49 protein-coding genes and 1 riboswitch (1 of these 50 cut by a window edge) are annotated in these 51,779 nt (G+C 40.4%); of the genes, 32 read left to right on the top strand and 17 right to left on the bottom strand.

The window, feature by feature from the left end:
• Positions 1-213: 213 nt before the first annotated feature.
• The 3 genes from VOI17_RS16795 to VOI17_RS16785 are packed head-to-tail and all read right to left on the bottom strand — an operon-like array spanning position 214 to position 1,769.
• The gene (locus VOI17_RS16795; RefSeq protein ID WP_323758387.1) at positions 214-444 is read right to left on the bottom strand and encodes a cytochrome b5 domain-containing protein; all 231 of its coding nucleotides are present in this window, start codon (positions 442-444) and stop codon (positions 214-216) included.
• Complete coding sequence (locus tag VOI17_RS16790; RefSeq protein ID WP_323758384.1) at positions 440-1,057, bottom strand: hypothetical protein; 618 nt, start codon at positions 1,055-1,057, stop codon at positions 440-442. Before VOI17_RS16790 ends, VOI17_RS16795 begins: the two co-directional genes overlap by 5 nt.
• 1 nt (position 1,058) lies before the next feature.
• Positions 1,059-1,769 (bottom strand): RDD family protein, encoded by a 711-nt coding sequence (locus VOI17_RS16785; protein ID WP_323758383.1) that lies wholly within the window; start codon positions 1,767-1,769, stop codon positions 1,059-1,061.
• A gap of 44 nt (positions 1,770-1,813) precedes the next feature.
• Here VOI17_RS16785 and VOI17_RS16780 point away from each other — a divergent pair, with 44 nt between their 5' ends.
• From VOI17_RS16780 to VOI17_RS16750, 7 genes are read left to right on the top strand one after another with little or no spacing between them, the layout of a single operon-like run.
• On the top strand, positions 1,814-2,791 hold the full coding sequence (locus tag VOI17_RS16780; protein ID WP_323758382.1) for a stage II sporulation protein M: 978 nt from the start codon (positions 1,814-1,816) through the stop codon (positions 2,789-2,791).
• Positions 2,760-3,662: a hypothetical protein gene (locus tag VOI17_RS16775; protein WP_323758381.1), complete on the top strand. Its 903-nt coding sequence runs from the start codon at positions 2,760-2,762 to the stop codon at positions 3,660-3,662. The genes VOI17_RS16780 and VOI17_RS16775 overlap by 32 nt, the downstream gene beginning before the upstream one ends.
• Positions 3,646-4,362, top strand: coding sequence for a DUF4129 domain-containing protein (locus VOI17_RS16770; RefSeq protein WP_323758380.1), 717 nt, complete (start codon positions 3,646-3,648; stop codon positions 4,360-4,362). The genes VOI17_RS16775 and VOI17_RS16770 overlap by 17 nt, the downstream gene beginning before the upstream one ends.
• Positions 4,359-5,564: a DUF4350 domain-containing protein gene (locus VOI17_RS16765; RefSeq protein WP_323758379.1), complete on the top strand. Its 1,206-nt coding sequence runs from the start codon at positions 4,359-4,361 to the stop codon at positions 5,562-5,564. Before VOI17_RS16770 ends, VOI17_RS16765 begins: the two co-directional genes overlap by 4 nt.
• Positions 5,565-5,567: 3 nt before the next feature.
• Positions 5,568-6,545, top strand: a complete 978-nt coding sequence (locus tag VOI17_RS16760) for a MoxR family ATPase (RefSeq protein WP_323758378.1) — start codon at positions 5,568-5,570, stop codon at positions 6,543-6,545.
• A complete protein-coding gene (locus tag VOI17_RS16755; protein ID WP_323758377.1) occupies positions 6,545-7,876 on the top strand; it encodes a DUF58 domain-containing protein in 1,332 nt (443 codons plus the stop codon). The genes VOI17_RS16760 and VOI17_RS16755 overlap by 1 nt, the downstream gene beginning before the upstream one ends.
• Before the next feature lie 7 nt (positions 7,877-7,883).
• Positions 7,884-8,276, top strand: a complete 393-nt coding sequence (locus VOI17_RS16750) for a hypothetical protein (RefSeq protein ID WP_323758376.1) — start codon at positions 7,884-7,886, stop codon at positions 8,274-8,276.
• 8 nt (positions 8,277-8,284) lie between these two features.
• Here the strand turns inward: VOI17_RS16750 and VOI17_RS16745 are convergent, their stop codons facing one another.
• From VOI17_RS16745 to VOI17_RS16725, 5 genes are all read right to left on the bottom strand, one after another.
• Entirely contained in the window at positions 8,285-9,466 is a 1,182-nt protein-coding gene (locus VOI17_RS16745; RefSeq protein WP_323758375.1) for a histidinol-phosphatase, read from the bottom strand.
• Between the two features lie 371 nt (positions 9,467-9,837).
• Positions 9,838-10,974 carry a formimidoylglutamase gene (locus VOI17_RS16740; protein WP_323758374.1) on the bottom strand — a complete coding sequence of 379 codons (1,137 nt, stop codon included), beginning with the start codon at positions 10,972-10,974 and terminating at the stop codon, positions 9,838-9,840.
• A gap of 130 nt (positions 10,975-11,104) precedes the next feature.
• Positions 11,105-12,409: an NADH:ubiquinone reductase (Na(+)-transporting) subunit F gene (nqrF, locus tag VOI17_RS16735; RefSeq protein WP_323758373.1), complete on the bottom strand. Its 1,305-nt coding sequence runs from the start codon at positions 12,407-12,409 to the stop codon at positions 11,105-11,107.
• Positions 12,410-12,540: 131 nt separating this feature from the next.
• Positions 12,541-13,815, bottom strand: a complete 1,275-nt coding sequence (locus tag VOI17_RS16730; RefSeq protein WP_323758372.1) for a homoserine dehydrogenase — start codon at positions 13,813-13,815, stop codon at positions 12,541-12,543.
• The gene (locus tag VOI17_RS16725) at positions 13,802-14,866 is read right to left on the bottom strand and encodes an alpha/beta fold hydrolase (protein WP_323758371.1); all 1,065 of its coding nucleotides are present in this window, start codon (positions 14,864-14,866) and stop codon (positions 13,802-13,804) included. The genes VOI17_RS16730 and VOI17_RS16725 overlap by 14 nt, the downstream gene beginning before the upstream one ends.
• A 164-nt stretch (positions 14,867-15,030) precedes the next feature.
• Positions 15,031-15,149: riboswitch (SAM riboswitch) on the bottom strand.
• Positions 15,150-15,374: 225 nt separating this feature from the next.
• Between VOI17_RS16725 and VOI17_RS16720 the strand changes: the two genes are divergently transcribed.
• From VOI17_RS16720 to VOI17_RS16710, 3 genes are read left to right on the top strand one after another with little or no spacing between them, the layout of a single operon-like run.
• Positions 15,375-16,274, top strand: a complete 900-nt coding sequence (locus VOI17_RS16720; RefSeq protein ID WP_323758370.1) for a LysR substrate-binding domain-containing protein — start codon at positions 15,375-15,377, stop codon at positions 16,272-16,274.
• A 44-nt stretch (positions 16,275-16,318) separates the two neighbouring features.
• Entirely contained in the window at positions 16,319-17,512 is a 1,194-nt protein-coding gene (locus VOI17_RS16715) for a threonine synthase (protein ID WP_323758369.1), read from the top strand.
• A gap of 22 nt (positions 17,513-17,534) precedes the next feature.
• Complete coding sequence (locus VOI17_RS16710; protein WP_323758368.1) at positions 17,535-18,455, top strand: YeiH family protein; 921 nt, start codon at positions 17,535-17,537, stop codon at positions 18,453-18,455.
• Between the two features lie 152 nt (positions 18,456-18,607).
• On the opposite strand, the gene VOI17_RS16705 is transcribed toward VOI17_RS16710, so the two are convergent.
• Complete coding sequence (locus VOI17_RS16705) at positions 18,608-19,594, bottom strand: radical SAM protein (protein ID WP_323758367.1); 987 nt, start codon at positions 19,592-19,594, stop codon at positions 18,608-18,610.
• 230 nt (positions 19,595-19,824) lie between these two features.
• Here VOI17_RS16705 and VOI17_RS16700 point away from each other — a divergent pair, with 230 nt between their 5' ends.
• The gene (locus VOI17_RS16700) at positions 19,825-20,043 is read left to right on the top strand and encodes a PLDc N-terminal domain-containing protein (RefSeq protein ID WP_323758366.1); all 219 of its coding nucleotides are present in this window, start codon (positions 19,825-19,827) and stop codon (positions 20,041-20,043) included.
• Positions 20,044-20,177: 134 nt separating this feature from the next.
• On the opposite strand, the gene accD is transcribed toward VOI17_RS16700, so the two are convergent.
• Positions 20,178-21,020 (bottom strand): acetyl-CoA carboxylase, carboxyltransferase subunit beta, encoded by an 843-nt coding sequence (accD, locus tag VOI17_RS16695; RefSeq protein WP_323758365.1) that lies wholly within the window; start codon positions 21,018-21,020, stop codon positions 20,178-20,180.
• A gap of 197 nt (positions 21,021-21,217) precedes the next feature.
• Between accD and VOI17_RS16690 the strand changes: the two genes are divergently transcribed.
• From VOI17_RS16690 to VOI17_RS16665, 6 genes are all read left to right on the top strand, one after another.
• The gene (locus VOI17_RS16690) at positions 21,218-21,793 is read left to right on the top strand and encodes a TetR/AcrR family transcriptional regulator (protein WP_323758364.1); all 576 of its coding nucleotides are present in this window, start codon (positions 21,218-21,220) and stop codon (positions 21,791-21,793) included.
• 12 nt (positions 21,794-21,805) lie between these two features.
• Positions 21,806-22,885 carry a ketoacyl-ACP synthase III gene (locus VOI17_RS16685; protein WP_323758363.1) on the top strand — a complete coding sequence of 360 codons (1,080 nt, stop codon included), beginning with the start codon at positions 21,806-21,808 and terminating at the stop codon, positions 22,883-22,885.
• A gap of 317 nt (positions 22,886-23,202) precedes the next feature.
• Entirely contained in the window at positions 23,203-23,880 is a 678-nt protein-coding gene (locus VOI17_RS16680) for a type II CAAX endopeptidase family protein (protein ID WP_323758362.1), read from the top strand.
• Positions 23,881-23,923: 43 nt separating this feature from the next.
• The gene (locus tag VOI17_RS16675; protein ID WP_323758361.1) at positions 23,924-25,126 is read left to right on the top strand and encodes a 6-bladed beta-propeller; all 1,203 of its coding nucleotides are present in this window, start codon (positions 23,924-23,926) and stop codon (positions 25,124-25,126) included.
• A gap of 293 nt (positions 25,127-25,419) precedes the next feature.
• The gene (locus tag VOI17_RS16670) at positions 25,420-26,220 is read left to right on the top strand and encodes a hypothetical protein (protein WP_323758360.1); all 801 of its coding nucleotides are present in this window, start codon (positions 25,420-25,422) and stop codon (positions 26,218-26,220) included.
• 159 nt (positions 26,221-26,379) lie between these two features.
• Positions 26,380-26,988, top strand: coding sequence for a hypothetical protein (locus tag VOI17_RS16665; protein ID WP_323758359.1), 609 nt, complete (start codon positions 26,380-26,382; stop codon positions 26,986-26,988).
• 256 nt (positions 26,989-27,244) lie between these two features.
• On the opposite strand, the gene VOI17_RS16660 is transcribed toward VOI17_RS16665, so the two are convergent.
• The 3 genes from VOI17_RS16660 to carB all read right to left on the bottom strand — a co-directional run bounded on the left by VOI17_RS16660 (position 27,245) and on the right by carB (position 30,823).
• A complete protein-coding gene (locus tag VOI17_RS16660; RefSeq protein ID WP_323758358.1) occupies positions 27,245-27,601 on the bottom strand; it encodes a hypothetical protein in 357 nt (118 codons plus the stop codon).
• A gap of 165 nt (positions 27,602-27,766) precedes the next feature.
• Positions 27,767-28,003 carry a hypothetical protein gene (locus tag VOI17_RS16655; protein WP_068418614.1) on the bottom strand — a complete coding sequence of 79 codons (237 nt, stop codon included), beginning with the start codon at positions 28,001-28,003 and terminating at the stop codon, positions 27,767-27,769.
• A gap of 6 nt (positions 28,004-28,009) precedes the next feature.
• A complete protein-coding gene (gene carB, locus VOI17_RS16650; protein WP_323758357.1) occupies positions 28,010-30,823 on the bottom strand; it encodes a carbamoyl-phosphate synthase large subunit in 2,814 nt (937 codons plus the stop codon).
• A gap of 193 nt (positions 30,824-31,016) precedes the next feature.
• Between carB and VOI17_RS16645 the strand changes: the two genes are divergently transcribed.
• Positions 31,017-31,442 carry a hypothetical protein gene (locus tag VOI17_RS16645; RefSeq protein WP_323758356.1) on the top strand — a complete coding sequence of 142 codons (426 nt, stop codon included), beginning with the start codon at positions 31,017-31,019 and terminating at the stop codon, positions 31,440-31,442.
• A gap of 85 nt (positions 31,443-31,527) precedes the next feature.
• Here the strand turns inward: VOI17_RS16645 and lpdA are convergent, their stop codons facing one another.
• From lpdA to VOI17_RS16630, 3 genes are read right to left on the bottom strand one after another with little or no spacing between them, the layout of a single operon-like run.
• Positions 31,528-32,928 carry a dihydrolipoyl dehydrogenase gene (gene lpdA / locus VOI17_RS16640; RefSeq protein WP_323758355.1) on the bottom strand — a complete coding sequence of 467 codons (1,401 nt, stop codon included), beginning with the start codon at positions 32,926-32,928 and terminating at the stop codon, positions 31,528-31,530.
• A 37-nt stretch (positions 32,929-32,965) separates the two neighbouring features.
• Entirely contained in the window at positions 32,966-34,513 is a 1,548-nt protein-coding gene (odhB, locus tag VOI17_RS16635; protein WP_323758354.1) for a 2-oxoglutarate dehydrogenase complex dihydrolipoyllysine-residue succinyltransferase, read from the bottom strand.
• Between the two features lie 6 nt (positions 34,514-34,519).
• Entirely contained in the window at positions 34,520-37,270 is a 2,751-nt protein-coding gene (locus tag VOI17_RS16630; protein ID WP_323758353.1) for a 2-oxoglutarate dehydrogenase E1 component, read from the bottom strand.
• A 392-nt stretch (positions 37,271-37,662) separates the two neighbouring features.
• On the opposite strand from VOI17_RS16630, the gene VOI17_RS16625 reads away from it, so the two are divergent.
• From VOI17_RS16625 to VOI17_RS16565, 13 genes are all read left to right on the top strand, one after another.
• Positions 37,663-37,959 carry a hypothetical protein gene (locus tag VOI17_RS16625; RefSeq protein ID WP_068418631.1) on the top strand — a complete coding sequence of 99 codons (297 nt, stop codon included), beginning with the start codon at positions 37,663-37,665 and terminating at the stop codon, positions 37,957-37,959.
• A gap of 2 nt (positions 37,960-37,961) precedes the next feature.
• Complete coding sequence (locus tag VOI17_RS16620; RefSeq protein WP_068418634.1) at positions 37,962-39,113, top strand: DUF4221 family protein; 1,152 nt, start codon at positions 37,962-37,964, stop codon at positions 39,111-39,113.
• Between the two features lie 10 nt (positions 39,114-39,123).
• Positions 39,124-39,396, top strand: a complete 273-nt coding sequence (locus VOI17_RS16615) for a hypothetical protein (protein WP_323758352.1) — start codon at positions 39,124-39,126, stop codon at positions 39,394-39,396.
• 10 nt (positions 39,397-39,406) lie between these two features.
• Positions 39,407-40,564 carry a DUF4221 family protein gene (locus VOI17_RS16610; RefSeq protein ID WP_323758351.1) on the top strand — a complete coding sequence of 386 codons (1,158 nt, stop codon included), beginning with the start codon at positions 39,407-39,409 and terminating at the stop codon, positions 40,562-40,564.
• Positions 40,561-41,010, top strand: coding sequence for a hypothetical protein (locus VOI17_RS16605; RefSeq protein ID WP_323758350.1), 450 nt, complete (start codon positions 40,561-40,563; stop codon positions 41,008-41,010). The genes VOI17_RS16610 and VOI17_RS16605 overlap by 4 nt, the downstream gene beginning before the upstream one ends.
• A 137-nt stretch (positions 41,011-41,147) precedes the next feature.
• Entirely contained in the window at positions 41,148-41,783 is a 636-nt protein-coding gene (locus tag VOI17_RS16600; protein ID WP_323758349.1) for a 30S ribosomal protein S16, read from the top strand.
• Positions 41,784-41,794: 11 nt separating this feature from the next.
• Positions 41,795-42,328 (top strand): ribosome maturation factor RimM, encoded by a 534-nt coding sequence (gene rimM / locus VOI17_RS16595; RefSeq protein ID WP_323758348.1) that lies wholly within the window; start codon positions 41,795-41,797, stop codon positions 42,326-42,328.
• A 2-nt stretch (positions 42,329-42,330) separates the two neighbouring features.
• Complete coding sequence (gene trmD / locus VOI17_RS16590) at positions 42,331-43,008, top strand: tRNA (guanosine(37)-N1)-methyltransferase TrmD (RefSeq protein ID WP_323758347.1); 678 nt, start codon at positions 42,331-42,333, stop codon at positions 43,006-43,008.
• Positions 43,009-43,094: 86 nt separating this feature from the next.
• Entirely contained in the window at positions 43,095-43,454 is a 360-nt protein-coding gene (rplS, locus tag VOI17_RS16585; protein ID WP_323758346.1) for a 50S ribosomal protein L19, read from the top strand.
• A gap of 134 nt (positions 43,455-43,588) precedes the next feature.
• A complete protein-coding gene (gene dapF / locus VOI17_RS16580) occupies positions 43,589-44,356 on the top strand; it encodes a diaminopimelate epimerase (RefSeq protein WP_323758345.1) in 768 nt (255 codons plus the stop codon).
• Between the two features lie 69 nt (positions 44,357-44,425).
• Complete coding sequence (secA, locus tag VOI17_RS16575; protein WP_323758344.1) at positions 44,426-47,779, top strand: preprotein translocase subunit SecA; 3,354 nt, start codon at positions 44,426-44,428, stop codon at positions 47,777-47,779.
• Positions 47,772-48,296 carry a hypothetical protein gene (locus VOI17_RS16570; RefSeq protein WP_323758343.1) on the top strand — a complete coding sequence of 175 codons (525 nt, stop codon included), beginning with the start codon at positions 47,772-47,774 and terminating at the stop codon, positions 48,294-48,296. Before secA ends, VOI17_RS16570 begins: the two co-directional genes overlap by 8 nt.
• Positions 48,293-49,489 carry a M20 family metallopeptidase gene (locus VOI17_RS16565; RefSeq protein WP_323758342.1) on the top strand — a complete coding sequence of 399 codons (1,197 nt, stop codon included), beginning with the start codon at positions 48,293-48,295 and terminating at the stop codon, positions 49,487-49,489. Before VOI17_RS16570 ends, VOI17_RS16565 begins: the two co-directional genes overlap by 4 nt.
• 57 nt (positions 49,490-49,546) lie before the next feature.
• Here VOI17_RS16565 and sucD read toward each other — a convergent pair whose 3' ends face one another.
• On the bottom strand, positions 49,547-50,422 hold the full coding sequence (sucD, locus tag VOI17_RS16560) for a succinate--CoA ligase subunit alpha (RefSeq protein WP_323758341.1): 876 nt from the start codon (positions 50,420-50,422) through the stop codon (positions 49,547-49,549).
• Between the two features lie 420 nt (positions 50,423-50,842).
• Between sucD and VOI17_RS16555 the strand changes: the two genes are divergently transcribed.
• A protein-coding gene (locus VOI17_RS16555) for a DASS family sodium-coupled anion symporter (protein WP_323758340.1) crosses the window boundary here: on the top strand, positions 50,843-51,779 show its 5' portion. Its footprint extends 515 nt past the window's final position; only the first 937 of its 1,452 coding nucleotides appear in the window; the start codon lies at positions 50,843-50,845; the stop codon falls past the right edge of the window.

Here is a 51,779-nt window from a genome sequence, read left to right as displayed (position 1 = left end):
CTTTGAGCTATTCATGACCGTGTTATTTAAATTGTTGTTTTGTTTTTTTCTATTCGACATACTACTCTTTATCCAATGCACGTGCCATTAAAATTAACTAATTGAAAATTAGATAGTTGTATAGAAAATGTGTTCGTATTCGTAAATAATGTGTACTGAAAACGTACATCTTTCGGTCACTTTCAGCACAGTATTTGGATGAATCGAACAGAATTAGGAAACGAGGATTCCTATGACAGCGAATTTTTCAAATACCTTTTCGGTATGTGGGGCATCTGGAAGCTCATGGGTTAAATCTTGACCAGCCCAATGTTCGTAGTGCATGCCTTTACTCCAAAGCTTTGAAGTGGTTACATCATAGATTCGCCCTTGATAGGCCACCCATATTTCGGGTCGATCTTGGCCATTTCTTAGTGCAAGCTGCGAACGGGTATAGTTTTTAATTTCCATAGCCCATTTGGTTCATAAAGTTTTGAATATCTTCCTTGGAGGTGTAGAAAGCAAACTCTAGCATTTGCGGGCCAAGCCCATGGTCCATGGCAATTTTGTCAGCCGTTTTCTCAAACTTGATTCGGTATTTGTCCGAAGAAACATAGTGCAACAGCCCGAACAGAGTGCCAAAATACCCTCTTTCTTCATATTGAATAAAATGCGCCATTTCGTGCCCTAGTGCGGCCACTTGTTTGTTAAGCGATAGTCTTTCCATAAAGGAGTTTTCCTTAATAATGATTTTATACACCTTAGCTCTGGCGGGTGTAACTACATTGAGAGGAGAAAAGCTCGCCTCGACAGGAGCGCCCTTTACTTTTCTTATAATCACTTTAACCTTACGGTTTTGCAGAAAAGGATAATGACTTATGGCCAATAGTGTAGCTAATTCCATCTGTCCACTGTTCTTGTAGCTTATTTTTTCACCGTAAGCCAGTCTAAGTGAATCGAGCAAAGGAGTATACTCTGCCTCTAAATAGTTTTTTGGGTATCTCGATTCGGTTTGGGATAACGAAACCGTATTGAATAAGAAGGAGATCGCCAGTATATAAAAAGCAGTTTTTAGCATTCTACCTTGTCATATAATAAGTGTGATCCCTAAGCAGCGTATACATGAATTTCACAGTGGGCATATCGCTTTGTATGTTGTATTTCTCTTTGAGTTTTGCTTCAATAAGCAGAAGAGGTCTTTCTTTAGCACCTTCTCTAAAGGCAGATAAGGCATCTTTAATCAAATGGATTTCATTGTCAGCTAGCTGTGCCGCTTCGGGGATTTTGGGTACATAGTTTTCATCTACAGTTTCCATGATTACTTTATTCCTGACATTGGTAGCCGTAATTTTCTTCATTTTCACGACAGTAGTTCCTGCTAAAAGGTCACCAACACGCTGCCCGTTTTTGGTTAAAATGATGAACACTACCCCGAGTCCCATAATAAAGAAATCAATGGGTTCCATAAGCCATCTTAGGAAATAGGCACCAAATGAAGGAACGCTTCCGTCTAATTTGACCACTTTGATATGCAATGCCCTTTTACCTACGGTTTGGCCGTTGAAAAACACTTCTGATACAAGCCTATACAAATAAGCAACAATGCTGAGCATTACATTCATCGCCACAGTCATCGATATACCAGAGGCGCCTAATATTATATTGGTGATAAAGATAAAGCTGAGGATGATTACCGCATCTATAACAAAAGCTAATATTCTATCGCCAATACCGGCTAGCGGGTACTCTAATTGAATGTTTTGTGAGGTTTGAATGCTTACCGCTTGCATAAGAACTATTATTGAATAATTTTTGACTTAAATACGAATCAAAGATGAGGGAATCCGCTTTCGTGAAGGCAAATATAAGTAAATGGGAAGAGTTCGAAAGGCAAATTTCCTCCAAAGCCAGAAAAGACCCTGACGGGCTTGCGAGTTTGTTTATTCAGCTGACGGACGATCTGGCCTACGCTAAAACGCATTACCCGAAAAGTGACATCACTGTTTACTTGAATAATCTTTCTACGAAAGTTCACCAATACATCTATAAAAATAAGAAACAGAGTTCGGGTCGTTTTGTGAGGTTTTGGCAAGTAGAATTACCTGAAATATTCTGGGTTCACCGCAAAGCCTTTGGTTATTCATTGATCATCTTCTTGCTTTCAAGTATTATTGGAGCGTTTTCCGCAGCACAGGACGATACTTTTGTAAGGCTTATATTGGGTGATAACTATGTGAATAGAACCTTGGTGAACATTGAAAGCGGCCAACCCCTTGGTATTTATGCTTCTATGGCCCAAACAGATATGTTTTTTGCCATTACCTTCAATAACATAAGAGTGTCATTTATGGCCTTTGCCGCAGGTATCGTAGCATCACTCGGCACAGGCTTTATGCTTTTTAAGAACGGAGTGATGTTGGGGTCTTTCCAATACTTCTTTTACCAAAAAGGGCTTTTACTGACTTCGGTACTTACCATTTGGATTCATGGAACCATAGAAATCATCTCCATAGTAATGGCAGGAGGAGCAGGGCTCATTATGGGCAACTCCATGTTGTTTCCAGGTACTTATTCCCGACTTGAATCTTTGAAAAAAGGAGCCTTAACAGGAGCGAAAGTAGTTTTGGGTTTGATTCCAATGTTTATTATAGCGGGTTTTCTGGAGTCGTTTGTGACTCGTTTATTCGGAATGCCAAACACATTAAAAGCAGCGATCATTTTAGGATCCTTGGCTTTTATGGTTTATTACATAATTATTTACCCTCGAAAATTGTTTAAAAATGGCGTATATACCGCAAATAGAGTTTTATAAAAAACGCCAGTTTGGAGACAAACTGAACATGACGTTCGTTTTCCTTCGGGAAAACGCATGGCCTTACCTCAGAGCTCAATTGCTTATTTCTGGCCCAATCCTTTTGATCTCGAATATTCTGATGAGCCAGCTTTCTCTAGGAATGTTCAGCTTTGGAGAAGGAGGGTTTACTCCTGATATGATCATAAATATGTTCAGCCTTTATGGTTTGGTGTTGATTTCGGCAGTGGTCACATCGGCAGTTTTGCCTGCAGTCGCTTATGGCTATATGAAGGCATATCAGCATAAAGCTCCTTCTGACATACGTATTCCAGATGTAACCAAAAATTTACTCTCTAGAATATTCAATTTATTGGTATTTAATGTGCTAACTGCGATTGTGGTGGTTATTGGCATGTTCTTATTTTTCATTCCTGGAGTTTATTTAATGATTGTTTTGTCACTGGGCTCTGCTATCATAGTGTTTGAAGACAATAACCCCATCGATGCTTTCGGAAGGGCCTTTAAACTAATTAAAGATAAATGGTGGAGTACTTTAGGTTTATTGTTTGTAACTGCGATTATTGGCTATGTAATCAATGCGCTGTTTAGTCTGCCGAGGACCCTTTTGGTTTTTGGTGATGTATTTACTTCCGTACAAGAGTCTGGTGATTTTAGTGGAGTGGATGACTCTAATTTTGGAAGCAACCCAATGAGTATTCTCTTTTCAGTTCTCGAAACTTTTGGTGCCGTTCTTACTTATTCCATCAGCTTTTTGGCCTTGGCTTTTCAGTATTTTAATTTGGTGGAAAGAAGAGAGTCTAGAGGCTTGATGTCTAGAATTGAGCAAATGGATGATACTGGAACAACAGAGGATGAAGAGACATATTAATCTGCTTTTAGTATTTATAACACTGCAATTTACTTTGGCGGGTTCCACTGCTTTAGCTGCTTTCCCAATGCAATCTCCGCAAACGGAGATAAGGAGTTTTGATGCCCGGAAGCTAGAGGAATATAGAAGTGACAAGCGTTTTCAATATGAGGTATATAAGGCCAAGCCGAAAGGCTTTCTAGAACGGCTTTGGGCCAGAATTGTAGGCTGGTTTAATAGCTTGTTTGGTTCGGCTATTACCAGTGGCGTGTTAGAAATCCTCTTTTATGTGCTGCTCATTGCCGCTTTCGTGTTCTTTATCATCAAACTCACGGGCATTCAGCCCACAACCCTTTTTAAGAAAGCTAAATCTGAAGCAAAGCCTTATCAGGTGGATGAAGAAGCCCTGAATGACATTGATTTTGAAAGTGAAATTCAGCAAGCCATTAATCAGTCACAATGGAGAATCGCAGTGCGATTAACTTACCTCTATGCCTTAAAAAGAATTTCAGACGCCAACCTGATTGCCATTCGAAAGGGTAAAACCAACCACGAATACCTATATGAGTTATCAGGCCACAGCATAGAGCAAGATTTCGCTAGTCTCAGCTTCCTTTTTGATTATACCTGGTATGGTCATTTTGAAGCCAACGAAACAATGGTGACTAAGGCCAAAACGCATTTAGAGCGTATAGGAACTTTAAAGTCTTCAAAGAAATGAAAGACAAAAAATACCTGATATTCTTTATTGCCATTATTACCATTTATGTGGTGTATGAAATGCAGAAGCCTAATCCAGAGGATTGGACACCCACATACCATTACCGCGATAGGATTCCTTTTGGCACCTTCGCAACCCACGGTTTACTCAAAGATCTTTTCGATCAACAAGAGGCACCTTCTAGCTTTAAAACCATTTATGAATTGGTGGAGCAAGAGGAAATCGAGGATAACCTTTTAATTTTATCCAGCGGATTGATGTTGGATGAAAATGACTTCTCTTCACTTTTAACCCATGTTGAAAAGGGGCATACGGTTTTCTTAGCAGCACAAGACTTTTCGAGTCGTCTTGAAGACAGTTTGCATTTCGAAACGTATTTGGAGCAACGATTGAATCCTGCCGACTTTACTCAAGTAATAAATGAGCTGGCAGCAGAGACTAAAACAAACGTGCGATTTTCCCTGCCAAATGGAAATGAAGAGACTTTTGTTTTCCCTAGTTTAGCCACGGTAGCTTATTTTTCTAAAGTAGAAAGCGACAGTATTACCGAAATGGCTTGGCGCGAAGATGGTAAGCCAGTTCTGCTTAAATACAACGGTGGTCAAGGTGATCTATACTTGAGTACTATGCCACTGGCTTTCACAAATTACTTTGTGCTGCAAGAAGAAACCTCGGTTTTTACGTCTTCCTTATTAAGCCTTTTCCCAAAAGATGAGCCGCTATTGCATGTGGAGTACTATCAATTGGGCAAACTGGAATCTCAGTCTGAAATTCGAGCGCTATTAAGTTACCCAGCTCTAAGGTGGGCCATTTACATTCTTTTAGCCTCGATGCTTATCTTCATTTTGTTTGAATCGAAAAGAAGACAGCGAATCATTGCGGTGATTCCTCCAGTGAAAAATGCAACGCTTGAATTTGTAAATACACTGGGGCAACTTTATCACCAACAGAAGAACCATAAGAACTTGGCGCGAAAAAGAATTCTGTTCTGGAAGGACTTTGTACGAAGTCATTACACGCTAAGAACGGATAAATTGGATGAGCCTTTTAAGCTAGAACTCACAAGAAAATCTGGCACTGAAAAGACTACCGTATTCGCTTTGGTAGAACTGGTTGAGCGAGTGGAGGCAAATAATATGATCGAAGAAGGTGAACTTCTGCTGATGGAAAAATTAATGAACGAATTTTACGGAATAGCATAGCATATGGAAAATCAAGATACATTCGAAAACAGGGTCGACCTGACAAAACTAAAAGCAGGTGTAGCACAAATCCGAGAGGAGATTGGTAAAGTAATAGTAGGCCAGAAGAAAATGGTCGATTTAATCCTGACCGCCATACTTGCAGATGGTCATATTCTATTAGAAGGTGTACCAGGAGTAGCAAAAACATTGGCTTCTAAACTGGTAGCGAAAAGTATTGATGTAGATTTTTCTCGGGTTCAGTTTACGCCCGACCTTATGCCATCGGATGTGCTCGGCACTTCAATTTTCAATGTGAAAACTTCGGAGTTCGAATTTAGGAAAGGGCCTATCTTCTCAAATATTGTGCTCATTGATGAAATCAACCGAGCGCCTGCAAAAACCCAAGCAGCGCTTTTCGAGGTGATGGAAGAACGTCAGGTTACCATAGACGGAACTACGCATAAAATGGAAGCACCATACATTGTTTTGGCTACCCAAAACCCAATTGAGCAAGAAGGAACTTACCGATTGCCAGAAGCGCAGCTCGATCGTTTTTTATTCAAAATTGAAATCGGTTATCCGTCAGTAGAGGATGAAACCGAAATTCTAACCCGTCATGCAGCCAGAAAAGGCGGCCAAATGGATGAGATTTCTAAAGTGCTTAACGCCCAAGATATTGCTGCCTATCGTGCTACTTTGACAGAGATAGTCGTAGACGAGAAACTCCTCAGGTACATTGCTGAAATTGTAACCCAAACGCGTCACGACCACGCTATTTACTTAGGCGCTTCTCCTCGTGCTTCTTTGGCTTTGCTGAACGGAGCGAGGGCTTTTGCGGCCATTCAAGGACGTGATTTCGTCACCCCAGAGGATATTAAATTCTTGGCCTCACCTGTGCTCACCCATAGAATTATTCTTACCCCTGAAAAGGAAATGGAAGGCGTTACAGCCGAGGAAGTAATCAATCAGCTGGTTGCCAAAACTGAAGTGCCGCGTTAATGAATTACATCAAGTCTTTCTATCTCACCAATCGTTTTTTTGCCGTTGCAGGGGCTTTGGTGTTTTTGTTTATGGTCGGTTTTGCGGTTCCCGCAGTAGCCGCTATTGCAGAAACGTTGTTCTATCTGGCCTTGATCCTGCTATTGCTCGATACCCTGCTTTTGTATAAGCAAAAAAGCCCTTTGGTGGCGGAAAGAATCTTGGCCGATAAGTTTTCTAATGGAGATGAAAACGCTGTTCAAATCATTCTAGAGCACCGATTTCAACAACAAGTTTTTATTCAGGTTTTTGATGAATTGCCTGTGCAATTTCAAATCAGAAACCAGCAATTTGACCTGACTTTAAAGCCCGGAGAGGTCAAGAATATCAACTATTCGCTTCGCCCCGTAAAGCGTGGAGAATATGAGTTTGGCATCATTAACGCTTTTGTATTTACTAAGCTCGGCATTGTAAAGAGGAGGTTTCAACTGGGGCAGCCCAAAGCAGTCTCCGTATATCCTTCTTTCATTCAAATGCGGAAGTACGAGCTACTTGCCATTTCGAACCAACTGCAGCAGAGCGGAATTAAGAAAATCAGGCGCATTGGGAATAACATGGAATTTGAGCAAATCAAAAACTATGTGGCTGGTGATGATTACCGAAAAATCAATTGGAAAGCGTCTGCCAGAAGGTCGGAATTGATGATTAATCAATTTCAAGAGGAGCGCTCGCAGCAAGTGTATTCGGTAATTGATAAAGGCCGAATGATGCAGATGCCATTTGAAGGCATGAGCTTACTAGATTATGCGATTAATGCCAGTTTGGTAATTTCCAACATCGCCCTGAAAAAAGGAGATAAGGCTGGTTTAGTTACCTTTCAGCATAAAGTGAATTCAGTTTTGCCTGCTTCTTCGAGAAATATGCAGCTGAATTTAATTTTGGAGCATCTCTATAAGCAGAAAACAGCCTATAAAGAAAGTGACTTTTCGCAGCTTTATATTTCCTTAAAACGAAAGGTGACGCAGAGAAGCTTGATTCTGCTGTACACTAATTTTGTTTCGCTTTCTTCCTTGCAAAGGCAATTGCTTTACCTCAGAAAAATCAATCAGCAGCATTTATTGGTGTGCATTTTCTTTGAGAACACGGAAGTGAAGGAGCTTATTGAAACCAAGGCGGATTCTTTGGAAGGGGTGTATACTAAGGGAATTGCTGAGCAACTGGCCTATGAAAAGAAGCTGATTATGAAAGAGCTTCAGGCCCACGGAATTCATACCATATTAACGCCTCCAAAAGAATTGAGTGTTAACACCATAAACAAGTACCTTGAACTGAAATCGAGAGGATTGATCTGATATGGAAATGAGAAAGTACAGAACTGCAATGATTTTGGTGATTGGCATTTTAGTGGCCATTATGTTATATCAGTCCTTTAGTCAGCCTTCTGTTTCTGATCTAAAAGGTGGTTTTACGGAAGTGGATTTTTACCGTAACGAAAACAATACGGGGCCGGTGGTTCGAGTGTATGTCGTCACTGTTGCTGATGTTGAAAATGCTGAAATGGAAGCTTATGGTAATTTTATGCTTCACACCAAATTCGGTAATACTAAAGTCTACTTCTTCCCCGAAGGCAGTCCAACGCCAACAAATGTAAGTGTAGGCGATGTCAACTTCTCAGCAGAGTTTAATGGCTCCTACATCGCCAAATACGAGAAGAACGCATCGGGATTAGTGGTTTTCGAAAAGAAAAACTAGTCTTATAATTAATGTGAAATCGGCTGTGTCCAAGCCATTTCATAATCCCCTTCTTGGAAAGGATTTTCTTTTATTTTTGAAGAACGGATTCTCGCCCTTACAAAAAGCATGTCTTTGGATAATTCAAAAGAAGCTTCGGTGCCATTCACGGTTTCGAACACTTCGCTTTTATCGCTTCCTTTTCTTACTCCAATAAACTCGATGGTATAGCTCACACCAACTTCTGCCTTAACTTCCAATTCGATTTCATTTTCCTCTTGCTCTAGAGAAGCCAAGGTCACTCCAGTTGAAGCATAGAAATTTCCGCTCTCCATGGTTTCAATAATAGATTTAGCGTCAAGTGATTTGCTGTTTACCATTAACCAACCACGTCCGCTATTGCTGTACTGTCCACCAAACAAATGATAATTATGACTGTCGTCTGTGGCAATTCCATACATCATGGGCTGATTTCTATTTAAATAAGCAATGTTGATTTGATCCCACATTTCCTCCATGCTCATTCTGGCCGAATCTCCATAATTGTGTACTTGTGGGTGACCGTTAAAGACTTCGAAGAAACGCTCTCCACGTAGTGATTTCATATCTTCTACGGTAACTGCCCAACCAAAATTGGGGTGATTAATGTGAGGCATAATAGGTTGGCCTGTGGCTTCTCTTTGCTCCAACACTGCATCAATATTATTCTGCATTGTTTCGGCTACACTATTTCCATGCCTCGGCTGAATGAGTTCTTGAACATTGGTAGCATTCATATGCAATGGTTTTCCGTCATAGCCATCAGTAATTTCTTGGGCCGTAATAATGGAGAACTTTCCTGCTTCTTCAAACAACGGGCGGTACTCTGATTCAGTTTTTAGCTTTACGCTAATGCCCGCGCTGTCCTCTTTATATTCCACCCAATCTTCTCCGTATTTCTTCAAGTAATCTTCAAAAGCTTGTTGATAAATCATGCTTTTCGGAATCTTTTTCCACTTTTCGGTTCTGGCAATAATGTTATGCTCCGAAAGTGCAATAAACTGATAGTCGTGGCTTTTGTACCAGTCCAAAACCATTTCAGGAAATCCATCGCCATCGCTCCAGTAGGTGTGGGTGTGCAAGTTTCCTTTTAGCCAATTGGCTTCTTCTTTTTGCTCGCAACTGAGAATACTAAGAAATAAAAATATTCCGATGATATGTCTGATATTCATGGCTTTAGTGGCTTGATTTCTATTGAAAATTAAGCATTTATGTTTTAAGTCACTAAACCCTTAGATCATCAAATCGTGAATTCTTGAATATCAGGAGTCAGTATAAGTATTTAACTCAGCGTGATATATGAGTTTATAGAGTGATCCAATTTTTAAAAAACAAAACAAACCGTTACTATATAAATACTGAATAATTATAAAAAGGGGTAGGGTATTCACTCTTTAATGCGTAGTACATCCAAACAACATCTTGAAACTACAAGTTGAACAATGTAGAAAAATACTATTTTTATTTTAATGACCCAGCAAAAAGCTCTTTCACAGACGGTGTAAAGAGCTTTTTCATTTTTATCTCTGGTGTTTTGAGTCCCTTATATCAATTTGGCTTGCGCCCTAATCCATCGTTCAGGTAATTCCCCATGTGTAGCATTGGTGTAGTCTTTATAGCTACAAGGAAGGTAAGCTTTCTGGCTGTGCTTGTTGCCGAAAGTAACCAACATCCACCACTTATCGGTCGACTTACTTTTATAGAAAACTAACGTATCATCTGTGCCTTCTTGCGAAACCACATAGCGTGTATATTCACTGGACTCGAATTTTCCACTGTCTTTACGGTTGTAAAAACCTTCTACAAAGTACCAGAGCATGGTTGCAATTATGGTAGCAGTTTTGCCATGTTGATCGTCTAAGCTTGGGCTAAAACCAGAAATGCTCATAGAGCTTAATTTCTCGTTCATTCCCGCATACCAACAAAGGCGGCAAGCTTCTTCGCCTGTTAATCCGAAAGGCTGGGTATTTGGATTCGCAGGAGCATCGGCACTACGAATGGCGGTGATATCGAAAGTCATCATGTTGGCCATGCGTACGAGAGGTTCAGCTTCTTGGAAGTTTTCACGCAACTCGCCCAATCGCATGGCTTCGAAATAGAGTTTGTCTAATACGCCCAAATGATCTTGCCCCACCAAATAGCTCTGATGCGCCAAATGATTATATGAGAACAGGTAATTTGGTGTGTAGGTCAATATCTTATCTAAGAAAGTAGCATTCTCATCACCTTTTGGCTCAAGGTCTAAAGTGGCGTCTACATTCAATAGTGTGATTAGTTCTGGTAATGATTCATAGGCCTGAAACTGTCCAAAACTAAGGTCATGCGATCCGCCAATAATAAGAGGAAGAATTTTATGTCGGAGCAAGAACTCACAAACCTCTCTCAGTCTATCGTTGGTGTCTTCAAGGCTTTCTCCACTTTTTAGATTGCCTAAGTCTGCAATTCTATAATTTCCAGCTCCTTTCTTTAGTTTAAAAAATTTGGCCCTTATTTTATCAACGCCATCACTTTCCCCTTCTGCTTCCCCTGTGCCTCGATTGTCTGTCAAGCCTACAAGGGCAATATCACACTTAGTAATATCAAAATTGTCGCTGCCCGAAGATTGAACAGAACGCCCTACACTATTGGCTGGCAATTCTTCAGAAATATCTACGGGACTAAAAAAGAGTTTGAGGTTCATTTAAATGTGGCCTAGTTCAGAAAAAATAAAGATAGTTGATTTTAGTCTATTCGGGAAAGTGGAATGAAAATGTTAGGGCATAAAAAAAACCGCTGATTGAGCGGTTTCTATATTTTAGCCTTGGGGTTATTTAACCTCCAAAGTCATCAAATGCCACGTTTTCAGGAGGAACACCCCAGTCATCGCACATTTTGATTACCGCTGCGTTCATCATTGGAGGTCCACAGAAGTAAAACTCGATATCTTCAGGAGAATCATGTTTGCTCAAGTATTGGTCAATCACCGCTTGGTGAACGAAACCTACAAAGCCATCGCCTTCTTTATCGTTTACATCTTTTTTTGCTACCCAATTGTCTTCTGGCATTGGCTCAGAAAGCACAAGGTAGAAACTGAAGTTCGGGAATTCCTTTTCAATTTTTTGGAAATCTTCTAGATAGAAAAGCTCTCTTTTAGAACGTCCACCGTACCAGTAAGATACTTTTCTTCCCGTTTTCAAAGTGTGGAAAAGGTGGAATAAATGAGATCTCATTGGTGCCATACCTGCTCCACCACCCACATAAAGCATTTCTGCATCTGTAGGCTTAATGAAGAATTCACCGTAAGGACCTGAAATGGTTACTTTATCACCAGGGTTTCTAGTAAATACATAAGAAGAACAAATACCAGGGTTAACATCCATCCATTTGTTGTTTGCTCTGTCCCAAGGAGGGGTAGCAATACGAATGTTCAACATGATAATGTTTCCTTCTGCAGGGTGGTTGGCCATTGAGTAGGCACGGAAGATTTCTTCTTCGTTCACCATTTTCAAATCCCACAGTTGGAATTTATCCCAATCCCCTTTGAATTTATCTGCTCCTTCTGGGTCGCTTGGATGCGGCTCGATATTGATCGTTTTGAAATCACAAACTACCGGTGGAACGTCTACCTGAATATAACCACCCGCTTCAAATTCTAAGTGCTCGCCTTCAGGCAATCTCACCACAAATTCTTTAATAAATGAGGCTACGTTATAGTTTGAAACCACTTCACATTCCCATTTCTTAATACCGAAGATCTCTTCAGGTATTTGAATACGCATGTCGTTTTTAACCTTTACTTGGCAAGAAAGACGTACGCCTTCTTTCTGCTCAGCACGGTTAAGGTGACCCACTTCGGTTGGAAGTACATCGCCTCCTCCTTCGTTCACGGTACATTTACACATGGCACAAGTACCTCCACCACCGCATGCCGATGGAAGAAATATTTTCTGGCCAGAAAGGGTATTCAAAAGCGTACTTCCTGCGGAAGTAATAATAGGGTTCGCCTCATCACCGTTAACGATGATTTTAACGTCTCCCGACTGAACTAACTTGGACTGTGCATAAAGCAAAATCAGTACGAGCAATAAAATTACAGCCGAAAAAGCGACTACTGAAGTGATAATTACTGAAGACATTTAACAATCTCTTTTAAATCAACAATTGGTTAGGCCGTAAATCGACCTCCCATAAGGGCTACAAATATATCCACTTAAGATTAAAATGGAGAAGGATTCAGTAAAAAAACCGTGCATTTAAAAGATACTGCTTAAACGCTGATTTTTTCTCTCAATTTTTGACCCTTTCTCAATTCTAAAATCTCGGTTTCCAGTGTGCTAAGGTCTAATTCTTCCGAAATTTCGGTTTCATTGTCGAACTGTATTACAGAGATTTTGGAGTTATAAACCCATTTAGATTGAAGTAGTTTTGAAAGTTTGATTTTACCGATCACATAACTTCTATCGAAGCAGAAGAATTTTTCGGAAACGGCCTCGAACTCATTGAGGTCAATATGCTCCGGTTTTTCGAAGCTTACATAGACAGTTACAGCGTTTTCGCTACTGAAATGAACCTTGCCCTGATTGTAGTGCTTTTTGTATTCGTATTTGTAATCATAACTCAAAGCGGAAATGTCAGAAAGTACGGCCGCGCCAGTAGGTAAACTGCCTGCTCCTTTTCCTATAAATAACTGATCGTCACAGAATTCACCGTTCAGTGTTACCGCGTTGAACTCGTTATTTACATTTCTAAGGTTATGGTTTTCCTTTATAAACTGAGGTAAAACACAAGCGAATACTTCATCGTTTTTTCGCGAAGCTTGAGCAATCAGCTTAATTCTATAACCGTGCTTTCGCGCAAACTCTAAATCACTTGGCTGTAAATGATCAATGCCCAAATTAGCAATCTTCTCTGGCGATACATTGATACCGAAAGCATGCGTGAGTAATATGCTCAGCTTAAATTTTGGGTCGAAGCCCTTTACATCCAAGGTAGGATCGCTCTCGGCAAAGCCCTTTTCTTTGGCCTCTTCCAAAGCTTGAACGTAATCTAAACGTTCGTCAAAAATTTTGGTCAGTATGTAATTCGTAGAACCATTAAATATGCCTTTGATTTCATTCAGTGGTTCATGCCCAAAGTATTCTTCCAAAGTTCTGATGATCGGAATACTGCCACAAACCGCACCTTCGTACAAAATTCCCTTTCCAGTTTTCTCTTGTAAATCAATGAGGTATTCGAGGTTTTCAGCCACCATTTTTTTGTTGGCCGTTACCACAGACTTGCCGTTTTTCAAGGCAGTCGTTACAATTTCGAGTGCAGCTTCCGCATTGTCAATCAGTTCAACAATGACATCAATCGAAGGGTCGTTTAGAATTTCTTCCTTGTTATAAGTGAAAATCCCCTCTGGAAGGCTTCGTGTTTTATGGCGGTCTTTTACGCAAATCTTCACGATCTCACCTTCAAAGTTTTTCGAATTGTTAATGGTTTGATAGAGGCCTTGTCCTACACAGCCAAAGCCGAAAAGGCCTATTTTAATTGCTCTCATTACTTAAAAATGGTTTTAGGATTTCAGTTATTTTTTGAGTTTCGATTAAGAAGCCGTCATGGCCATAATCGGATTGAATGATTTTGAATGTTGAATTCGGTAAATGCTCCGCAATAGTTTGCTGGTCTTCTATTGGGAAAAGAATATCACCTTCAATACCAATGATTAAGGTTTTTGCTTTTATAGAGGACAATGCTTTTTGAATGCCCCCTCTTCCGCGCCCCACATTGTGCGTGTCCATGGCTTTCCCCAAAACATAATAGCTGTGTGCATCAAAACGATGGCTTAGCTTTAACCCTTGGTAACGCTGATAACTCTCAGCTTTATAATTGTCGAGCGCTTCGTTGTCGTCTTTCTGGCTTTGGTTGAAAGTGCCAGGAGTACGATATGAAAGTAAAGCCATTGCTCTAGCGGCTTCCATTCCTTTCTTTCCTCCGTTGGCGGAATTGGAATAAAATGACTGATCGGCTTCGATGGCCATGCGTTGTGCCGCCCGAATGGCTTTGCCCCAAGGGCTGCTTTGTGCCGAAGTAGCGATTACAAATAGCCGGTCGAAAACAGGCTCTTCAATGGCCCATTCCAGAATTTGTTGACCACCCGTAGATCCTCCCATGCCTAAGGCAATGCGCTCAATTCCTAATTCTTCCCTGAGCATAATATGTGCTTTTACCTGATCACGGATGGTGATATTAGGGAATTTGGAAAGGTATCTTTCTCCTGTTTTTGGGTCGAAGTCTCTAGGGCCTGTGGTGCCAGAGCAAGCGCCTAAAATATTCGCACAGACAATAAAATATTCTTCAGGGTTAATCAAGTAATTATACCCAATCAAACCGGGCCACCACTGCGTTGGATCTGCATTTGCAGTTAAGGCATGGCAAATCCAAACGACATTGCTTTTGTCTGAATTAAGCTCGCCAAAGGTTTGGTAGGCAATCTGAATGTCATTGAGAATCTCGCCAGATTCCAGACGGAATTCGCCTGAATGACGATAATAGTGTAACGAATCGTTCACTTTTATAGAGTTTTTAGTAAATGGAAATATTGTAGTCATGACTTAAGAATTTTGGATGTAGAACAGCAGGAAGGAATTCTGAAGGATTCAGAATTAGGCTGTAATCAAACAACAAATTGAGACATGAAGAATTGACCCTGGCGAGGGTATGGTATTGAGCGGACGCTTGTCCACAAAGGGTAAATAGGTTTGCATAACTGTCAAATTTATATTCTCCCGAATGCCTACTTGGCAAACACTGGGATTAGGAATTAGCACCTTTCCTCTGCGGATGGTTGCTAGCGCTTCATAGAGCCTATCTCTCCACGCTTCTGTATAAATCGATTCTTGAAACTCGGCTGATGCCAAATCAAAAATTCTCGACTTGTGACTGCAAACGTACAAGCCGTTTTATGAATTTCAAAATAGATCATGAAAAAAATAATCTGATAGTACAATTTCAATTGAAAAAATATCTCTTTCTGTGGTATTATGATAGGTCAAAATATCAAATTTAAGGAGGGAATGTTTCGTGCCTTCTTTCTCTCAATCCCGTATATTGCGGCCTATGTTATCCATTTCGTACGAAGTTTTTTATACCGTGGCCAGTCACTTAAGCTTTTCTAAGGCTGCGGAAATTCTTTGTATCTCACAGCCTGCTGTAAGCAAACAGATAAAAAAATTGGAAGGAGAAATGGAAGTGCCTCTTTTTCAGCGCAAGGGGAATGCTGTGTTTTTAACGCCTCAGGGTGAAAAAATGCTGAGCTATTTACGCGAAGCCAAGCATATCCAGAAACGAATGGAATCGGATATGGACATCATCAAAAGTCAACTGACAGCCAAAGGCGAACTGAGAATAGGCGCCAGTACCACGCTTTCATTGTATGTGTTGCCCAAGGTGCTTTCTTCGTTTCGAAAAAAATGGCCGTTGGTGAAAATCACTTTGGTCAATCGGAATACGGAGAATATACTAAAGGCACTGACCAATGAAGAAATTGATTTGGCAGTGGTGGAAGATAAACATGAAGCCAGCGGACTTCATTATGATTTTTTTATGGCGGATAAAATCATTCCGATTTGTTCCACACATAGCCCATATGCAGGGCGTGAAATTTCGATGAAAGAACTAAAGGAAATTCCTTTGGCGCTGCGCGAAGTGGGTTCAGGCACATTATCCGCTTGGTCCAGAAAAATGACGCAATTGAATATTAAGTCATCTGACTTGAATATAAAAGTACGATTGGGAGGTACAGAAGTACTTAAGAATTTTTTGGTGGAAGACACCGCTGTAGGTTTTCTTTCCCCTTTGGCGATAAAACGCGAAGTGGCTTTGGGCTTACTTACCGAGGTAAATATTTCTGGTTTGGCGGTAGAACGAAGTTTCAACTTTGTGACAAGAACAGGTGAAACCATGACGGATGTAACCAAAGCTTTTATCAAAGAAGCGAAACGTATGTATAACCTGTAGTTATAGTAGGTTACTTTTAATCATTTGATTGGTTATGGTGAGCGATGCATTTTTGCATCATGAACTTCACCAAAACACAAACATCGCTCGCCAGTCATTTGGAATGCTCCAAATGTAAAAAATCATACTCACTTCATGAATTGCAGACTTTTGCTACTTGCTGCAATAAGCCATTAGTCGTGCAGTATCATGCCACCGAGTCCTTAGATACTTCTGACCTTAAGGACAGAAAATCAACCATGTGGCGCTATCGAGAAATGTTGCCAGTTTTGGATGACGCCAACATTGTTTCACTTGGCGAGGGCATGACTCCCATATTGCCACTCAAGCGATTGGCCGCTCAATTAGAGTTGAATGATCTTCAAATGAAAGATGAATCACTCAATCCAACAGGTTCTTTCAAGGCGCGAGGTTTGAGTATGGCGGTTTCAAAAGCCAAAGAGTTTGGAGTCGAGCATTGTGTCGTTCCAACTGCCGGAAATGCGGGAGGAGCGATGGCTGCCTATTGCGCTTCAGCAGGAATAAAAGCCACGGTGATTATGCCGAGCCATACACCCAAAATATTCCAAGAGGAATGTCAGTATTTCGGAGCCGAGCTGATTTTAGTGAAAGGTTTGATCAATCAATGTGGGGCTTTGTCGGCTAAAATCGAGAAGGAGCAAGGTGCTTTCAATATTTCCACCTTAAAAGAACCTTACCGGCTTGAAGGAAAGAAAACCATGGGCTATGAAATTGCCGAACAAATGAATTGGCAATTGCCGGATGTGATATTGTATCCTACTGGTGGAGGCACAGGCCTTCTCGGGATCTGGAAAGCTTTCCATGAAATGATAGACCTAGGCTGGTTAAGTGCTGATACGAAATTACCGAGAATGATTGTGGTGCAGGCCGCCAATTGTTCTCCTGTCGTTGATTCCTTGAATGGAATTAGCAAAGATATTTCTGCTTATACAGAGTCTTTGGCCAACGGTTTGGCTGTTCCTGTGGCTTTTGGTCAGGATATGATTCATCGTGTGGTGAGGGAGTCGGGTGGTACTTCAGTGACCGTTTCGGAACAAGAGATGATTGATGGTGTCAAGGAAATGGCGAAACAAGAAGGGGTGCTGGTTGCGCCTGAAGGAGCAGCGCTTTGGAAAGCCATCCCGAAACTTATCGCTAGTGGAGAAATTTCTCGTTCCGAAAAAATACTGATGATCAATACGGGCAGTGGTTACAAGTACTTAGAGAACTTGAACTAAGCTTTCTTCTCAAACCCTTGTTATGTTGACTTTTAAACGAAGCCTATTTTTAGGCCTGGCTACCTCATGCTTTTTGCCTGCTATCAATGCTCCCATAGCATTAACCATGGGGCTTGTGTTTAGAAATTTCGTTGGCGATGTTGGCTTTCCACAAGTGCCGAAAATCACCAAACGTTTGCTTCAAGTTGCCGTAGTGATGCTGGGTTTTTGCATCGAAATTGATAAGGCAATTGCTGCTGGTTCAGAAGGGTTTACACTGACCTCACTTTCAGTGTTTGCTGTGCTTGGCCTCGGCTTTTTACTGACCAAACGATTTCATTTAGATCGTAAATTGTCCTTTTTGATTTCTTCAGGTACCGCCATTTGTGGAGGGAGCGCCATTGCTTCAATGGCACCTGTGATTAATGCTTCTACGCGAGAAATTTCTTCCGCTTTGGCCGTGGTTTTTGTACTGAATGCCGTGGCCGTTTTTATTTTCCCTAGCCTCGGGGCTTTTATGCACATGACACAACATCAATTCGGGCTATGGTGTGCAGTAGCTATCCACGATACCAGTTCGGTAGTGGGTGCTGCTTCAGTATATGGCAAAGAAGCGCTAGAGTTGGCAACGACCGCCAAATTGGTTAGGGTGCTATGGATTATACCGCTGATGCTTGGTATGGCGATTTTCAACAAAGATAAAAAGGAGTTTAAATTCCCCTGGTTTGTAGTTTTCTTCATTGTGGCCATGGGTTTTTCAGCTTTCTTTCCTTTGTCTAAGGTATTGTCAGTACATGTTTTCGATTTCTCAAAATCACTCATGTCGCTCGTACTCTTTTTAATGGGAACGAGTTTGACCCTCAAGGAATTTAAAACAGTGGGCTATAAGCCTTTGGTGTATGGCATTGCACTTTGGGTATTTGTGGGTGTAGCTTCAGCCGCTTTGATCTTGGCTTTTTATTAAAAACTAAGTAAGCCTAAAAATAACCTCCAATCTAATTGTATGCACACTGCTTTTCATCCTGACTCCGAAGCTTCGGAGGAAGGACCTAGAAATGGAATCATGAATCGAGAAATTTAGACACTCCGTGCCTCAGGAAAAGAAATGAGATTAAATTAATGCAATCGAAAGAGATGCTTCCAAGTACCTTTAATTCGATTGTATTTGAGTGTGCTGGGAAGTGCTTTCCACCAATACTTATTCATTTCAACTGCAAAACTGGGCTGCATATAACAGTTAATCGCGCAACCTTCACAAGCATCGTAACGGCCTTCCATAGTAATAGCAGCTTGCACTTTTTCTGACTGATAAAGATTGAACAAGTCATTTTCAATCGGGATGGTTTCTATGCCCAAATGATAACATGGCATTACCAACTCGTTTTGAGGGGAAATTACAATTGTGGTTGAACCTGCTTTGCAAACTGGCTTGTCGATGTGATTGCCACCGTCACGCCTGAGCTGGATAAAGCCTTCGTTCAGGTATACATTTTTACGTTTGGCCCATTGACCTAGAAGGTCTAAGGTTGAAGAAGAAAGCGAAGGCCCCGTTTCGACTTCGTTATATTCAAAAACAGGGTTGAGAATGAGGACAAGGTTATTGGGGAGCGTAATCTCTTGATAGACCTTTTCGATTTCATCAATGTTTTCTTCAAACACCGTCATCAGAATATCCGGTCTTTCTCCCAAGCTTTTGGCCAGCTGAATGGACTCCATTACTGTATCGAAACAGGCTACACCACGAGCGGTGTCATGTTTTTCTTTGCTGGCGTAATCGAGTGAGAAATGTAGCATGTCCACCAAACCTTTGAGCGATTCTGCTCGCTTAGGGTAGAGCAAACCATTGGTGGTTACAGTGGTAATCAGGCCAAAGGATTTTGCCAGTTTTAGAAGTTCGGGTAATTCACGGTGGAGCAGAGGTTCGCCTCCCGTAAAATCGACCACCTTAACGCCTAATTTTTTGAGGTCGCTGAAATTGCGTTCGGCATCTTCAAGGGTGATGTAAGGCGATGGTTTCTCCCAAATATCACAAAAGCTACAAGTCGCATTGCAGCGATAGGTAACGTAGTAATTGCAAAGTATGGGATGGGAGATTAACCGCATGGGTTAAAAATAGCTTTAATGAACAGTAACAAAAAACGAGTTTTTGATTTAGATGGATAGTTGGTCAAGGCTGCTTCTCATTCGCCATAAGTTGTTTTTTATAACTGAAAATAGAAGGTGTATTTCTGATCTTTATTCTCAGACGCCCAATATGTTGCACTACTAATGAGTTTTTTTGTTTTTATAATGCTTATTTTTATGATTAATCTTAAGAAAAATAAATTTAAGATATGAATTTATATCCCCCTTATATCGTACCGCTAATAACCGTATTGGTAATTGTTATTCTAGCTGTCACTATCGTGTCGATTATGCGCCAGCCAATTGGTTTTGGTAATAAGCTTCTTTGGATCTTGATTGCCGTTTTCCTTCCATTACTTGGGAGTGCGGCTTATTTTGTCAGCTATCTGTTGCCCAACGGAATAAAGGGGAGGTCTGAGTCTCGCTAGTCTGAAATATTATTTACTTAATAAATAATGAGCCCTATGAAAATTCAAATTTCATAGGGTTCAAATTTTTTGGGTTTAATATTTAGGCTCTATTGTTAGTTAAAAACCCACTAACGGCTTTAAGAAATATGCCTTCAATTATTCAACATACTTAACAAAGTAGTCAATTGTTTTTTCAAATCTCTACGATCTACAATGAAATCCAAGAAACCATGATCGAGTACAAATTCGGCACTCTGGAAACCTTTTGGTAAATCTTTACCTACCGTATCGCGGATAATTCGTGGCCCTGCGAAACCGATTAATGAACCTGGTTCTGCAATATTGAAGTCGCCCAACATGGCGTAAGATGCACTTACTCCTCCTGTAGTAGGATCGGTCAATAATGAAATGTAGGGGATGTTTGCTTCGGCAAGCCTAGCTAGTTTGGCAGAAGTTTTTGCCATTTGCATCAGCGAATAACCTGCTTCCATCATTCGCGCGCCACCTGATTTCGAAATCATCAAGAAGGGCATTTTGTTGGCCAAGGCGAAGTCGATTGCACGAGCAATTTTTTCGCCCACAACAGAACCCATAGAACCACCAATAAAGGCAAAGTCCATGCACGAAACCACAATGTCAATCCCGTTCATTTTGCCATGAGCTGAACGAACAGCATCTGTCAATTGGGTTTTGGCTTGTGTTTCTACAATCCTTTTCGGATAAGGCTTGCTGTCCACAAATTTAAGCGGATCGCCAGAAGTTAATTTGGCGTCCATCTCAGTGAATTTATTATTGTCGAAAATTATTTCGAAGTATTCTTTAGAACCGATGCGCACATGAAAACCATCTTCTGGACTTACATATGCGTTATTTTTAAGCTCGCGGGTATGAACAATCTTCCCGTTAGGGGTTTTGAACCATAAACCGTCTGGTGCATCTTTCTTCTGTTCTGTAGGGGTAGTAATCCCTTTAACTTTTCTCTCAAACCAAGACATATGCGTTCTTTTTAAGCTTGAATTTTATAAATAAATAGGGAACAAAAATAGGTCAAAACTGTGGTAGCCCAAAGCCTAATCGTGAGAACCTATCAGAAAACCTCTGTGTGCTGAAGGAAAAGCAAAAAAGTCATTGCTTTTTTATTCATTTCTCTTTTCCTTCGTATCGCGGAATGAACGTTCATTCCGCATGACAAATGTTTGAGAATAAGCTCGATAAACGTTCGCTAATACTTGGTACTACTCTGAATTTGATTTCGGAGCAGGGTTTTCATGGTACTCCGATTTCTATTATTGCACAACGTGCAGGAGTTGGAGCGGGCACCATATACCGCTACTTCCAGAATAAGGAGGAGCTGATCAACGAGCTTTTCAAAGAGATAAAGCGTGACATTATTCGGGCCATGCTCAATAACTATAGTGACGAAGGTGATTTTAAGGCTCGGTTCATGCACCTATGGAAAAACATGGTGCATTACTTTATGAAGCACCCAAAGGAATTTAATTTTATTGAACAGCACAGATACGCACCATACATGAGCAACCTCACTAGGGAAGAATCTTTTATGATTCTCTCGCCCGTGATGATGTTCTTTATTGAATCAAAGCGTGCTAAAGCGATGAAGGATTTGCCTTTGTATACGATCATTGCGCTTCTATATGGGCCAATTGTGTCTTTGCTCAAACAACATATTGATAACAATCAAAATCTTTCAGACGACAGGATAGATCAGGCTGCAGAAGCCTGTTGGGATGCCGTGAAACACAATTAACAAAAGTGAGTTATGCACGATTGCAAAGTAATTATTAACGGAGTGGGGAGTTGTATTCCCGAAAGAATCGTAAGGAATGAAGACTTTCTGAATGCCAAGTTCTACCAAGAAAACGGAGAGAAATTTGAAGCTGATAATGCTGAAATCATTCGAAAGTTTGAAGGGATTACTGGGATAAAAGCTAGGCGCTATGCCAATGACGATCAGAAAGCCTCTGACTTGGCTACGATTGCTGCTAAAAACGCTTTGGCCAATAGTACAATTGATGCCGAGGAGCTTGACTATATTATAGTAGCCCACAATTTTGGCGATATGGAAGTGGGTACACAGCGCACAGACATGATGCCTAGCTTGGCCTCACGTGTAAAGCACAACCTCAATATTCAGAACCCTGCTACTTCTTGTTACGATGTGATTTTTGGTTGCCCAGGTTGGTTACAGTCGAGTATTCAGGCTTACCAAATGATTAAAATGGGCGATGCCAAAAACGTTTTGGTGATTGGTACTGAAACGATTAGTAGAATAGTTGATGTGCACGATCGTGACTCAATGATTTTCGCGGATGGTGCAGGTGCTACTATTTTTCAAGGCGTGTCGGACGACACCAATGGAGGTGTGCTTTCACAAAGCTCTAGAACGGATGCTACGGTCGAACTGAGTTACTTAGAAATGGGCGCTTCTTTCCATCCAGAAAAGCAGAATGGCAAACGCTTTATCAAGATGAAAGGCCGTAAGATTTACGAGTATGCACTAGTGAACGTAGCCGAAGCCATCAAAACTGCCATGGACAAAGCAGGGGTGGAGTTGAAAGACGTAGATAAAATTTTGATCCACCAAGCCAATGAAAAAATGGATGAGGCCATTTTAAAGAAGCTTTTCAAAATCTGTGGACAAGAAAAACCTATGGCCGAGTTTATGCCCATGACCATCCAAGATTTGGGGAACAGCTCTGTAGCGACCATACCTACCATGTTGGATTTAATTCAGCGAAACAAATTGGAAGGACATAAAATCAACTCAGGAGATATTTTGGTGTTTGCCTCAGTAGGAGCAGGAATGCACATTAATGCGATGGTGTATAAGGTGCCTTAAGGCCTTTACTGACATAAATAATTACCCCACTGGTCGTAGCGTTTCGCTGCGACCAAAAATGTTAAAGTCTTAGCGAGACGCTAAGACTAGAGAGCCTTTATTGACATAAAAAATTAATAAATGGGTTCAGCAATGGACCCATTTTAATTTCATCAGTTTGTAGATATTCGCTTAACTGGTTGTAGCGTCTCGCTGCGACCGATGGTAAGTTCATAATCAGTTATTATAGTGGCGAGTTTCAGTATGGCCATTCATTTATGTAGTTGCTTTACAGTCATTTTTTATTCAGTTAAGAATGTCTTAGACTTGTAGCAGCTATGCTTGGCATTCTTATTATTCTTCTTGCATCCTGGTTAATACTCTTTCTTTTTGAAAAGAAGAGTCTGTTGGTTTTAGGCTTTACACCAGTAGCCAAAAGGCTCAAACAGTTTGGCTTAGGCTTTTTGGTTTCCGCGGCCATTTGTGCTAGTGTTACCCTTGCGCTGGCAGCATTAAAGTCCGAAACTTGGCTTCTTAATGATCAATTCAATTTTACGTTGTTACTCGATTCAGTTTGGTACGATCTCAAGTCCGTATTCACTGAAGAACTGATTTATCGAGGTGCTCTACTTTATCTCCTGATCAAGAAACTAGGCAGCAAGAAAGGGGTGTTGATTTCTGCCATTGCTTTTGGCATCTACCATTGGTTTTCGTTTGGCGCATTTGGGAATGTGGTGCCCATGATTTACGTATTTCTACTGACCGGACTAATGGGCTTGGTTTGGGCCTATGCTTTTGCCAAAACAGAATCTATTATGCTTCCTTTTGGCCTTCATCTTGGCTGGAATGTGATCAGCAACGGACTGTTTTCTAAAGGCCCTTTGGGTGAAATAGCCTTGGTTTCAACTGGCGGAATTGAACCAGAAGGAGCAATCATGATTTTGGGCCTGGTGATTTCTGTATTTGTGCCGCCTTTGGTTACCTGGGTATTTATTAAGTATCTTAAGAAGGAATAGTCTTAAAATGCGTTAGTCTTAAGTAAACCTTTAGCAACCACCCATGAAACCACTTTTTTATTCCTTCCTAATATTTCTTTTTCTTTCTGCCTGTACTAGTAATCCTTCAACTACTGAAACCCAAACAGATGGCGGCATAGAAATTATTGATGTTGCTAATGCCGAACGTTATGACGGCACTTTGGATGCTTTAATTGAAGATATCTATTTCGTTCAACTTGAAGCCAGTGAAGAGGCACTTTTCTCAGAAGCATCTAAAGTGCTCTTTGCTAAAGACGAAATATTGGTTTTGGATAAAAGAAATAATAAAGTGCTGGCTTTTGATGAAGAAGGAAATTTCCTTTTTAAGATTTTCCAAAAAGGAAATGGGCCTGGTGAGTATAAGGAAATATTCAGTATGGCCTATGTTGGAGACAATAACCAAATAATTCTTGCGGCTCCAGGTAAGTTTCTATGGTTCGATATGCAAGGGGATTTCATAAGGGAAGTGAAATCAACCTTGCCTCCAATTTATATTAGTGATATGGCCTATGTGGGCAACTCTCAATTCGCAATTTATCCAGATTTGCATGGTGGTGTTTCCGATGATGCTACTGCTATGAGGTCATTCATACTCGACAGTCAAGCAAATGTTATAGCATCTTACCAGCCTTTTAATAAAGCCGTTAGGACAGAAAACTCAACAGGCATGTATAGTCATTTTAGTGCTTCTAAAACACCTTTGGCGGTTGGTGTGTACTCTCATAACGTTTGGAAGTTTGAGTCAGGCGAAGCCGAAATCGCATATCGTTTCGATTTTGGAGTCGATGCTATGCCCGAAGATTTTATTGATACTTACATTACGGATCCATCTCTTACTTCTCAAAGGGTTCGAGAGATTATCGCAGAAAAGGATTATTGGGCAATTTATGGAGGCGCGCTGCAAGAAACGGATCAGAGTATTTTCTTTTTATGTTCCAATAGAAAAGAGTATCAGCCAGCATTATATGATATGCAAACCAAAAAAGTGATGACCTTCAGTTCTGCCATTAAGAATGATCGAGGAGATAAAGGCTACCTTAGCTTTTTCGCTTCGCACGATGGATATTTTGTTACAAGCTATAACTCTCAACTTTTATCTGGATTACTGGATATGGATAAGTTGACAGCGCAGCAAAAGAAAATGGTTGAATCAATAGGCAAGGAAGAAATCCCTTTGCTTTGGTTTGTGAAGTTTAAAAAGGTAAACGAAATAGAGATGGATTAATAGATTCCATTTACGCTCATTTGATTTTACGTAGGTCGAATTTTGTCGCATTTGGGATGATGTTTTGAGTGGTTGCCCAGTGGCTGGCCTGCTTATTTGTGGGTATGTGGTTTCAGCGAGACGTTAAGACGGATTGGAATTGCTATACGCACCATTTCTCTGAGAACCTCCACAAAAACTTCCTTATAGCGATGAGTAATAGAGTGCTATAAGGAAGTTTTTTATAAATTACATGAGACATAAACGCTACGTTTGTGGCGTATAGCCTACGTTAGGTGTAAGTCAACTAAGCATTGAAAAAAGCAATTCAAACAACTTCATTTCTTTCTATACTAATCGCTTGGTCGGTTAGTATAGTTGCAACTGGACTCTTTCAAATCTGGATAGATGGAAAAGTTGATGATTTTGGAGTAATTGTTTTTTGGTCAGGCCTTTTCGAATTACTTGCATGGTTAATATTCATTCGACCAGTCATACCACGACTAAAACATAAAAAATGGCTATTTAGCCCATATATTTTTCCATTAATAACTTTTATCTACGCTGAAATAGTATTCTTGATTTTGATTGGTTGGTTATTTCTCAAGTCAGGCTTCATAGTTGTTTTCTTTACAGCCGGAGTCGTTGGTTTTACATTCGGATTAGCTTATTCTTTGCTTATACAATCTGAGGGAATTCAGAACCTCTTTCGGAAAAATGAAATTTGGCGATTATCAGTCATTAGTTATCCTCTAATATTCTGTTTTCTGTTTTTCTGGGTGTTTCCTAGAATTTCTCCTTCGATAGCTTTTAGAATAATGCCTGACGAAATTCAAGCTAAGATCATAGCACGTACAATTCCGAAATTCAAGGTTGGAGATAATATTGATCTACTATTGAATGCTTTACCTGGATACTTAGAGCATTTAGATGATGGGTCAGGGAATAGTTTAGCATCCCTCAAAGGGTTTGCATATGTTCTTCAAGTCCATTGTAACAAAATAATAAGACTTGAATATGGAGAGAATCAGAATGACTTTAACAACACTATCTATGGTAATTTACAAAATGAACCCTGCCCTAACATAACCTATACGCAATGCGGGGTTCTGTGATATAGGAAGGCAGGTGGTTCATAGTCCGCCAAAGCTGCACTTTAGCTATCTTTCTGTCTTTTTAATATCAAAAGACACAACCTTGGCTATCATCCGTGCGGGATTGAAAACTACCGCTTTTCAATCCCGCACTGCGCATAGCTAGGCGTAATTGAATAAATGAACCCACTAAATAAAGTATTTGGTCGAAAGGAAGGAGCAGAAAAGAACCCTATGAAGCAAAAGCTATCAGATTCATATCTATTTCAAACACATCCTCGTTCAACTATTAAAAGTTGGGTTAATGACTTGAAATTCGGTTTTTATAAAAGAGCTTGGGCTGGACATGCAAATGATGGAGACGAATTTGGAATTTGGCTGAACTACAGTTCAAAGGAAGAATTATTTCGAATTTTAGAAGGCTTTAATATTGTCTTAAATAGAATACCTGATAATTACCCTAAAGCGGTCCCAGGCAAGAGTTACTCTTCTGAAGAATTCGAAAAATTTAAAAATGAAATCAAAGATTTTCCTGAGTACGAACAACCTTCTCATATCTCAATTTCATCTGTGCCTTGTTTCTGCTGGATTGAAAATGGAACGCTAAGTTTATCACTTTCAGGAGCTGAAGACGGAAACAGATATGAAGTGACAGAAACCGATTTTAACAATTGTTTTGCTATAGAAGGGACAATTGAAAAAGAAAAATTGGAAGAATATGTAAGTAAAGATTATGAAGGTTGGGTAACACATATTTCACCAAAATATTACCCTGAGCTCTTTGAATAAAAAACTATGCACAACACTGTATATAGCAAATAGGGAGCGAAGTGTTTGCAGCAAGTTCATCACGGTTTTCGGTTTCGGGCGAAAAGATGAAGGTATTAATGTCGGATTTTCATAGCAGTAATCGTTGTGAAGACAGTCCAGGCATTGAGTCCAATGTCTTTAGTAGAAAAGCTCGATAGGGTGATTATACTGTCACTATGTTTGACTTAGCATATGGTCTCAGCGAGACGCCAAGACCAGTGGGTGAGAATACTGGTTAGATTAACAGGTCAATAGCGTAGATAATCGAGAACTTCACAAAAGAGCGTACTAGAAAGAGCATAACATTTGACAATCTTGCTGAATTAAGCTTACTCTTACCCACCTCAATAAAAAAAAGTATAGGAAGGGCAAAATAGATAATGGCAACATCATTAATATCTACTGATATTATCAATGAGAGAAGGAACTGAATTGCTTTCGCCAAGACAAAATAGGTTCCGTAAAGTATTCCTATTTGAAACAAGCGTAAGAATACTTTGAAACTTCCCTGCTTTATTCCATCGTCATGTGTGTTAATTTCCTCTATTGGAACTCCTTGATCTATGAAATCAAAAACTCTGTAAATCAACATATAGAACAGTTTTACTAATTATCTCTAGTAAAGTTTAAAGAATTGACAAAGTTGTTGATAACTTCCCCACTGGTCGTAGCGTCTCGCTGCGACCAAAAAAGTTAAAGTCTCAGCGAGACGCTAAGACTAGTTATGGAGTCCAGTTGGGGCAAAAAAAGAGGTGGATTAATCCACCTCTTCGTAATCTACATATTCTCCTCCTCTGAAATTATCAGAGGATTTTTCTTTCGTATTCTTAGGTGCATAATCAACATTGATTTTCCCTTCGGGACGATGTTGCTGAGTCTGCTGTTGGCGAGCACCAGCCGTCCTTTGCTGACCTGTTAGGCCCGCTACAAAGAAGCGGAGCACATTGCGGATAATCCAGCCAATTAGAATTACGAAGAATAAAAACTTTAACATATTGCTTTACCTGCTTAGGTACAAATTCCTTTTAGAATAGATGTCTAAGAAATAATCATCCATGAGATCATCTATAAAGTAAATGGCCTCACCAGTAGACTTCATCTCTGGTCCAAGTTCCTTGTTCACATTCGGGAATTTATGGAATGAGAAAACTGGTTCTTTAATGGCGTAGCCTTTCTTAACTGGCTTGAAATCAAAGTCTTTGATCTTTTTCTCACCCAACATTACCATTGTAGCGTACTTCACATATGGCTCTTGGTAGGCTTTACCTATAAACGGAACGGTTCTCGATGCCCTTGGGTTCGCTTCAATGATATAAACTTTATCATTTTTTATGGCGAACTGAATATTGATCAGTCCAACGGTGTTCAGCGCAAGTGCAATTTTCTTAGTGTGTGCCTCAATTTGTCTGATGATAAAATCACCAAGACTATAAGGAGGAAGGACAGCATATGAGTCACCAGAGTGAATTCCAGCAGGCTCAATGTGCTCCATAATTCCTATGATGTACACATCTTCTCCATCGCAAATAGCATCGGCTTCTGCCTCAATCGCATTTTCTAAGAAGTGATCCAGTAACACGCGGTTACCAGGAATGTCTTTTAGGATGTTGATGACATGTTCTTCAAGCTCTTGCTCGTTGATCACAATCTTCATGCTCTGGCCTCCTAGCACGTAAGATGGACGCACGAGTAATGGGAAACCCAATATTTTCGAAAGCTCTATCGCTTCGTCAGCATCTTCAATTACACCAAATTTAGGGTAAGGGATGTTGTTCTCGGCCAATAGCTCTGAGAAACGGCCGCGGTCTTCGGCCAAATCAAGCGCATCGTAACTTGTACCAATGATTTTGATCCCGTAACGATCAAGTTTCTCTGCCAATTTCAAGGCAGTTTGCCCGCCCAATTGAACAATTACACCTTCTGGTTTTTCATGAAGGATAATGTCATAAATGTGTTCCCAGAAAACTGGTTCGAAGTAGAGTTTATCTGCTACATCAAAATCTGTAGAAACCGTTTCAGGGTTACAGTTGATCATGATGGTTTCGTAACCACATTCTTTGGCGGCCAATAAGCCATGAACGCAAGAGTAATCAAATTCAATTCCTTGTCCGATACGGTTAGGTCCCGAACCTAGAATGATCACTTTTTTCTTGTCACTGCTAATCGATTCGTTTTCTTCATCGAAAGACGAGTAGTAGTATGGGGTTTGCGCTTCAAATTCCGCAGCACAAGTATCCACGAGTTTATACACTCGCTTGATGCCCATTTCATGTCTTTTATTGAAAACCTCGCTTTCGAGACATTTGATCAAATGCGCGATTTGTCTGTCGGCATAACCTTTCTCTTTGGCCATTCTTAGCAGGCTTTCGGGTAAAGATTGAAGGTTGTGCTTTTCAATTTCATCTTCCAACTGGATCATTTCTTCAATTTGCTGAAGGAACCACTTGTCGATTTTGGTTTTCCTTTGGATGGTTTTTAAAGGAATGCCAAGTTTGAAAGCATCATAGATATGGAACAGTCTATCCCAGCTTGGGTTTTCTAAGCTGTAGAGTAGGGCGGCTTGGTCTTTTAATTCCTTGCCATCGGCTCCTAATCCGTTACGCTTAATTTCTAACGACTGACATGCTTTTTGAAGTGCTTCTTGGAAGTTTCGGCCAATTCCCATGGCTTCACCTACCGACTTCATTTGCAAGCCAAGTTTTCTGTCAGAACCTTTAAATTTGTCAAAGTTCCAACGTGGTATTTTCACGATTACATAATCCAATGCTGGCTCAAAGAAAGCCGATGTGGTTTTTGTAATCTGGTTTTTTAATTCGTCTAGATTGTAACCAATGGCCAACTTAGCCGCGATTTTAGCAATTGGATAACCAGTGGCTTTAGAAGCTAATGCCGAAGATCTCGAAACACGAGGGTTGATTTCGATACCAACAATGGTGTCGTCTTCAGGGTTTACTGAGAACTGTACGTTACAACCTCCAGCAAACTGCCCAATGGCGTTCATCATTTTGATGGCCAAGTCACGCATTTCTTGGTAAGTAGTATCAGGCAAGGTCATGGCAGGCGCCACAGTGATTGAATCGCCAGTATGCACGCCCATCGGATCAAAGTTCTCGATAGAACAGATGATGATGACGTTCCCAATATTATCTCTTAGTAATTCAAGCTCGTATTCTTTCCAACCCAAAATACTTTGCTCTACCAATACTTCGTGAATTGGCGAAGCATTTAGGCCGTGTGTTAGCGCAGCGTCAAATTCTTCTTGGGTGTTTACAAAACCGCCACCATAACCTCCTAAGGTATAAGAAGGACGAATTACGAGCGGAAAGCCAATTTCCTGTGCAATTTCTTTTCCTTTTAAGAAGGAAGTTGCGGTTTCTCCTTTACAAACATTGACATCGATTTCCTGCATCTTCAACCTGAATTTCTCACGATCTTCAGTGGTTTCGATGGCATTAATGTCTACGCCAATGATTCTCACATCATACTTTTTCCAGATTCCTGCTTTATCACAGTCAATCGCCAAATTGAGGGCAGTTTGGCCTCCCATTGTAGGAAGAACTGCATCAATGTTGTGCGCTTCTAGAATTTCAATGATCGACCTTTTGGTTAAAGGTTTTAGATAAACATTGTCGGCCGTTACCGGATCGGTCATGATTGTGGCAGGATTGGAATTGATGAGGGTTACCTCGATTCCTTCTTCCCTTAATGATTTTGAGGCTTGAGTACCAGAATAATCAAATTCACAAGCTTGTCCGATGATGATAGGCCCACTTCCGATGATGAGGACAGATTTTATGCTATTGTCTTTAGGCATTTGTAAGAGGTACGTGCGGTTTTACTAGGGTGTAAATTGGCACAAAGTTATGGCGTAAAACTTATAATCAAAACCCAGAAGAGGCTAATTCTGATATTTGGCATCTGTGAATGACTTTATGGAAGTTTTGGCCCAATTGCAGGGAAAAAAAGTTTAAATTCAGATCAATATTCTATGCTAACAAAACAACACTATGAAAAACTTAAAATCAATTTTAACACTTTCGCTGGGCTTGGTCTTGGCCATATCTATTGTGGGCTGTACAGCTAATAAGACGGTTGCATTAGATTCTGGTAAGGTTGAGAAGAAAGCCAAGGAAAAAGCCTATGACCCAAGAGGCGTTTGGGACTATAGCGTGCAAACACCTGACACTGATAGTTATGGCATTATGCGAATTACTGGAGATAATGGTCTTTATGCAGCTGTAATGGAAACAGACCAATTCGGCACACTTAATGTTTCTGGATTCACTGTGGTAGGAAAAGCTTTTTCTGGCTCAATTGATGTAATGGGTACTACGGCAGGTATTGAAGGCTCTTTTGATGGAGACAGTATGGCTGGATACGTAAATATGGGTGCTGACTCATTCCCAGTTCAAGGAACAAGGAAATCGAATTAAGCTAGAACACTTAAGATTTTAGATTTGTAAATAGAGAAGGCCATCATTTGACGGCCTTCTCTTATTTTATATTATTAGGTTGTGTTTAGATATGCAACGCTCTATTGTCGGTTGCGGCTAAACAAGCCTCTTTGAATGCTTCCGTATAGGTTGGATGCGCATGAGACATTCTTGCAATGTCTTCAGCACTGGCCCTAAACTCCATCGCAACTACAGCTTCCGCAATCATATCGGCTGTTCTTGGGCCAATCATATGTACACCAAGAATTTCATCTGTATTCTTATCAGCCAATACTTTTACTAAACCGTCAGTGTCCATTGAAGCTCTAGCACGACCTGAGGCTTTGAAAGGGAAAGAACCAGTTTTGTATTCAACTCCTTTTTCTTTCAATTGCTCTTCGGTATAACCTACGGCAGCTACTTCTGGCCAAGTATATACAACTCCTGGAATCAAATTGTAATTGATGTGTGGTTTTTGCCCCATGATGGTTTCCGCTACGAAAGTACCTTCCTCTTCAGCCTTATGGGCTAACATGGCGCCTTTGATTACATCACCAATGGCATAAACGTTATCCACTTTGGTTTTTAAATGCTCGTCAACCTCAATTCTGCCGCGATCATCTGGCGTAATACCAATGTTTTCTAAGCCTAAACCTTCAGTGTAAGGCTTTCTTCCAATTGAAACTAAACAGTAATCTGCATTCAATTCAACAGTTTCACCTTTGCTGTTTTCAGCTTTAACGGTTACGTTTTTAGCTGTACCTTTTACTTCGGTTACTTTATGGCCTAGGTAGAAGCTGAAACCGAGTTTTTTCAAAGACTTCTTCAACTCGCGTCCCATAGTGCTGTCCATGGTTGGGATAAGCGAATCCATGTATTCTACCACAGATACTTCGGCACCCAAACGGGCATACACCGAACCTAACTCCATTCCAATTACACCACCACCAATAACGATCAAGTGCTTTGGTACTTCTTTAAGCTCTAAGGCTTCGGTAGAAGTGATTACACGCTTTTTATCAATTTTGATGAAAGGAAGCGAAGAAGGTTTTGAACCTGTAGCAATAATTACTTTGTCAGTTTCAAGCTTGGTTTCTTTACCGTCTTTATCGGTAACCTTGATGTTGTTTTTATCTATGAAAGAACCAACACCAGTGTGAACGTCAATCTTATTCTTCTTCATTAAGAAGGCGATTCCGTTGACGTTATCGGTGACAACACCCGCTTTACGATCGATCATTTGCTTTAGATTTACCTGAAGGTTGTCTAATTCAATGCCGTGCGTTTTGAAGGTGTGCGCTGCGTTATGATAATGTTCTGAAGAATCGAGCAATGCTTTTGAAGGAATACAACCTACGTTTAAGCAAGTACCACCTAATGTATCGTATTTTTCGATGATGGCCGTTTTCATTCCCAGTTGTGCGCAACGAATAGCCGCTACATAACCACCCGGACCCGAACCAATCACTGTTACATCGTATTTCATTTTCTAATATTTTAGTAGTGAGTACCTAGTATTGAGATTAGACGCCAAGTAATAATCGGGTTGGATCTTCGAGCAATTCTTTTACCCTTACCAAGAAGCTTACTGACTCTCTACCGTCCACAATTCTGTGGTCGTAAGAAAGCGCTAAGTACATGATTGGAAGAATTTCAACCTGACCATTTACTGCCATTGGACGCTCAACAATATTGTGCATTCCCAAAATAGCCGACTGTGGCGAGTTAATAATTGGTGTTGAAAGCATAGAACCGAAAACACCTCCGTTGGTAATGGTGAAGGTTCCTCCAGTCATTTCTTCAATGGTAAGTTTACCATCTCTTGCCTTCAAGGCCAACCTCATCACTTCTTTTTCAATTTGGTCGAAGGTCATGCTTTCGGCATTTCTGATTACTGGAACCATCAAGCCTTTTGGCGCTGATACAGCAATAGAAACATCCACGAAATCGTGATAAATGATTTCGTTACCATCGATCTGAGCATTTACTGCTGGCCAATCTTTGGCGGCCATGGTTACCGCTTTGGTAAAGAATGACATAAAGCCTAGACCAATATCATGCTTGGCTTTGAATGACTCTTTGTATTTCTTACGAATGTCCATGATAGGTTTCATGTTCACTTCGTTGAAAGTAGTGAGCATGGCAGTTTCGTTTTTCACTGAAACCAAACGCTTCGCTACTGTTTTTCTTAAAGCTGACATGCGCTCTCTGCTTTCATTGCGTCCGCCTGGAACACTAATCGCTGGAGCCGAATCTTCTTTTTTGCTTTCCGCTGCCTTAGGCGCTGGTGCCGATTTTTGAGCACTTTCAGCATCTTCTTTGGTGATTCTACCGTCTACGCCAGTGCCTTTTACTGATTTAGGATCGATTCCTTTTTCAGCTAAAATTTTGGCAGCTGCCGGAGAGGCATGGCCTGTGGCGTAAGTTTTGTCTTGAGAAGAAGACTGCGAAGCTGAGCTTGAATCTGAAGTGCTTTTTGCTTCTGATTTGCTAGGAGCGCTTCCTTCAGTCACTTCAATTTTACAAATTGTAGCGCCAATCTCGATGGTGTCACCTTCTTCAGCAATCACGGTAAGAATACCTGATGCTTCGGCTGGTAATTCAAAAGTTGCTTTATCTGAATCTACTTCGGCAATAATTTCGTCAAGCTCTACGTAATCGCCAGTGTTTTTCAACCAGCTAGAAATAGTAACCTCGGTAATCGATTCGCCAACAGTAGGCACAATCATTTCCTTGGTTTCACCAGTAGGTTTTGGTCCAGCACTTTCGCTAGCTTCAGCTTTTGGAGCTTCTTTGGCCGAATCCTTTTCTGGAGCAGGAGCACTGCTTCCAGCGGCATCTGTATCAATTTCACAGATGGTAGCGCCAATTTCTAGCGTGTCGCCTTCTTGGGCAATAATGTGTAATTTACCTGCGGCTTCGGCATTCAGTTCAAATGTGGCTTTGTCTGATTCAAGCTCACAAATTACTTCGTCCATTTCCACAGACTCACCTTCTTTTTTGAACCATTGGGCAATTGTAACCTCGGTTATTGACTCTCCAACGGTAGGTACTTTGATTTCAAGACTCATGATTTCTTAATTTTTTGCGAAAGCTTGATCGACTAATTTTTGTTGTTCGGCAGCGTGTACTTTGGCATAACCTGTAGCAGGCGAAGCACTCGCTTTTCGAGATATTAAGGTAAGGGCTACATCTTTATAAGCCCTTAATACAAACGACCAGTAACCCATGTTTTCTGGCTCTTCTTGTACCCAGAAAACTTCTGCTCCTTTGTATTGGCTTAGGATTGAGTTTACCTGTGTGGTTGGGAACGGCTGAATTTGCTCTACCCTAACGATGGCCACATCTTTACGCTTTTCAGCTTCTTGGCGCTCGAGTAAATCGTAATAGATTTTTCCAGAACAAAGTAGCACGCGCTTTACTGACTTAGCAGTTACATAATCATCGCCAATTACTTCTCTAAAACGACCTGAAGTAAAGTCCTCTACTGGAGAAACCACCTTAGGGTGACGTAATAAAGATTTTGGAGACATGATTACCAATGGCTTTCTGAATTCCCATGTCAACTGTCTTCTCAATGCATGGAAGAAGTTGGCAGGCGTGGTAATGTTGGCAACCACCATATTGTATTCGGCACTCAGTTGTAAGTAACGTTCAGGTCTCGCATTAGAATGCTCTGGCCCTTGGCCTTCATAACCATGAGGTAGAAGAAGTACCAATCCATTCATACGTTGCCATTTGGTTTCAGAACATGAAATGAACTGATCTACCATTACTTGGGCACCGTTCGCGAAATCACCGAATTGGCCTTCCCATAAAGTAAGTGAATTCGGGTTTGCCATAGCGTATCCAAACTCAAAGCCCATAACTCCAAATTCAGAAAGGAGTGAATTATAAATTTCGAATTTGTTATCAGCACCAATATGATTCAAGCTGTTGTATGCTTCGTTGGTACTGGCATCGTGTAACACGGCATGTCTATGTGAAAACGTTCCTCTTTGCACATCCTGACCCGTTAAGCGTACTTTTTTACCATTCAACAATAGTGAGCCATAAGCTAAAAGTTCACCTGCCGCCCAGTTCAAAGACTTCTCTTTAAAGAACATGTCTTTACGCTGTTTGAGTTGTTTTTCTATTTGCTTTAAAGGCTTGAATCCTTTTGGAATGGTAGTTAAAGCATCTGCTACTTTCTTCAGTGTATCACTTGAAATTCCAGTTTCTGGGGATTGTTCAAAATCTTCAGGAGTAGATCTTCTTAAGTTTCTCCACTCTTCTTCCAAAGGTTGGTATATATATGGAAGTGGTTTTTGCTTTACCAAATTCAATCGGTCTTGAAGCAGGCTTCTGAATTCTTTGTCTAATTTCTTGGCCAAAGCGCCTTCGATCTCTCCTTTTTCGATCAACTGTTTGTTATACACCTCGCGTGGGTTCGGGTGTTTTGAAATAAGGTTGTACAAAGAAGGTTGTGTGAACTTTGGTTCATCACTTTCGTTGTGGCCATGTCTACGGTAGCAAACCATGTCCACGAAAATATCGTCACCAAATTTCTGTCTGTACTCTGTCGCAAACTGAACACAGAAGACTACTGCTTCAGGATCATCTCCATTTACGTGAAGTACAGGTGCGTCAATGATTTTAGCTACATCGGTACAATAGATACTAGAACGGGCATCGTCAAAATCGGTAGTAAAACCAACTTGGTTGTTAATTACAAAATGGATGGTTCCGCCTGTGTTATAACCTTCAAGGTTACTCATTTGAGTCACTTCGTATACAACACCTTGCGCGGCAACGGCTGCATCACCATGAATAAGTATGGGTAATATTTTAGTGCGATCTCTATTGTACTCTTCGTCACCTTTGGCCCTTACAAACCCTTCAACCACCGGATTTACAGCTTCTAAGTGAGAAGGGTTAGGAGCTAGTTTAAGCTCCACTTTTTCGCCATTTACCGCAGTAATCTGACTTGAAAAGCCCATATGATATTTAACGTCACCATCACCCATGGTAAGGTCTGGTGTAGAGTTGCCTTCAAATTCGCTAAAGATTTGCTCATAGGTTTTCCCCATGATATTGGCCAGAACATTCAACCGACCACGGTGGGCCATTCCAATCATTACTTCTTTAACACCAAGTTCGGCACCCTTATTAATAATGGCATCCAAAGCGGCAATGGTAGTTTCGCCACCTTCCAATGAAAATCTCTTCTGACCCAAATATTTGGTGTGAAGGAAATTCTCGAAAACTACTGCCTCGTTGAGTTTGCTTAAAATTCTTTCACGTTGTGCGTGAGATGGCTTAAATGAAAGCGCATCTTTTTCAATTTTTTCTCTGAGCCACTTCAGCTTTTCAGGGTCGCGAACGTACATGTACTCGAAACCGACAGTTCCTTCATATATGTATTTAAGCGTTTCAATAATTTTTCTTAAAGGCGCTTTACCAATTCCCAATTCTTCACCAGAAATAAACTGAGTGTCTAAATCCGCTTCGTTTAGATTGAAGTCAGCTAAATCAAGAATTGGCTTTCTGTCTTTTCGTTCCCTAACGGGATTGGTTTTAGATCTTAGGTGCGCTCTAGTTCTGTAAGCGTGAATCAGGTTTCTTACCTGAACCTCTTTGTCTGAAACAGTATGACTACCAGTAGTCCCTTGAGCAGTGCCCGCAGCTTCACCGTTTGGTAGCATTGAATACTCTGTTTGAGCGAACTCAAAACCTTCGAAGAATTTTTTCCAACCCTCATCAATACTGTTGGGGTCATTTTTGAATTGCTGATAAAGAGCTTCTAAAGCCTTAGGATCTGCATTGCTTAAATAAGAATAATTATCCATGAACAGGTGTTTGCCTCTTATGAGTACCAAAGGTAGCCCTTTAGCTTAGTTATTAAAAACCGTTTATGCGGTTATATGAATATGTTTGTTTTTATGTTTCGAGAAGCGATTTTTGTTCTTAATCGTATTTGGGAGCTTAGGGTTGTGTTTGTGGGGGTAGATATCTTCTTTGGGAAGTAGTTCGCCATTTTGAATTACCGGATGATGTGTTGAAAGTACTTGTCCTTTTCTCAAGTAGTTAATTATTCTTTACATATAATATATATGCTTTAATACATTATTTAATTTTGATAAAATAGATATAATGCAAAATATAATTTTTATATAAACTTTTGATTTTTGAAATTTTGTATTTACGTTTAACTCATGTTTTACTTTTATCAAGAATAATTATGAAAAAGAAATTTTTAATTATGGGGATGGGGCTTGTTTTAACAGTTAGTCTGTTTGCTTTTAATTATCGCCCTGATGTATGGACTTATTGTATATACTCTGGGGTTTACGTTGGAGGTGGTGAAGTACCGCAAGGGGGTGTTTGTGTTATAAATGGGGAAACCCATATTGAATTCCAGGGCGATGTTGATACATCTAGATGTATGCCAGTTGGTACTTATGGGGCAAATTCTGGGCCTTGTGCAGGGAATGGGAATTTACATGCTGATACTCAAGGAGATTACAGTAATAATTAAGTATGCGATATTTCACTGTTGTTATAATTGCTGTAGTTCAACAGCTGATGATTGTTAATGGTGGTGTGGCTCAAAGCAAAAAGCTCACATTATTGTTGGATAACGTGACAACCACGCCAGATGCAGCTAGTGAGGGGGTGTATAAATATCTTGACAACGAGTTATTTTACTTGAATTCTATCTCACGTGAAATCAAAGTTTTTGATTATAAGACAGGTGAAACATTGAGATCAATACCATTGGGTAAAAATGGGCCAGATTTTGTTGGTCCAGAACCCTATACTTTTCAGTTGATTTCAAAGGATTCAATTTTAGTGTATTCCAATTTTTTCAATTATCAGATATCTCTGATTAACGGAGAGGGAAGGGTTTTGAGTAAATACGAGACAATAGCAAAGAATAAGACTGGGGAAGAAATGGTTAACGGAATATTAGCCGATGGCCCTAGTAATATGGTGGTTCAGAATCATAAGATTTATGCGCTCAAAACAATTCTTATGAAAGAGCCATTGCTGGATTATTCACCTTTGGTAGAGATTGATCTTAGATCAAAGGAGGTCAAGGTGCTAGACGAGCCGAAACAATATAATTCGGGGATGTATGAACGGATAATAAATATCATGCAGATTATACAGGGGGATATAGTATATAATGATAAGCGGGGAGCACTTGTATTGAGCTATCCCTTGGACCATTCTGTATATGTTTCTGATGACGGATTCCGTTCAATGAGGAAAATCCCTGTAAAGACTAAGTATTTTGATGAGTTTAAGTTAATGAGCCGTCCTTCAAAGGAACTAGCGCCAAGCCAAGTTACAGAGCAAGGTCTTAATGTTTTGAGGCTGTCAGGGCAGTACCTTGAATTGCATTACGACCCCTACCGATCGCTGTATTATAGGGTAGCCCGCATACCCTATACGGAAAAGGTGTATAAAGAATATAAAAGTGGGGTGAGGTCAAGGTTGCCCCCTAGGCTTCATTCGGTCATGGTGCTCGATGAAGACTTCAATATTCTTTCGGAGAAGACTTATATGGTTAAGGATTATATGTTCAGATCAGGCGTGTTTGTGGGGCCTGAGGGACTTTGGGTTTTAAAGCCCTTAGGTAACAATGAAGATGAAATGATTTTTGAGCTTTTAGATTTAGATTATTAAAACAGAAATTATGAAAACAAGAATGAAAGTGATTTTAGCCCTCACATTTGTGAGTGTTACGGCAATGGCCACAATGTTTCGTGTACCTATTGAGATGTGGTGCATGACAGTTCCTGAGACAGAAAATGGAGGTGTCTGTACGAATATGGGAATTAAGGTTATTGATGGTGATCCTGAAGGCAATGAAGCTACTGTAATGTGGTGTGACTTGGATGTTCCACATGGGGCTCCAGGTGTTACATTTGATTGTTTGGGTAATGCAATGGTGCCTGTTTATAGATAGGTGATTAGGGATGCTAAAAGCAATTAAGTCTGTCTTTATTACATCGTTGTTTTTATGGAGCCTGTCTGGGTTGGCCCAAAAATCTCAAGTCGCTGTGATAAGTGAGTTAAACCTTGCCTTGGATAACGAAACAGCTCCCCCAAATTCAATGGGGAGCTCATTTCAGTATTGTGAGGATAGAAAAGCAATCGCTTATTTTAATAGACTGACCAAGGCCATTAAGTACTTTGATGCTAAAACAGGTAAAGGGGTAGGACAAACCCAATTTGCAAAACAGGGGCCGGATGATATAGGGCCAGACCCCTACTATTTCTATTACCACAATAGGGATTCTATTTTTGTGCTGAGCAGGGGAACGAACTTCAGTATGTCTCTTATGAACTCAGAAGGTGAAAAGCTCAATAACTTTCATTATTCAAGTGATGATTATAGTAAGATGCGTTACCCTAAAGCGTCCACTCTTTTTGGAAGCCTAGTGGTCAGGCCTCCTTTTGTCTACATCGGTTTAGAGATATCTGATCAGGGGTCACAAAATACCATGGCTCCTATTATTAAACTGAATATGGATACAGATACTTTTAACTATTTAGCTGATCCATTACCTTATCAAAACATAGACCTTCAGACCACTGTATGGAATAACTTCTATTATTTTTACAACAGTAGGGTTGCTGAAAACACAAAAAATGGAGATTTGATTGTGAGCTATCCTTTAGATCATAATGTGTACAGAATTCGGGGTAATAGTACAGAGAAACTTGATGGTAAAAGTGAAGCTATTGGTGATTTCCATTTTCTAAAGAGAAAAAGACGGGTAACGTATGATCCTAACAACATAGATGTCCAATCAATTGGTTCTAGTAGTGCTTGGTACTATGGTGTGATATACAATCCTTACCTCGATCAATATTATCGAATTGGTATGGTTGAACAAGGGAAAGATACTTATAAGAGGCGTTTGGCAGGAGAGGAGGTTTATGATCCAGTTCAATACTCTGTAACCATTTATGATTCTGAATTCCACAAAATTGCAGATGGGATAATCCCAGGAGGGGAGGTTTTGTTTGATAGAGGAATTTTCGTAACTCCAGATGGGCTTTGCGGCCCGCAACACAGCTTAAAGGGTGAGGATATAATGGGCATTTCAATAATAGGGTTAAAAAAATGAAGCGAGTAATTATCTATTGTTTTGTGATGCTTCTCGGTTTGCAGAGTTGTAAGCGTAAATTGGAAATTGACTACAAACCTTTGTTTGAGGAGGCTTCGATAACATTGAATGATGAAAGATTTGTGCTGGTAATCCCTCAAAATGGCTGCTCAAACTGTGTGAAGAAGTCCTATGATTTCATGTTGCCTCGCTATAATTCACCCCTAATTAAATATGTTTTCACCAATTACGGTTCGAAAAAAGGAATCAGGGTTAGGCTTAAAGTGTTAGGCGAAGAGGACACTTCTGAAATAGGGTTTATAGAGTTGTCTGTTGCATTAGACCATGGGCTTTCTCATATGTACCCTTCATTGTTAGAAATTGATAAGGATGGAAAAGCAAAAGTTACTTTTATGAATGCCGAAGATGGTTCTGATTGGGAGTGGCTCGAGAAGCAAGTGGAATAAGGTTGATCTATTCTTTTATAAGTCAGTCTTTTTGAATCGTTTTATTATTAAAATATTACCCGTACATTTGCAGTCCATTTTTGAGACGTGATCTCAAAGATTAGAGGACGTGATCCTCGCTAAACTTTAAAAGTTAAATGGCAGTAAAAATCAGATTGGCCCGTAGAGGTCGCAAGAAACAAGCGATTTACGATGTAGTTATCGCAGACGCAAGAGCACCACGTGATGGTCGCTTTATTGAAAAAATTGGTATTTATAACCCAAACACAGACCCAGCTACTATCAAAATTGATAATGAGAAGGCGTTTAAGTGGGTTATGGATGGAGCGCAGCCTACAGATACTGTAAAGGCAATGCTTTCTTACCGAGGAGTTCTTTTAAGAAAACACCTTCAAATTGGTGTGATCAAAGGAGCGATCACTCAAGAAGAAGCTGATAAAAAATATCAAGCTTGGTTAGACGGTAAAGAATCTCAGATCACTGGTAAAGTGGAGCAATTAGCAAAAGCAAAAGATGACGCTAAGAAAGCGAAGTTAGAAGCAGAAGCTAAAGTGAACACTGCTAGAGCTGAAGCTATTGCTGCTAGAAAAGCTGAGGCGGAAGCTGCTAATGCACCTGCTGTTGAAGAAGCTCCTGAAGAGGAAGCTGCTCCAGAAGCTAGCACGGAAGTAGAAGTTGCTCCAGTGGCTGAAGAAGCACCTGCTGCACCTGTAGCTGAAGAAGCTCCAGCTGTTGAAGAAGCACCTGCTGCTGAAGAGAAAAAAGAAGATTAATCTATTCGGTCATGACGGTTGAAGATTGTTACCAATTAGGGTATATCGTTAAACCGCACGGCTTAAAGGGTGAGGTTCAAGTCTTGTTAGACGTGGACTATCCTGAGGAATATAAAACATTGGAATCAGTTTTTGTCCAACAAGGGCAACAACTGGTTCCTTTTTTTATTACAGCCGTCTCCTTAAATGGAGATAAAGCCATTATCGCTTTTGAAGACACCAACTCTCTAGAGCTGGCACAGACCTTAAAGGGTTGTGCGCTTTATTTGCCTTTATCTACTTTGCCTGAACGTGAAGAAGGAGATTTCTACTTCCATGAGCTAGTGGGTTTCGATTTAATCGATGTCAACACGGGTGATTCGGTGGGTGAGGTGGAGAATGTGTTTGAGGCTGGTCCGCAAACCTTGCTGTCGGTAAAGCATAAAACCTCTAAGGAAGTTTTGATTCCGCTCACAGATGAGTTGGTAAAGGAAATAGACAAAGAGAATAATCAAATTCATATGTTTATTCCCGAAGGCTTGGTGGATGTTTACTTAGAAGATTAATCATGAGGATAGACATCATCACATTGCTGCCACGATTACTAGATAGTCCTTTTTCGCACTCTATTTTAAAAAGAGCGCAGGATAAAGGCCTGGCGGAAGTGGTGGTGCATGACCTGCGTGAATTCTCAACCAGCAAGCAACGTCAACTTGACGATTATGCTTATGGTGGAGGTGCTGGCATGGTAATGATGATTGAACCGATTGACCTATGTATTTCCAAGCTAAAGTCTGAGCGAGACTATGATGAAGTCATTTACATGACTCCTGATGGGGAGCTGCTCAATCAAGGTATGGCGAATGAGCTTTCCTTAAAAGGGAATCTTATTTTACTGTGTGGTCATTATAAGGGAGTAGACGAAAGAGTAAGAGAGCATTTCATTACTAGAGAAATCAGTATTGGAGATTATGTGCTTTCTGGAGGTGAGTTAGCGGCAGCTGTGGTAGCAGATTCTATTATTAGATTGCTTCCCGGGGTACTGTCTGATGAAACCTCAGCTTTGACCGACTCTTTTCAGGATGATTTAGTGGCTCCGCCAGTCTATACACGGCCAGCAGAGTATAAGGGAATGGAAGTGCCAGAAGTGCTTTTGTCAGGCCATCAGGCCAAGATTGAAGAGTGGAGGTATGAAAAATCCGTAGCGCGAACTAGGGCAAGGCGACCTGGAATGCTAGATGAATAAAAAATTATTGACAGCCTGCTTGTTACAAAAACATTTTCCATATATTTGCAGTCCGATTTTAGACGAGGCTGTTAGAGATAGAAATCATGAGTGATCTTATCAAATTTATAGAACAAGAAAACAACGAAGTAAGAACTTCGATGCCACAGTTCAATCCAGGTGACACTATCAACGTGCACGTAAAGATTAAAGAAGGTGGTAAAGAGAGAATTCAGCAGTTCCAAGGAACTGTAATTCAAAGAAAAAATTCTGGCACGAACGGTGAGACTTTCACTGTAAGAAAAATTTCTAACGGTGTTGGTGTTGAAAGAGTGTTTCCACTTCTTTCACCAAATGTCGATAAAATCGAAGTGCTTAGAAAAGGTAAAGTAAGAAGAGCTAAATTATTCTACTTAAGAGGTAGACATGGTAAGGCTGCTAGAATTAAAGAGAAATTGGCTAAATAGTCATTCCTTTAGAAAGAATTTAAAACCTCCATTTGGAGGTTTTTTTTATGCCTGAACTTTTTTCTGCGCCAATATGTCACTTTTTTAATTGAGGCGCATTTATTGTTCCTTTGCCCACCAAATAAGTATTCAAGGTGATTCAATTTCATAAATATCAAGGTACTGGCAACGATTTCGTGATGATCGACAATCGTGATTTAAAATTTGACAAATCCGACCTTCTGCTTATTGCAACATTGTGCGATCGTAGGTTTGGTATTGGGGCAGATGGTGTCATTCTTATTGAGAATCACCCTGAGCTCGACTTCGAAATGATCTACTATAATCCTGATGGATCACAGAGTTTATGTGGTAACGGAAGCCGTTGTGCTGTGATGTTTGCCAGAAGTTTGGGTATTATTCAAGATGATACTGAGTTTTTAGCGATCGATGGGCCTCATGAAGCTTTTATAGCAGAAGGAGATGTTCATTTGCTAATGAATGATGTTGCTGAACACGAATTGATCGGAGACGACTTTTTGATTAATACGGGTTCTCCTCATTACATAAAGTATATCCCTAATGCACACGATATAGATGTAGTGCAAACGGGAAGAGAGATTCGTTATTCAGATCGCTTTAAAGAAGAAGGGGTGAATGTCAATTTTATTGAAGAATGCCCTAACAACTCACTTGCTATTAGGACGTATGAGAGAGGGGTTGAAAACGAGACTTTGTCTTGTGGTACTGGTTGTACCGCTGCGGCTTTGTCTTTCGCGCTTAAGGGTGCCGAATCTCCAATCAGGCTTAATGCAGTTGGTGGAGAACTTCAAGTTTCTTTTAACCAAGAGGATAACATTTTTAAGGACATCTATTTAATAGGTCCTGCTGAAAAAGTATTTGAAGGAGTAATTGAGCTGTGAATATAAATCAAGCTTATGTTTACTTTTTCTATACAAGAAATTAACTTTAGACCATATTAAAAATACAGTATGAGTTTTTTAACAAAGGGGCTGGCAAAGGTTTTTGGATCAAAGTCAGATCGCGATATAAAAGAGGTAAAGCCTTATGTTGACCTGATTAACAAAGCGTATGCCGAATTGAGCAACATCTCTGATGAGGCTTTGAGGGGGAAGACCCAAGAAATTAAAGGGAGGATTAAAGACTTCCTAAAAGAAATTGATAGTGAGCTTGAAGCGCTTCATCATAGAGTTGATAGTGAGGAAGGTCTCGAAATCGCTCAAAAAGAAAGCATTTTTGAGGAAATAGATAAGCTAGAGGAGAGGCGTGATGAAGAACTTGAGAAAGTGCTTATGGACGTGCTTCCCGATGCTTTTGCAGTAGTAAAGGAAACGGCAAGAAGGTTAAAAGAAGTAGGTAAACTTGAAGTGCAAGCCACTTTGCACGATAGGCAAATAGCAGCCATAGGGCCTCAAGTAGAAATTGTTGGCGATACCGCGATTTGGAAGAACAAATGGTTAGCAGCAGGCACTGAGGTGACTTGGGAAATGCTTCACTACGATGTTCAGTTGATTGGTGGAATTGTATTGCACCAAGGTAAAATTGCTGAGATGGCTACTGGTGAAGGTAAAACCCTTGTGGCTACACTACCAGCTTACCTGAATGCTTTGGCAGAAAGAGGCGTGCATGTTATTACTGTGAACGACTACTTAGCAAAACGAGATTCTGAGTGGATGGCACCGCTATTCCAGTTCCATGGTCTTACCATTGACTGTATCGATAAGCACCAACCTAACTCTGAAGAAAGAAGACAAGCCTATCGTTCTGATATTACTTACGGAACCAATAATGAATTTGGCTTCGATTACCTGCGTGACAACATGGCCCGAGAAGCCAAAGAACTTGTGCAGCGCAAGCACCATTATGCCATGGTCGATGAAGTCGATTCAGTATTAATTGATGAAGCTAGAACTCCATTGATCATTTCTGGGCCTATCCCTAAAGGAGATGAGCACGAGTTTCATGAATTAAAGCCGCGTGTTACTAAATTGGTAGACGCTCAAAAGAAGCTTTGTTCTCAGTACCTGAACGATGCTAAAAGACTAATCAAAGAAGGCAACGAAGACGAAGGTGGATTGGCTTTATTTAGAGCTTTCCGTGGTCTGCCGAAGTATAAGCCATTGATTAAATTCCTCAGTGAAACAGGAATGAAGATGGTGATGCAGAAAACAGAAAATTTCTATCTGCAAGACAACCAAAAGAATATGCCTAAGGCAGATGAACCGCTTTACTTTACTATTGATGAAAAGACGAACGCAGTAAATCTCACAGAAAAAGGAACGGACTTAATTACTGGAGAAGGAGAAGATCCGACCTTCTTTATCATGACTGATATTGGCGAAGTAGTAGCCAGAATGGAGAAGGATGACACTTTAAGTGATGAGGATAAACTCAAACAAAAAGAAGAAGCCATTCAAGATTATTCTGTAAAAGGCCAAAGAATTCATACGGTAAACCAACTACTGAAAGCTTATACCATGTTTGAAAAGGATACGGAATATATCCTTGAAGGTGGTAAAGTGAAAATTGTAGACGAGCAAACCGGTAGGGTAATGGACGGCCGTAGATATTCTGACGGACTGCACCAAGCCATTGAAGCAAAGGAAAATGTGAAGGTGGAAGACGCCACACAAACCTATGCTACTATTACTTTGCAGAACTACTTCAGAATGTACCACAAGTTGGCGGGTATGACGGGTACTGCAGAAACAGAAGCAGGAGAGTTTTGGGAAATCTATAAACTGGATACGGTGGTCATTCCTACCAACCGACCAATTGCTAGAGATGATAGAGAAGATAAAGTATATAAAACGGTAAGAGAGAAATTTAATGCCGTAGTCGATGAGATTGTTGAGCTTACTGCCGAAGGAAGACCAGTACTTGTAGGTACTACTTCTGTAGAAATTTCTGAAGTTTTGAGCAGAATGCTTCATCTTAAAAAGATTGAGCACCAAGTATTGAACGCGAAACAACATGCTAGAGAAGCGGATGTAGTGGCTGTGGCCGGTAGACCGGGAACTGTTACCATTGCTACTAACATGGCTGGTCGTGGAACGGATATTAAGCTGGCGCCAGAATCTAAGGCTGCTGGTGGTCTTGCCATTATTGGTACAGAAAGACACGAATCAAGACGTGTTGACCGTCAGTTGAGAGGTAGAGCGGGTCGTCAAGGAGATGCGGGTTCTTCTCAATTCTTTGTTTCATTAGAAGACAACTTGATGAGGCTTTTTGGCTCGGACAGAGTGGCCAAGCTAATGGATAGAATGGGTTTGAAGGAAGGTGAAATGATTCAGCACTCCATGATTTCCAAATCTATTGAAAGAGCACAACGTAAAGTTGAAGAAAATAACTTTGGTACGAGAAAGCGACTTTTGGAGTACGATGATATCATGAACCAACAGCGTTCTGTAATCTACGAGCGAAGAAAGAATGCTTTGATGGGTGAGCGTTTGCAGTTAGATATCATGAACATGATGTACGATACTTGCGAAGACATCATCAACAATACAAAACCGACCAACGATTTTGATGGCTTTAAGCTGAGTTGTATAGGTACTTTGGGTATGGATACAAGAATTAACCATGACCAATACACTCAATCAGATGTGAACACACTCATTAACGATCTTTACGAAGAGGTTTATGCAGACTATAATAGAAAGAACAAGTCGATAGCAGAAAAAACATTGCCATTGTTGAAGCATATTCAGCAAGAAAAGGGTGCAACAGTTGAAAATATCCTTCTTCCATTTATGGATGGGAAAAGACAAATTGGAGTAGCTGTAAACCTGAATAAAACAATAGAAACTGATAACGCTGAGTTGATCAAAGCCATGGAGAAATCGATTACATTAGCTGTAATTGACCAAACATGGAAAGAGCACTTGCGTGACATGGATGACTTGAAACAATCGGTGCAGAATGCTGTTTATGAGCAAAAAGATCCACTTTTGATCTATAAATTTGAAGCCTTCCAATTGTTCAAAGCGTTCCTTTCTAAAGTAAACGAAGAAACTATTTCCTTCCTTACCAAAGCCGATATTCCTCAACAGGCACCTGATAGAGTGCAAGAGGCAAGAAGCCGAGGAAGTCAGCAAAAGCTGAATGAAAGCAAAGAAGAATCTAAATCTGCTTTGGCTGGAAGGCAGGATACTAGAAACAGACCTCCGGTTGAAAAAATTGCTCCGATTAAGTCTGAAAAGATTTATGGAAGAAATGACCGAGTAAATGTTCAGTACCAAGACGGAACGATCAAAACTGACGTTAAGTTTAAGCAAGTCGAAGAGGATATTCTGAGCAATAAATGCGTGGTAATTAATGAATAAGTTTGTTTCACATATACTGCTTTTGGCGGTTCTTCTACTGTCGGTTGGATGTACCAATCAAGCCATTCCTAAAAAGGATATGGAGGGAGATGATGTTGACTTGAGCTATTCTGATGATTTGTCGAAGTATCGACCAACAATAGAAACCAAATCAACTTCGATTGATACTGTGCAAACGGTGAACAACCAAGCCATTCGTTCGTCATATGAAATATCGAATAAAATGAATGTGGTGATGGACTCTATTGCTTCAAGGAATAATAAGTTGGCAACGCTTTCTGGTTATACCATCATGGTGTATTCAGGAACAAATCAAGTGGAGGCTGGTAGAGTAAGAAACCGTCTTTTTGATATTCTTCCAGCAATGGACGCCCAAATTCAGTATAAATTACCGACCTATTTTGTGAAGATTGGAGAATTCTATCAGCAGATAGAGGCGCAACCTTTGTATGAAAAAATAAGAAAGTATTACCCAGCCGCTACTGTTGTTCCAGAACAATTCAAACTTGCAAAATGAGTTTGCTGAATAAAGTAAAGAAATTGGCTTCTCAATATGCAGAAGACACTGTCAATATTCGCAGGCATATTCATGCCAATCCTGAATTGTCTTTCAAGGAATTTGAAACCGCAAAATACGTAGCCTCTGAGTTACGAAAATTAGGAATAGAACCGAAAGAAGGTGTGGCCGGAACTGGACTTACTGCATTAATTGAAGGCAAGAACCCTACATCAAGAACCGTGGCTTTGCGTGGCGACATGGACGCTTTGCCGATCACAGAACTTAGCGATATCCCTTACAAATCAAAGAATGTTGGTGTAATGCACGCCTGTGGTCATGATGTACATACTTCATGTCTCTTAGGCGCTGCGCGCATTTTGGTGCAGCTTAAAGATCAATTTGAAGGAACGGTGAAACTTGTCTTTCAGCCTGGTGAAGAAAAGAACCCCGGTGGTGCATCTTTAATGATCAAAGATGGAGCGCTGGAAAATCCAAAACCTAACTCTATGTTTGGACAGCATGTGATGCCCTATATTCCAACTGGAAAGGTTGGTTTTAGAGAGGGGCAGTACATGGCCAGTGCCGATGAAATATACCTGACTGTAAAAGGCAAAGGTGGTCATGCCGCGCTTCCAGATAAAGTGATTGATCCAATTCTAATTGCTTCTCATATAATTGTCGCGCTTCAGCAAGTAGTAAGCAGAAATGCCGACCCTAAAAAGCCAACTGTGCTTTCTTTCGGGCAAATAGAAGGAGGACATGCCCAGAATATCATTCCAGACGAAGTTAAAATCGGAGGGACTTTTAGGGCTTTAGACGAGGAATGGCGTTTTGAAGCACATAAAAAAATCAGAAGTATTGCTGAAGGACTTGCAGAGGCAATGGGAGGGAGTTGTGATGTGCTAATTGATGTTGGCTATCCTTTCTTGACCAATGATCCTCTAACAACGCAATCTGCCCGTGCCGCAGCGACCTTATATCTAGGAGCAGAGAACATTGTGGACTTGGATTTATGGATGGGCGCTGAAGACTTTGCTTACTACTCGCATGTTGTTCCTTCTTGTTTCTACCGTTTAGGGACAGGTAATCCAGAAAAAGGAACCACTTTGGGGGTGCATACGCCTAAATTCAATATTGATGAAGATGCGATTGAGCTCGGAATTGGTTTGATGGCTTGGATCGCCTTGAATCAACTTTCTTCTCCTCAATAAGACATGAAAAAGCCTCATCTCTGAGGCTTTATATTTTTTTCTAAAACTTATACTTTATTAACCTTTCAATAGCTCAGCCATTGTAGCTCCAATATCAGCTGGAGAGTTTACTACAACAATACCGCACTCTGCCATGATTTTCATTTTGGCTTCTGCAGTATCTTCAGCTCCACCAATGATTGCACCAGCGTGGCCCATTCTTCTTCCTGGAGGAGCTGTTTGGCCAGCAATAAATCCAACTACAGGTTTTTTGTTACCAGTAGATTTGATGTACTCAGCCGCTAGCGCTTCGTAGTTACCTCCAATTTCACCAATCATAACGATGGCATCAGTCTCTGGATCGTTCATTAAAAGCTCTACCGCTTCTTTAGTTGGGGTTCCAATAATTGGGTCACCACCAATTCCAATTGCAGTAGAAATTCCTAAACCAGCTTTCACTAATTGGTCAGCGGCTTCGTAGGTTAAAGTACCAGATTTAGAAACCAAACCTATTCTTCCCTTTTTGAAAATAAAGCCTGGCATGATGCCTACTTTAGCTTCACCCGGGGTAATTACACCCGGACAGTTAGGGCCAATCAAAGTGACATTTCTGCTTTTGATATATTCCTTGGCCATTACCATGTCCTTTACAGGAATTCCTTCAGTAATAGTGATGATCACAGAGATTCCAGCGTCAGCAGCTTCCATAATAGCATCAGCTGCAAAAGCTGGTGGAACAAAAATAATGGAAACGTCCGCACCTGTCGAAGTCACTGCATCTTCAACAGTATTAAACACAGGTTTGCCTAAGTGAAGTTGACCTCCTTTATTCGGAGTAACACCACCAACTACATTTGTACCATATTCAATCATTTGTTCAGCGTGGAAAGTACCTTCAGAACCGGTAAATCCTTGAACAATAATTTTAGAATCTTTATTAACTAAAACACTCATTACAGCGGGTTTAAATTTGTGGCAAAAATAGAACAATAAATGGCTAAGCCAAAGGATTAATTGGTGTAGATGTTCTGTTTGGCCGAATTACAATTCTCCCCATGATGTTGGAAATTTTTGTTAACCTTTTTTAACGAATTTTTATTCTGAATACTGAAACAATTTCCTTCAAATATCGGTATACCTACCCACAAGTGTTTTGATAGAAGAGTTTAGAAACAATATTTATCAGGTAAGAATATAGATTAAGGTTGATTATACATAGTTAGTTTTTAGTATTTTAAGGTTGATTAAGAAAAAGAGCTCGAGGTTGGAGCTCTTTTCTTTTTTCAGTACCTGTCAGAAATTGCATATTTGAATTGGGGTGGCTGAAAATCGCTCGATTAAAATACTATCTTAGTAGGTCATCCAAAATATAAAATGAGTACACCTGATTTTAAAGCCGCTAAAATTTTTGGGCTAATCGCTGGCCCCCTTGTCTTTTTTCTGATTCCGGCATTATCCCCTGACCTTTGGATATCTCCTGATGCGTGGAAAGTGGTTGGGATTGCTGCTTGGATGATTATTTGGTGGATTACCGAAGCAGCCCCTATTCCTGTTACTGCCTTACTCCCGATCGTTTTATTTCAGCTTACAGGAGTTTTTAACGCAAACGAAGCTACCGCACCTTATGCAAACCCCATCATATTCTTGTTCATGGCAGGTTTTATTTTGGGTTTGGGAATGGAGAAACATAACCTCCATAAACGAATTGCACTGAACCTGATTCGTTTTACAGGAACCAATCCAAATGGAATAATCTTGGGCTTTATGCTTACCACAGCCTTCCTTTCTATGTGGATTAGCAATACAGCCACAACTGTAATGATGCTCCCCATTGCACTTTCTATCACCAGTTTGCTGAATCTTGACAATACGGAAGACAAAGGGAAAAAGAGGTTTTCATTAGTACTCATGCTAGGTATTGCCTATGCGGCAAATATTGGAGGGACTGCAACCATCATTGGAACACCTCCCAACGTAGCTTGGGTAGGCTTTATGAGTGAAATGATGAATTATGAAGTGAGTTTTGCCCAGTACTTAAAGGTGGGGTTGCCTACTTGCTTAATCATGCTTACTATCACCTATTTTTTATTGACGAGGGTACTTTTCCCGAGCCGAATTAAGAATTTGGCTGACTCTTCTCAAATTATTGATGACCAAATTAAATCACTGGGGAAGATTAGCCGAGCAGAGAAGTTGGTGGCGCTCATATTTGTATCTACAGCTGTTGCATGGATCCTCCGAGGGAACTTGAACACTTGGTTTAATACCACATTGTTGAACGACACTTTAATAGGAATGATAGGAGCTATAC

Origin of the sequence: Roseivirga sp. (genome assembly GCF_034669765.1) — a bacterium.
Classification (GTDB): domain Bacteria; phylum Bacteroidota; class Bacteroidia; order Cytophagales; family Cyclobacteriaceae; genus Roseivirga.
This window is presented reverse-complemented; position numbering and strand designations above follow the sequence as displayed.

Bases quoted from the DNA above. Each gene is read 5' to 3' on its own strand.
- VOI17_RS16665 (WP_323758359.1), top strand. From the start codon at position 26,380: ATGAACCCACTAAATAAAGTATTTGGTCGAAAGGAAGGAGCAGAAAAG.
- VOI17_RS16775 (WP_323758381.1), top strand. From the start codon at position 2,760: ATGGCGTATATACCGCAAATAGAGTTTTATAAAAAACGCCAGTTTGGA.
- VOI17_RS16770 (WP_323758380.1), top strand. From the start codon at position 3,646: ATGAAGAGACATATTAATCTGCTTTTAGTATTTATAACACTGCAATTT.
- VOI17_RS16785 (WP_323758383.1), bottom strand. From the start codon at position 1,769: ATGCAAGCGGTAAGCATTCAAACCTCACAAAACATTCAATTAGAGTAC.
- VOI17_RS16700 (WP_323758366.1), top strand. From the start codon at position 19,825: ATGAATTTATATCCCCCTTATATCGTACCGCTAATAACCGTATTGGTA.
- VOI17_RS16630 (WP_323758353.1), bottom strand. From the start codon at position 37,270: ATGGATAATTATTCTTATTTAAGCAATGCAGATCCTAAGGCTTTAGAA.
- rplS (WP_323758346.1), top strand. From the start codon at position 43,095: ATGAGTGATCTTATCAAATTTATAGAACAAGAAAACAACGAAGTAAGA.
- accD (WP_323758365.1), bottom strand. From the start codon at position 21,020: ATGTCTTGGTTTGAGAGAAAAGTTAAAGGGATTACTACCCCTACAGAA.
- VOI17_RS16675 (WP_323758361.1), top strand. From the start codon at position 23,924: ATGAAACCACTTTTTTATTCCTTCCTAATATTTCTTTTTCTTTCTGCC.
- VOI17_RS16605 (WP_323758350.1), top strand. From the start codon at position 40,561: ATGAAGCGAGTAATTATCTATTGTTTTGTGATGCTTCTCGGTTTGCAG.
- sucD (WP_323758341.1), bottom strand. From the start codon at position 50,422: ATGAGTGTTTTAGTTAATAAAGATTCTAAAATTATTGTTCAAGGATTT.
- odhB (WP_323758354.1), bottom strand. From the start codon at position 34,513: ATGAGTCTTGAAATCAAAGTACCTACCGTTGGAGAGTCAATAACCGAG.
- VOI17_RS16765 (WP_323758379.1), top strand. From the start codon at position 4,359: ATGAAAGACAAAAAATACCTGATATTCTTTATTGCCATTATTACCATT.
- VOI17_RS16690 (WP_323758364.1), top strand. From the start codon at position 21,218: ATGTTTGAGAATAAGCTCGATAAACGTTCGCTAATACTTGGTACTACT.
- VOI17_RS16730 (WP_323758372.1), bottom strand. From the start codon at position 13,815: ATGAGAGCAATTAAAATAGGCCTTTTCGGCTTTGGCTGTGTAGGACAA.
- VOI17_RS16745 (WP_323758375.1), bottom strand. From the start codon at position 9,466: ATGAATATCAGACATATCATCGGAATATTTTTATTTCTTAGTATTCTC.
- VOI17_RS16660 (WP_323758358.1), bottom strand. From the start codon at position 27,601: ATGTTGATTTACAGAGTTTTTGATTTCATAGATCAAGGAGTTCCAATA.
- VOI17_RS16615 (WP_323758352.1), top strand. From the start codon at position 39,124: ATGAAAACAAGAATGAAAGTGATTTTAGCCCTCACATTTGTGAGTGTT.
- VOI17_RS16750 (WP_323758376.1), top strand. From the start codon at position 7,884: ATGAGAAAGTACAGAACTGCAATGATTTTGGTGATTGGCATTTTAGTG.
- VOI17_RS16790 (WP_323758384.1), bottom strand. From the start codon at position 1,057: ATGCTAAAAACTGCTTTTTATATACTGGCGATCTCCTTCTTATTCAAT.
- nqrF (WP_323758373.1), bottom strand. From the start codon at position 12,409: ATGTCTTCAGTAATTATCACTTCAGTAGTCGCTTTTTCGGCTGTAATT.
- VOI17_RS16600 (WP_323758349.1), top strand. From the start codon at position 41,148: ATGGCAGTAAAAATCAGATTGGCCCGTAGAGGTCGCAAGAAACAAGCG.
- VOI17_RS16655 (WP_068418614.1), bottom strand. From the start codon at position 28,003: ATGTTAAAGTTTTTATTCTTCGTAATTCTAATTGGCTGGATTATCCGC.
- VOI17_RS16705 (WP_323758367.1), bottom strand. From the start codon at position 19,594: ATGCGGTTAATCTCCCATCCCATACTTTGCAATTACTACGTTACCTAT.
- VOI17_RS16720 (WP_323758370.1), top strand. From the start codon at position 15,375: ATGTTATCCATTTCGTACGAAGTTTTTTATACCGTGGCCAGTCACTTA.
- VOI17_RS16710 (WP_323758368.1), top strand. From the start codon at position 17,535: ATGTTGACTTTTAAACGAAGCCTATTTTTAGGCCTGGCTACCTCATGC.
- VOI17_RS16755 (WP_323758377.1), top strand. From the start codon at position 6,545: ATGAATTACATCAAGTCTTTCTATCTCACCAATCGTTTTTTTGCCGTT.
- VOI17_RS16715 (WP_323758369.1), top strand. From the start codon at position 16,319: ATGCATTTTTGCATCATGAACTTCACCAAAACACAAACATCGCTCGCC.
- VOI17_RS16570 (WP_323758343.1), top strand. From the start codon at position 47,772: ATGAATAAGTTTGTTTCACATATACTGCTTTTGGCGGTTCTTCTACTG.
- VOI17_RS16565 (WP_323758342.1), top strand. From the start codon at position 48,293: ATGAGTTTGCTGAATAAAGTAAAGAAATTGGCTTCTCAATATGCAGAA.
- VOI17_RS16645 (WP_323758356.1), top strand. From the start codon at position 31,017: ATGAAAAACTTAAAATCAATTTTAACACTTTCGCTGGGCTTGGTCTTG.
- VOI17_RS16760 (WP_323758378.1), top strand. From the start codon at position 5,568: ATGGAAAATCAAGATACATTCGAAAACAGGGTCGACCTGACAAAACTA.
- VOI17_RS16685 (WP_323758363.1), top strand. From the start codon at position 21,806: ATGCACGATTGCAAAGTAATTATTAACGGAGTGGGGAGTTGTATTCCC.
- VOI17_RS16610 (WP_323758351.1), top strand. From the start codon at position 39,407: ATGCTAAAAGCAATTAAGTCTGTCTTTATTACATCGTTGTTTTTATGG.
- VOI17_RS16725 (WP_323758371.1), bottom strand. From the start codon at position 14,866: ATGACTACAATATTTCCATTTACTAAAAACTCTATAAAAGTGAACGAT.
- carB (WP_323758357.1), bottom strand. From the start codon at position 30,823: ATGCCTAAAGACAATAGCATAAAATCTGTCCTCATCATCGGAAGTGGG.
- VOI17_RS16680 (WP_323758362.1), top strand. From the start codon at position 23,203: ATGCTTGGCATTCTTATTATTCTTCTTGCATCCTGGTTAATACTCTTT.
- VOI17_RS16625 (WP_068418631.1), top strand. From the start codon at position 37,663: ATGAAAAAGAAATTTTTAATTATGGGGATGGGGCTTGTTTTAACAGTT.
- VOI17_RS16620 (WP_068418634.1), top strand. From the start codon at position 37,962: ATGCGATATTTCACTGTTGTTATAATTGCTGTAGTTCAACAGCTGATG.
- rimM (WP_323758348.1), top strand. From the start codon at position 41,795: ATGACGGTTGAAGATTGTTACCAATTAGGGTATATCGTTAAACCGCAC.
- secA (WP_323758344.1), top strand. From the start codon at position 44,426: ATGAGTTTTTTAACAAAGGGGCTGGCAAAGGTTTTTGGATCAAAGTCA.
- lpdA (WP_323758355.1), bottom strand. From the start codon at position 32,928: ATGAAATACGATGTAACAGTGATTGGTTCGGGTCCGGGTGGTTATGTA.
- VOI17_RS16740 (WP_323758374.1), bottom strand. From the start codon at position 10,974: ATGAACCTCAAACTCTTTTTTAGTCCCGTAGATATTTCTGAAGAATTG.
- trmD (WP_323758347.1), top strand. From the start codon at position 42,331: ATGAGGATAGACATCATCACATTGCTGCCACGATTACTAGATAGTCCT.
- VOI17_RS16780 (WP_323758382.1), top strand. From the start codon at position 1,814: ATGAGGGAATCCGCTTTCGTGAAGGCAAATATAAGTAAATGGGAAGAG.